The sequence below is a fragment of the Bradyrhizobium nanningense genome, from assembly GCF_004114535.1.
GTDB classification, from domain to species: Bacteria; Pseudomonadota; Alphaproteobacteria; order Rhizobiales; family Xanthobacteraceae; genus Bradyrhizobium; species Bradyrhizobium nanningense.
The window spans coordinates 115,344-165,094 of sequence record NZ_LBJC01000015.1 but is presented as its reverse complement, the minus strand read 5'-3'; the positions used below and the strand labels follow the sequence as shown (position 1 = coordinate 165,094).

Genomic DNA, 49,751 nt, shown 5'->3' with positions numbered 1-49,751 from the left:
CGCAAAGCCGCTCGCTCGCTACGGCGCTATGTAGGGGCGCGCTTCGCGAGCGGCTTTGCTAATCAGCTACACCACTCCCTGGGACACGACCCGTTGCGTGCCTTGGGGTGTTTTGCGATGCTGCCGAAGCTGTGCGGAAGGGCAAGGCCATCGAAGGATCGGGGCAGTCGAAAGGCCGCTTTCGGCGACGTGAAGAGCAGAGGATGGCAGCCTTAAACGTCATTGGCCATCACCATCCCGACTATTTGTCGGACTATTTCACCCGCGTTCGTTGCATTTCAATCAGGTTGTTTTTTGTGCGAAACTGGTTCGCTTAGAGGGAGCTGAATTGACGAGGGAGCTGAATTGACCGCCTTCTGCAAGTAGAACGCTGATCAGGACAGCGGTCGAGGGCGCGGCGCCATTTCCGAGTCGAGGATCAGTCGACCATCGAGACGCCCGTCCAGCCGCTTTACGTATTCTGAAGCTTCCTCCATATGCGCCTTCATGAGCGCGCGCACGCGCTCGCTGTCGCGCGCGCGGGCGGCCTTGGCAATCTCGGTATGAATCTTGACGTTGGCGCATCCGAATCTCGTGTGCTCCTCCGGAGGCGTCTGGGTGCTGAAGACGACCAGCCGACGGAGCATCTCGTTGATCAGCTCGCATGCGAAGCGCAGGAAAGGATTGGGGTTTGCGGCAGCCAGGATGTCGTGAAAGTCGAGATCCGCCTGCCGTTGGCGAACCAGAAGAGAGGGCTCCTGCGAGGCCGGCTGGCACGTTTCAATGTTCTGCTCGAGCGCATCCAGCTGCTCGTCCGACAGAAATGGCACCGAGCCGGCAGCTAGTTCCGGCTCCAGCAGGCGCCGCGCCGCATAGATGTCCTCCATGCTGACTTCTTTGAAAAACAGGTAGTTCTGCAACAGCTGAAACGTGCGCTCGAGCGGGACCTCCATGATCGTCGCCCCGCCAGTCGGGCCGGTGCTGATGGTGATCAGTCCCTGCACCTCGAGGGACTTAAGAGCCTCGCGGATCGTGCTCTTGCTGACCGAAAACAGTCGCTGAAGCTCCTTCTCCATGGGAAGCTTGTCGCCCGGACAAAGGTTCTTCTGGGTGATCAGCTGCTTGATCTCTTCGGTGACGAGATCGGCCCGTTTTTGAATTTTCAGCCGCCCCCCCGGCCGCGGCAATTTTTCCAGTTCGACCGCCATTCCCGAATTCTCCAAAGCTGCCAATAGGTTCCAGGGTCGGCTCCGGGGCGAGCTGGCGCGGGGCCAGGCAAAGAACCGACTCCCCAATTGACACTTCTCCCATAATAGGCATATTCGTGCAAATCCGGTTTATCATGATAAATAGAATAGACCGGTCGGATGAAAGGGAGCAAGCATGTCGATCGGGCGGAAGATCCCGGAAATCTGGGCGGCGATACACACGCCGTTTGACGCCTCCGGTGCCATCGACGAGGCCGGAGTCCGCCGGAACGCCCGCCACTACATCGCAACCGGATTGGCGGGCGTGTTCTGCAATGGGTTGATCGGCGAAGTCTGGTCGCTCACGCTGCAGGAGAGAAAGCGTGTCATCGAGGTCATTGCAGACGAGGCCGGCGGGCGCCTTGGGATTTCCGTGGTGATCTCGGGTCCCTCGGTGGAAGAAACCATCGAGCTCGGCGAGCACGCGCGTCGGCTTGGCGTCAGCCACGCCGTGCTGATGGTCCCAACCTCGGGGCCGCGATCCCCCGCGCAGCAGTTCGCGTATCTACACCACGTCTGTGTCCGCTTGGAGATGCCGATCGTCATCTTCAACGCGCGAACCGCCGCGGGCAGCCCATTGGATCCGGGCGTTTTCACGCAGCTATGTTCGCTCCCAAATCTCAAGCTCCTGAAAACGACAGGCAATGCAGCCGAGAACGCGGCGCTTCGCCAGGCCGCGCGAAACGGCGTGCTGGTGTCGGACCCGTTGGAAGAGAACTTCTTCGCCAACATGCAGGCCGAGGGCCAGTCGATCCTCTATGCCGACCCCGAGCCTTACCTCTATCAACGCGGCGAGTTTCGCCCGATCGCGGAATACGTGGCTCTGTTAGCGGCCGGCCGGACGGACGAAGCAGCACGCATCTGTGCTTCACTCGCGCCGCAGCGGATCATCTTCAACAAGTGGATCATGGACCCGCTGAAGCGCGGCCACATGCCGAACGCAGCGGTCAAGCATTGGTGCGATCTGATCGGCCTTTCCGGCGGCGCCGTGCGCTCGCCAGTCACGCCGCTGTCCGCTGCTGAAAGGCGGGAGCTGGAAGCCGATCTCATCGCATGTGGTGCGCCCGGCCTGCCGTCTGCTGCCGAACGAATTTCGTCGTGACCTGCTGATTGCAATCTTCAACGGAGAGGAACATGACTTTGAAGCCTGTCGACCGTCGCTCGGTGCTCCAGATGCTGGCCGCTGCCGGCTCCGCACCATTCGTTCTCAAGAGTACCGTTGCCCGTGCGGAGACGCCGCTCACCGTCGGAGTTCTCTACTCCGGCTCCAAGCAGGATTACGGCTTCAACCAGTCCCACGCGCAGGCCGCCGCGGCGCTCAAGAAACAAACCGGCATCAAGGTGGTGGAGGAGGAGCGCGTTCCGGAAACGATCGCGGCCCAGCGCAGCATGGAAGGCATGATCCGTCAAGATGGCGCTCAACTCATCCTGGCGACGTCCTTTGGTTACTTCAAGCCGCACGTCTTGGAGATGGCGGCCAAGTATCCGGATGTCACCTTCGCTCACACCGGCGGCGTGTGGACGGCGGGCATGCCCGAGAACATCGGCACGTTCTACGCCTATATCTTCGAGGCCCAGTACATTTCGGGAATCGTCGCTGGCCACATGACGAAGAGCAAGAAGCTCGGCCTCGTCGCTGCGAAGCCGACGCCAAATCTTCTGCGCAGCATCAACGCGTTCGCGCTTGGCGCACGCTCGGTCGATCCGACCATTCAGGTGCAGGTCATCTTCACGGGCGACTGGGTGCTTCCTGTGCGCGAGGCGGAAGCGACGAACACGTTGGTCGACCAAGGGGCCGACGTCATCGCCGCCCAGGTCGATAGCCCGAAGGTCGTGATCGAGACGGCGGAGAAGCGCGGTGTCATGTCATGCGGCTACCACTCGAGTCAGGCCGATGTGGCTCCCAACGGCTATCTCACCGGAGCCGAGTGGAACTGGATCACGCCCTATCTTGTCTATGCCGGAAGCGTGCGTGGCGGCAAGAAGCCCGAGCACTATCTCCGTGCCGGCCTTGGCGATCATTTCGTCAAGAACAGTCCGTTTGGAAAACTCGTTACGCCTGAGGCGCGCGCAGCGGCCGAGACGGCACGGGCAGACCTCATCGGCGGTACGCGCGTTATCTACAGCGGACCGCTCAAGGACAACAAGGGCAACGTCGTCATCCCAGCCGGAATCATGCAGAGCAGCAACGACCGTGCGCTCGACGGCATCAATTATCTCGTCGAAGGCATCATCGGCCAAGTCTAGGAGGCGCTCTTGTCTTCGATCTCCGGAATCGAACCCGTGCCTTCGAAGCCGCTGGTAACCGCAGCTCAACTGAGTGTGGCCTTGCCTGTCCTGGCGGTGCTGCTCGCCTCCGCCGTCTTTGCGGCCTTCGTGGCCTTGTCCGGACAGAACCCCGCCACGGTGTTCGGTCTGATCGTCCAGGGCGGCTTCGGTAGCAGCTTCGCCTGGCAGGATACCTTGTCACGCGCAGCTCCTTTGGTCCTCGTGGGCCTCGCCGTTGCGATCCCCGCGCAAGCGGGGCTGGTGATTATCGGCGGCGAGGGGGCCTTGGTGCTCGGCGGGCTCGCGGGTGCCGTTGTGACGTTGCCGTTCGCGGGAGTGCACGCGCTTCCCATGCAACTCCTGATGTTGCTGGCCGGCGCCTTGATCGGAGGGCTCTGGTTCGGTCTGGCAGGTGTGCTCCGCCAATATCGCGGCGTCAACGAAACGATCTCGAGCCTGCTGCTGTCCTATATCGGAATCGCCGTCTTCCACCACCTGACCGAAGGCATGTTGCGCGATCCGGCAAGTCTCGACAAGCCGTCGACCCACCCTATCGATCCCTCCCACATGCTGCCGACGCTGCCAGGTGTGGGCGTTCACGCCGGCCTTGCCGTCAGTCTATTGCTGGCGATCGCCGCACATGTCGTGCTCCGCTACACCCGCTGGGGGTTTGCGCTGCGAGTGGTTGGCGGAAGTGCCCGGGTCGCGAGGATGATCGGGCTTGCCGTGAATCGCTGGATCCTCGGCGCCTCGGTCGTGGCAGGCGGCATGGCGGGCATTGCCGGCGCGATCGAGGTGGCGGCAGTGCAAGGGACGGCCAACTCCTCGCTCATCGTCGGCTATGGCTACAGCGGAATCCTCGTCGCCTTTCTGGCGCGGCACCAGCCGCTTGCGATTGTCGCCGTCGCGCTGTTGATCGGCGGCATGCAGGCGAGCGCCAGTTTGCTGCAACGGCGCCTCGGACTTCCGGATGCGACAATGCTGGTGTTTCAGGGGCTGATCTTCGTCTGCGTCCTCGTCGCGGATGCAATCGCGCAACAACTCCGAGAAACGACACGGAGGTAAGAAATGGACCCTACATCAATCGGCTGGCTTGCGCTGCCGCTTGCGATCCTGGGTGGGGCGATCCGTGTGTCGACGCCCTTCATTTTCGTGAGCATCGGCGAGCTGATTACCGAGAAATCGGGGCGTATCAATCTAGGCCTCGAAGGTACGCTAATGCTCGGTGCCATGGCGGGATACGCGATCTCCTACCTCTCCGGCTCGCCCTGGCTCGGCGTGCTTTCCGCGGGACTCGCCGGAATGGCCTTTGGGTTCCTGCATGGCCTGCTGTGCAGTGTGAAGCGCGTCAACGACACCGCGATCGGCATCAGCCTGATCGTGCTGGGTACGGGGCTCGCGTTCTTCCTGGGCAAACCCTTGATCGAGCCCAAGGCGCCGCCGCTTCCCTCGATCGCGCTCGGATTCTGGTCAAGCGTACCGCAGGTGCGAGCTGCGCTGGATGTCAACGCACTGTTCTTCGTCGGAATTGCATTAGCTTTTGCGGTCTACGTCTTCCTGAACAGGACCGGCTGGGGGCTGATGCTGCGCACCGTGGGAGATAGCGAGGATGCGGCACGCGCGCTTGGGTTTCCTGTATTGCGGGTGCGCATCATAGCAACCATGGCGGGCGGCTTTCTCGCCGGCATCGGCGGCAGCTTCCTGTCGCTTTCGTATCCGGGGAGCTGGAGTGAAGGCCTGTCGAGTGGTCAAGGCATCATGGCTGTCGCGCTCGTCATCTTTGCCCGCTGGCGTTCGGTCAACGCCCTGGGCGCATCGCTGCTGTTCGGCGGGGCGGGGGCTCTCGGTCCTGCGCTCCAGGGCATCGGTGTGACCGGCTACTACTACCTGTTCAATGCGGCTCCCTACATTCTGACCCTTGCAATCATGGTTGCGTCCACATCGCGGGCTGCTCCGTTCGCCGATGCGCCGGGCGAGCTCAAGCTGCACCGGTGAGAAGCGCCGTGACGAGAATTCATCCTCGGAGGATAGTCCGATGAGCGTTCCTCAAGTCGAGCTCAAGAACATGACGAAGCGTTTCGGGGCAAACCTCGCTCTGAACAACGTATCGCTGCTGATCCGCTCGGGCACCGTCCACGCGCTGCTCGGGGAGAACGGCGCCGGCAAGAGCACGTTGGTCAAATGCCTCGTGGGCTTTTACCATCCGGACGAGGGTCACATCCAGGTGGATGGGCGCGAGCATCGGCTGAACTCGCCGAAGGATGCCGATGCGCTCGGCATCGGCATGGTGTATCAGCATTTCACTCTCGTGCCGTCGATGACGGTGGCGCAAAATCTCGTCGTCAGCGGTGCGAGATTGCCGGCCTATATCAACTGGCAAAGCGAGCTGAGGCGGCTGGCAGAAGTCACCAAAAAGCTTCCGTTTCACGTGCCGCTCGACGTGCGCGTCTCGCAGCTCTCTGCGGGCGAGAAGCAGAAGGCGGAGATCGTCAAGCAGCTCTATCTCGGGCGCAAGCTCCTCATCCTGGACGAACCGACTTCGGTGCTGACGCCCGCAGAAGCCGATGAAGTGCTCGGCCATGTTCGCAGCCTGACACGGGCGGGCGAACTCAGCGCTATCCTGATCAGCCACAAGTTCCATGAAGTGCGCCGATTCGCCGACGACGTGACGGTGTTGCGTCGAGGCGCGTCGGTGCGGACGGGCGCCGTCGCCGATTTGACGGATGACGCTCTTGCGGAAGCTATGATCGGAGAGCCCGTCAGCAAGATCGTGCAGCACGCACCGAAATCACCGCCGAAGTCCGATATTATCCTCTCCATCAGCGACCTCCGCGTGAACGGCGACAATGGCCTTCCCGCCGTGAAAGATCTCTCGCTCGAGGTGCGGGCAGGCGAGATCGTCGGGATTGCCGGGGTATCCGGAAATGGACAGTTGGAGTTGGTCGAGGCCCTGATGGGGCAGCGGGATCGCAGCGGTACGATTGCTGTCTCCGGCTCATCGTTCAACGGTACGCGACTGGAAATCGCTCGCCTCGGCGTCTATGGACTGCCGCAAGAGCCCCTGAAGAACGCCTGCATCGATCGAATGTCGCTGGCCGAGAACCTTGCCCTGCGTAATTTCGATCGGGTGCCGCTCTGCCGTGGTATCGCAATGAACTACGGCGCGCTCGCAGAGCAGGCCGAGAGGCTGGTCGCACAATTTCGTGTCAAGGCGCCTAGCCTGACCGCAAGCATGAGCACGCTGTCCGGCGGCAACGTGCAGCGCGCCGTGCTGGCGCGGGAGCTCACGCAAGACGTTCGATTGCTGGTCGCGTCAAATCCGACGTTCGGCCTTGATTTCGTCGCGTGCGAAGAAACGTACCGCCGGATCGTCGAGGCACGGAACGGCGGAGCCGCAGTGCTGCTCATCTCGGAGGATCTGGACGAGTTGCTTGGCTTGGTCGACAGGGTCCTCGTCATGAGCGCGGGTCGCATCGTCCATGAAGTGTCAGCCGAGGGCGCCGACAAGCGCGTGATCGGCAAATACATGGCGGGAATGAAAGCGGCCTGACTCGAGGTGCGCGTCGGATCAGAATCTAGAAGGAGACGTTCGTGGTCACGCAGATCAATCATTTCATCGATGGCAAGCAGGTCCCGGGTAGCACCGAACGAAGCTCGCCGGTCTTCAACCCGGCAACGGGCGAGCAGACGGGCCGTGTTGTGGCCGCCAACGCGGCCGTGGTGGCGGACGCGGTATCTGCCGCGAACAGGGCGGCACAGGGTTGGGCCGACACGACGTCTCTCAGGCGTGCACGCGTCCTCAATCGCTTTCTGCGGATCCTCGAGGATCGCGCAGGTCAGCTTGCCGACGTGATCGTCTCCGAGCACGGCAAGGTTCACTCCGACGCTCTGGGCGAAGTTCAGCGCGGAATGGAGGTGGTCGAGTTTGCCACGGCCGCTCCGCAGCTCCTCAAGGGCGAACTCACCGAGAATGTCGGTACCCGTCGACAGCTATTCTACGCGCCAGCCGCTCGGCGTGGTCGCCGGAATCACGCCCTTCAATTTCCCGGTCATGGTTCCGATGTGGATGTTCCCGGTCGCTCTCGCCTGCGGCAATGCGTTCATTTTGAAGCCATCTGAGCGCGACCCGTCGGCGTCGCTCATCATGGCGGAGTGGCTGAAGGAAGCCGGTCTGCCGGACGGTGTGTTCAACGTGGTGCAAGGCGACAAGGAAGCTGTCGATGCGCTGCTGCATCACCCGGATACTTCGGCGATCAGCTTCGTGGGCTCCACACCGATCGCGCAATACATTTATTCGACCGCCGCGAATAACGGGAAACGCTGCCAAGCGCTCGGTGGAGCCAAGAACCACATGATCGTGATGCCAGATGCCGACATGGATCAGGCGGTCGATGCGTTGATGGGCGCCGCCTACGGCTCCGCCGGCGAACGCTGCATGGCGATCTCGGTTGCCGTGCCGGTCGGCGAGGGGACGGCGGCTAAGCTGATCTCTGCGCTCGAACCCAAGGTCCGAGGCCTGAAGGTCGGACCGGGTACCGACCGCGAGGCAGAGATGGGGCCTCTCGTGACGCAACAGCACCTAGAGAAGGTCCGGAGCTATATCGATGCCGGCGTCGCCGAGGGCGCAAAGTTGCTGGTCGACGGACGCAAGTTCAGGATGCAGGGCTACGAGAATGGTTTCTTCGTGGGCGGAACCCTGTTCGACCATGTCAAACCGAACATGAAGATCTACAAGGAAGAGATCTTCGGACCTGTGCTGTCGGTGGTTCGAGCGCCGGACTACGCGACGGCGGCGCGCCTGATCAATGAACACGAATTCGGCAATGGCACCTCGATCTTCACACGTGATGGCGATGCCGCGCGCGAATTCGCCCATCAGATCAAAGTCGGAATGGTCGGCATCAACGTTCCAATTCCGGTGCCGATGGCCTTTCACTCGTTCGGTGGGTGGAAGGCCTCGATTTTCGGCGACCACCACATGCACGGTCCGGAGGGCATTCGCTTCAATACGCGAATGAAGACGGTCACCAGCCGCTGGCCAACCGGAATACGAGCCGGTGCCGAATTCGTCATGCCGACAATGTCGTAGGAGAAATGCCATCGAGTCTTTGGATTGCCGCTTCCTCCCTGACTACGAGGGCCTCTCTGGCCCTCGCTTCTTTTCAGGCAATTAGATCCGATGCAGCCTTGGTACCACATTCCTGCCACTAAGAGCCGGATGGATGGAGCAGGCTCTGGACTTGTTTGGGTATGGTATTGCGACAGAGCTGCGCTCACCGCGAGGAGCGAACGTCTCCACCACCGAGTTGTGCCACAACCCAATCTGCAAAAGCTCGTACCGCCGATCTTTGCCGGCCTGCGCGCGGGTAGATTAGGCGGTGGCCGACGTAGCTGATATCGTTTGCGCGCCCTGCCAATGGAGCCACCAATCGCCCGCTCGCCAACTCGCGTTCCGCTAGAAGCGTCGATTCCAGCGCTACTCCCAAACCCTCCGCGGCTGTCGCGATCGCGAGAAAGCTGCGATCGAACCTCATGCCGTGGAGCGCAGGGGCTTCCAATCCGTTCGCCGTGAACCATTGGTGCCATTGAACCTGCTTGACATCCGAGCGGATGAGCGTCTGCTCCATGAGATCGGCCGGTCTTCTTATCGACTTCGCGAGAGCGGGGGAGCAGAGGGGGGTGACCGTCTCCTCCGGCAGAGGAATAATCTCGACACCCTCAGCACGCGGCGGACCGTAGACGATGTCGATATCAAAGTCGTCATTGCTGAAGCGCGCGTAGTCCGTGTTTGCAGCCAGGCGGACTTCGAGCTTCGGATAAGCAGCGAGAAACTGTGCAAGCCGTGGTGCCAGCCATTGCGCGGCAAAGCTCGGGGCTGAGTGGACGCGCACCAATTGCGGTCCGCGCGCAGCAACTTCTTCAAGGCCGCGGCGGAGCTGATCGAATGCCGCTCCCGTGTGGCGCATCAGATTCTCGCCGGCTGGCGTGAGCCGCACGGATCGCGCACTGCGCTCGAACAAAATGGTCCGAAGCGTGTCCTCCAGCTTGCGGATGGCATGACTGACCGCACTCGGTGTCAGGTGAAGCTCATTCGCCGCATCGCGAAACGATCCGGTGCGGGCGGCGGCTTCAAAGGCGCGAATCGCCGATATCGGGACGTTTGATAGCATCCCATAAGTGAACCAGATTCATCCATCCGTGACAACTGTGCGTTTGTCTGTTGCGCCTCCCCGGTGCATTCCTAGCCTTGCAAAGGAAAAACAATTAGTGGGAGGAACTGATGCTGCTCAGCGGTAAGACTGCCATCATTTCGGGCGCGGCCTCGCCGCGCGGCATCGGGCTTGCCACGGCACGGCGGTTCGCTGCCGAGGGAGCTCGGGTCGCCATTTTGGACATCGATGCCGACGCTGCTGTGGATGCTGCAGCATCGCTTGGAAGATCCCACATCGGCCTTGGGTCCGACGTCGCCGACAAGTCGTCCTGCGAGCAGGCTGTTGCCCGGGTGATCGAATCCTTCGGCAGCATCGATATTCTGATCAACAATGCTGGTATCACCCAACCGGTGAAGCTCCTGGAAATTACGGCGGCCGACTGGGATCGCATTCAGGATGTCAATCTGAAAGGTGTTCTTTTCCTCTCCCAGGCCGTGATCCCGCACATGCGTGCGCGCAAGTCCGGATCGATCGCCTGCATGTCCTCGGTTTCGGCCCAGCGCGGCGGCGGAATCTTTGGCGGCCCGCATTATTCGGCGGCCAAGGCTGGCGTGCTCGGTCTCGCAAAGGCGATGGCCCGTGAGTTCGGCCCGGACGGCATCCGCGTCAATTGCGTGACGCCGGGCCTGATCGGCACCGATATCACCGCGGGCAAGCTGACCGACGAGATGAGGGCGAAGATCCTGGAAGGCATTCCGCTCAATCGCCTCGGCACGGCAGACGACGTCGCCGGCATTTACACTTTCCTGGCCTCGGATCTCTCCGCCTACGTGACTGGTGCCGTGATCGACGTCAACGGCGGCATGCTCATCCACTGAGCGCAAGACAAGGTCCAGATCGATGGAAACGCTGACCAACACGCCCAAGCTGGCGGATCGCGCCTACAACATTCGCCGCAATGCGCTGCGCATGGGCGAAGTCCAGGGCCAGGGCTATATCGCACAGGCGCTGGACATCTCCGACGTCCTCGCCGTGGCCTATTTTCACGCGATGCGCTACCGGCCGGAAGATCCCTCCTGGGAAGACCGCGACCGCTTCCTCCTCTCAAACGGGCACTACGCCATCGCGCTCTATGCGGCTTTGATCGAGGCGGGTATCGTCCCCGAGGAAGAACTCGAAACCTACGGTAGCGACGAGAGCCGCCTGCCGATGTCGGGCATGGCCTCCTACACGCCCGGAATGGAAATGTCGGGCGGCTCGCTCGGGCTTGGGCTCAGCATCGCCGTCGGCATGAGCCTGGGGCTCAAGCGCAAGAAATCCGAGGCGAGGGTTTATACGCTGTTCTCGGACGGCGAGCTCGACGAGGGCTCGGTCTGGGAAGCCATCCAGTCGGCGGGCCACTACAAGCTCGACAATCTGATCGGCATCGTCGACGTCAACAATCAGCAGGCGGATGGTCCTTCGACGCAGGTGATGGCGTTCGAGCCGCTGGTCGAGAAGCTTCAAGCCTTCGGCTGGTTCGTGCAGCGGATCGACGGCAATGATCTCGATGCCGTCATTGCCGCGTTCGATGCCGCCAAGTCTCATCCCGAGCCCAAGCCGCGGATGATCGTCGCGGACACGCTGATGGGCAAGGGCGTTCCTTTTCTGGAGCAGCGCGAGAAGAATCATTTCATCCGCGTCGAGCAGCACGAATGGCAGCTCGCGCTTGCTGCGCTGGAAGCTGGGAGGCAGGTATGAAGACCGTGAGATCTGCACCACAGCCGGGTAAGGCGCGCCTGACGACCTCGGCCATGATCGCGTCGATCGCGGCTGAAGGACAAAAGACGAAGCCAGCGCCCTTTGGAAGGGCTCTCGTCGAGCTTGCACGCAGCCGCCCGGACGTGGTCGGCATGACGGCCGATCTCGGCAAGTACACCGACCTACATATTTTTGCGAAGGAATTTCCGGACCGCTATTACCAGATGGGTATGGCCGAGCAGCTTTTGTTCGGCGCGGCCTCCGGTCTTGCCGCCGAAGGCTTCATGCCCTTCGCAACTACCTACGCGGTGTTCGCTTCGCGCCGTGCCTACGACTTCATCCACCAGACCATCGCGGAGGAAGACCGCAACGTGAAGATCGTCTGTGCATTGCCCGGCCTGACGTCGGGCTATGGTCCGAGCCATCAGGCCGCAGAGGATCTCGCGCTGTTTCGCGCGATGCCCAATATGACGGTCATCGATCCCTGCGATGCCCATGAAATCGAGCAGCTGGTGCCCGCCATTGCGGCGCATCAGGGACCGGTCTACATGCGCCTGCTGCGGGGCCAGGTGCCGGTCGTGCTGGACGAATACGACTACAAGTTCGAGCTCGGCAAGGCCAAGCTGATCCGTGACGGAAAGGACGTCCTGATCATCTCATCCGGCATCATGACCATGCGCGCGCTCGAGGCCCTGCAAGCTTTGAAAGACGACCGTGTCGATGCTGCGGTGCTCCACGTTCCCACCATCAAGCCGCTCGACGCGGAGACGATACTGCGTGAAGCCGGCAAGTCAGGCCGGCTGGTCGTCGTTGCCGAAAACCATACGACCATCGGCGGACTTGGCGAGGCAGTCGCCGCACTCCTGATGCGTTCAGGCGTTCATCCGCCGTTCCGGCAGATTGCATTACCGGACGAATTTCTTGACGCCGGCGCACTTCCGACGCTGCACGACCGCTACGGCATTTCCACCGCCGAGGTCGCAAGGCAGATCAAGCAGTGGCTTTAGCGCACCGGCACTAAGCGCCAGTCAGGCCAAATCCGAGTGAAGAGTTGCGCCCGCTGCATGTCGCGGCGGGCGAGCCATGGCTCCTGCCCGAATGCGGGCGGTCGAGGAGCCCGGACAGCTGAAAGCCCAGCGCAGGCTGATGCAGCCGACACAACGCCAATACAGGATCAGGAGGAAAACATGACTGTCTCGAAGCCCGGACGCATCAGCCGCCGTTCGCTATTGATGGCGGCGAGCGCCGTACCTCTCTGCGGGATTCTGACCCGTCCAGTGTCTGCCGCCGAGTTCGTCTACAAGTTCGCAACCGGACAGGACCCGACCCATCCGGTGAACATCCGCGCGCAAGAGGCGATCGACCGCATCCGCGAAGCGACCAGCGGCCGGCTGGAGATCAGGCTGTTCCCGGCCAATCAGCTCGGCTCGGATACCGAGCTGCTGACGCAGGTTCGCAGCGGCGGCGTCGAGTTCTTCAACCAATCCTCCTCGATCCTTGCCACCCTGGTACCTAGCGCGGGCATCGTGAATACCGGCTTCGCGTTTGCCGACTACGACAGCGTGTGGAAGGCGATGGACGGCGAGCTCGGCACCTACATCCGGGCGCAGATCGCCAAGACGCCGATCATGGCGGTGTCGAAGACCTGGGACAACGGCTTTCGCCAGGTGACCTCGTCCAGCCGCGAGATCCGCACCCCGGATGACCTGAAGAATTTCCAGATCCGTGTTCCGCCCGCGCCGCTGCTGACCTCGCTGTTCAAGGCCCTCGGCGCCGGATCGACGCCGATCAACTTCAATGAGGTCTATTCCGCGTTGCAGACCAAGGTCGTCGACGGGCAGGAGAACCCGCTACCAATCATTGCGACCGCGCGTCTTTATGAAGTCCAGAGCACGTGCAGCCTGACGGGGCACGTCTGGGACGGCTACTGGATCCTCGGCAACAAGCGCGCCTTCGAGCGCCTGCCCAAGGACGTGCAGGGGATCGTGGCACGCGAGCTTGACCGCTCCGCCATCGATCAGCGCGCCGACATCGCAAAGCTCAGCCAGTCCCTGCGCACTGACCTCTCGGCCAAGGGTCTCAAATTCATCGACGTCGATCGCGCCGCCTTCCGTCAGGCCTTGTCTAAAACCAGCTTCTACGCCGACTGGAAAGCCAAGTTTGGCGAGGAGGCATGGTCCCAGCTCGAAAAAGCGGCGGGCCAGCTATCATGACCAGCATGAGCCATACGCCCCATGTCGATGCCGGTATGGCGGCCGGCGCGTCGCAGGCAGGCCGGCGCAGTTGGGTGATAACGGCGAACACGGCGCTTGGTCATGTCGTCGCGGTCCCGGCAGCACTGCTCGTGCTGGCGGAGATTGCGGTGCTGTCTGCCGGCATCGTGGGTCGATACGTGTTCCGCTCGCCGATCATCTGGTCCGACGAACTCGCGGGCATTCTCTTCCTCTGGCTCGCCATGTTCGGTTCCGTGATTGCGTTCCAGCGCGGCGAGCACATGCGGATGACCGCCATCGTCGGTGTTCTCAGTGTTCAGGTTCGTGCATTTCTGGACGTCGTCGCGGCTGCGGCGTCACTTGCATTTCTCGTCCTCGTCGTCTGGCCCGCCTATGAATTCGCCGCAGACGAGGCATTCGTCACCACGCCGGCGCTCGAGATCGTCAATAGCTGGCGTGCGGCCGCTTTGCCGATCGGGATCGGATTGATGCTGATCGCAGCGGTCCTCCGGCTCATCCGCATCGCGAGCCTGCGCAGCCTGCTGGCGTCCTTGGCGATCGTTGCGGGCATCATCGCGACGTTCGTTCTGCTGGCGCCGGTCTTGAATCCGCTCGGCAATCTAAATCTTCTGATTTTCTTCGTTGTCGTGGTTGGCGCCATGGTCTTCGCGGCCGTGCCGATCGCGTTCGCGTTCGGCCTGGCCACGGTCGGCTATCTCACCCTGACAACCAGCACCCCCGACGTGGTGATGATCGGACGAATGGATGAGGGCATGAGCCACCTGATCCTGCTTGCGGTGCCTCTCTTCGTCTTTCTCGGCCTTCTGATCGAGATGACGGGCATGGCGCGCGCCATGGTCAGCTTTCTGGCGAGCCTCTTAGGCCACGTACGCGGTGGATTGCACTACGTGCTGGTCGGGGCGATGTATCTGGTCTCTGGCATTTCCGGCTCCAAGGCGGCGGACATGGCTGCGGTAGCTCCGGTGTTGTTTCCCGAGATGCGGCAGCGGGGAGCCAAGCCAGGCGATCTGGTTGCGCTTCTCGCGGCAACCGGCGCGCAGACCGAGACGATTCCACCGTCACTGGTTCTAATCACGATCGGCTCGGTCACCGGCGTTTCGATCTCGGCCCTGTTCACCGGCGGCTTGCTTCCCGGCGTGGTGCTTGCCGTCATGCTCGCGGCCGTGGTGTGGTGGCGATACCGCCGCGAGGACCTGTCTCACGTCAAGCGGGCGACGGGACGGCAGATCGGCCGCGCGTTTGTCATCGCGATTCCGGCCATCGCGCTGCCATTCGTGATCCGGACCGCCGTCGTCGAAGGCGTCGCAACGGCAACGGAGGTCTCGACCATCGGCATCCTGTACTCAGCCTGTGCGGGTCTCTTCATCTATCGCCAGTTCGACTGGCGGCGCATCTATCCGATGCTGGTTGAGACGGCATCGCTGTCCGGGGCGATCCTGCTCATCATTGGCGCGGCGACGGGCATGGCCTGGGCGCTGACCCAGTCGGGATTTTCTGCCTCTCTTGCCAAGTTCATGACCAACCTTCCCGGCGGCGTGCCTGTGTTTCTCGCCGTCACAATCGTCACTTTCGTGATCCTGGGCAGCGTGCTGGAAGGGATTCCTGCCATCGTCTTGTTCGGTCCGCTTCTGTTCCCGATCGCGCGGCAGGTCGGGGTGCATGATGTTCACTACGCGATGGTCGTCGTCCTCGCCATGGGCATCGGCCTATTCGCGCCGCCGTTCGGCGTCGGCTACTACGCGGCTTGCGCAATCAGCCGCATCAATCCGGACGAGGGCATGAAGCCGATCGTGGGCTATATGATCGCGCTCCTGATCGGCACGCTGATCGTTGCCGCCTTGCCCTGGCTATCGATCGGCTTCCTTTGATAACGGGCGAGGCGCCCTCGCGGGAAACATCGCCAAGGCATCTCGTCAGGCGAATTTCGGCAGATGCAGCGGCAGGCCATCGCAGGCCATGTCAATCTCCTCGACCTGGCCCTTGCCGACCTCAGTGACGCGTAGCTTTCTGCCTTCGAGCGCAAACGCACAATTCGTCGGCTGCGGTCCGTCCAGGATCAGGCGACCGGCGACCTCACCCCGTCGGTCCAGCACCGTGACGTTCTTCTGGTTGTAGACCGTGCAATAGAGCCGGCCGTCGGTGCCGAAGGCCATCCCGTCCGGCCCTTTGAAATCGGGATTGGCGTCCGGTTGGAGGACGTTACTGAAAACCTCGCGCCTCGGCGATGACTCGCCGAGCACGTCATATCGATAGATTTCGCCGGTGAAGGACGCGTTGGCATAAAGGTGATTGTCGGGACCGAAAGCAATGCCGTTGGTAAAGCGAATCTTGCGATCGAGAACGCGCAGCACCTTCATCGCCGCCGGATCGATCTCATACACGCGGCCGTCCCAATCGAGGTCCATATAGCGAGCGACGAAGGCCTGGCCGTCGATAAAATCCTCGGCGGCCATGCCGGAATCGGTCATGTAGAGCAATCCGTTCGGGCCGAAGCAGAGGTCGTTCGGAAACAGAAAGCGCTCCGCGCCCTCGCCCTGCATGCGCCGGACCTCGTTTCCGTCTTCGTCGATGCAGATCAGCGCCCGGAGGCCGGCTTCCGCGATCCAGATCCGGCCGTGGCCATCGGTCGTCAGTCCATTCGGACGGCCACCTGTCGTAAGGATCACGCGGCGATTGCCGCGGGGATCGAGCCGCGTGACGCAAAGGGTCGACGCGGACATCTCCGTGACATACATCGAACCGTCCGGCAGGCACACTGGACCCTCCGGCGCGCCAATTCCGGTTGCAAATAGTCTCGACGCCATTCATCCCTCCCGTTCTCGAATGTTACTCTCGTTAAGCGATGACCACACCGCTGACTGGATCGATCAGCACCACGCGATTGAGGTCGATGGCGAGATCGATCCGCTCGCCATGGCTTCTGACGTCATGGGCCTGCAGCTCGGCAACCGCATCCACGCCGCCGATCTTGATCGTGGTGAAGGTTCGGGTCCCTGTCGGCTGAATGAGATCGGCGACGGCCGAATAAGAAACCACCCCATTGCGGAGAGGTCCTCCGCCGGCCCGACTGAAATGCTGGGGCCGAATGCCTACGAGAATCTCTCGCCCTTGCGCTCCGGCCAGTGACATGGCCTTTGCGCTCGGAAGCTTCAGTTCACCGCCGGACTGAAACACCACGGCTGCGACGGGGCCGTCTGTCTTGAGGGTCGCCGGAATGAGATTGATCGAGGGAGAGCCGAGGAAGCCTGCCACGAACCCCGTACGGGGCTGCTCGAACAGCTCGAGAGGAGCCCCCTGCTGCTCGATCTTTCCGTCGCGCAGCAGCACGATGCGGTCGGCGAGCGTCATCGCCTCGATCTGGTCGTGGGTGACGTAGATCATCGTCGTCGTGATCTCGTGATGCAGGCGCTTGATCTCGGCCCGCATCTCGTCGCGCAGCTGAGCGTCGAGATTCGAGAGCGGCTCGTCGAACAGGAACAGGTCGGCCTTACGGACGATGGCGCGGCCGATGGCGACGCGCTGACGCTGTCCACCAGAGAGCTGCCGTGGATAGCGCTGGAGGAGATTGCCGATGCCGAGCATCTCGGCGGCTTCACTGACCCGCTTCCTGATTTCGATCTCTGGAGTCTTGCGGGCGCGCAGACCGAATGCGATGTTCTCGTTGACGGTCAAATAGGGATAGAGCGCATAATTTTGAAACACCATTGCGATGTTGCGCTCGCGCGGGCGCAGATCGTTGACCACTGCGCCGCCGATCGCGATCGCTCCGCTGTCGGGGTCTTCAAGGCCGGCGATCGTCCGCAAGAGAGTACTCTTGCCACAGCCGGATGGCCCCACGAGCACGGCAAATTCGCCATCGGTGATGGTAAGATCCACCCCTCGAACCGCGTGCACGTTGCCGTAATATTTGTGCACGCCGGACAGCTTGACGTCAGCCACTCCAATCCCCCTAACCCTTGACAGCGCCCAGGGAGATGCCGCGCACGAGATAGCGCTGCATTACCGAGACGGCGACGAAGATCGGCAATGTGCCCAAGACCGACATCGCTGCGATCTTCGCCCAGAAATTCGATTGTCCGCCGAAATAGTGCGTCAGCATAACCGGAAACGTGATGACCTCAGTGCGTGTGAGCACGAGTGCGAACAGAAAATCGTTCCACGCAAAGGCAAAGGTGAAGACCGACGTTGCCATGAGCCCCGGGCGCACCATCGGGAAGACGACTTTCCAAATCACTTCCCATCGATTGAGGCCGTCGACGAGCGCGCTTTCCTCGAGCTCCAGCGGAACGTCGACGATGTAGCCGCGCATCATCCAGATCACGTAAGGGAGATTGAATGCCGTGTAGAGCAGGATCAGCCCGAAATAGCTGTCTACAAGGCCGAAATAGACGTAGATCAGGAAGATCGGGAAGACGACCGCGATCGGTGGGATCATGCGCTGGGAGATGATCCACATCGCGAGGTTCTCGCCGCCGGTGCCGAACCGGGCGAGGCTGTAGGCGCAGAGCGTCCCGAGAACGATTGCGATGCCGGAGCTGACGCTGGCGACGATCAGGCTGTTCAGGATCGCAAGGACGTCACCATCCTTGAACAAGACGTAGTAGTTGGAGAACTGGATCTGGCCGGGAATCCACAAGGGCGGGACGTGATAGATCTCGTCCGGCGTCTTGAATGAAATCATGAAGAGCCAATAGACCGGAAACAGGAACAGCAGGGTCACGACACCGGCACCGAGATAGCGAAGCGCCAGGATGCGGGCTTTTCTTGCCGGAAGCTTGCTGACCCTCATCGCGCAAGCTCCATGCGCTTGAGGACGAGAGTGGTGATGACCGTGAGCAGCGCGATCACCAGGAAGGAGATCGCGGCCGTGTAGCTGGTCTCGAATTGCGAGAAACCCTGCACATAGGTGTAGAGCGAGATGGTCTCGGTCATCGACCCCGGCCCGCCTTCGGTTAGGGTCCAGATGATGTCAAAGATGCGAACAAGGTCCAGGCCTCGTATCAGGCAGGCGACGGCTATCACGGGCGCGATCGCCGGCAGAACGATCGCGCGAAGCACGCGCAGGTATGATGCGCCATCGATCTCCGCGGCCTCGAGCTGCGACGGATCTACATTCGACAGCGCAGCGAGCAGCAACAGGAACATGAACGGAGACCACTGCCAGACCTCGCAGATGATGATCGCGGGATAGACGTAGGCGGGATTGACCGTCCACAGAATCCGGACCGGTTCACCGGCGATGAAGCTCAGAATCTGACCAATCGGACCGAAGCGGACGTCGAACATCAAACGCCACGTCGCTCCCGCGACGATCGGAGATATCACCGTTGGGAGCACCAGCAGCGCGAGGAAGATCTGTCGACCGGGCATGCGGTCGATGAAGAGCTGCGCCATCAGGAAGCCGATCAACAGCTCCAAGGGGAGGGCGATCGCGGTGATGATGGCAGTATGACCAAGCGAGGCCCAGAGGCGGGTATCCCTGAACAGCTCCGCATAGTTCAAGAGCCCAACGAAGGTGGTGTCGTTCTCGGTCATCGTGATGCGCTGGAAGCTCACGATCAGCGAGTAGATCAGCGGAAACAGGCCGACCAGGAGAAGGATCAGAATGGCCGGCGCAACGATGAGATAGGGCAGGCGGTCCTCGAGCATGCGCCCGAGCCGGCTCGGGCGGCGTTGCTCGGCACCATTGAGACTTGCGGAAAGCGTCATTGTCAGTCCAGGAAAAGGTGTCGCACGGGAGGGCGATGCTTCCCGTGCTGTACCCAGGGCAGCTATCGCGGATAGGCGCCGGGCTTGGCTGCCCAGACCTTGTAGACGGCCTTTTGATTGTCGACGCCGACCTTCTCGGTGATGGCATCGAATTGCTGCGCCATGCGGTCGAGGATGGCCTTTGGGTCTTCGCCCGCCCAGAGGCTCGAGATCGCCTTGGTCATCGCCTCGTCGTACTTGTCCTGTTGCAGCAAGGAGAGATCGAGCAGGCCCTTCTCGCCCGACGTCTTGATGGTGTCGAGATAGGCTGGAGCATCGGGCCAGAGCGCACGGTATTTCTCGCTCGCGTAGTGCGAGAGGCGGAACGGATCGCGCAGCGTATAGGGCAGCTGGACGCGCTCGAGGCTGGTCTTCTTGCTGTTCAGCCACTGGATGAAGAGATAGGCAGCCTCCTTGTTCTTGCTGGTGGCCGAGACCGACAAGTCGAAGCCGACGCCAAGCTCGGGACGGCCGAGAGGGGTGAGCGCATAACCGACCTTGCCGGCGACCTGCGATTTCGGCACCCACTTCAGCGCTTCTTCGCCTGAGCCGTAGCCCGCGGCCCACCTTCCGTAAGGTGGCCAGGAGATCGTCATCGCGGTCGTGCCCTGGAGGAATGCCGCGAGATTGTCGACGAAATTCCACTGCTCGACGCCAGGCGGCATGAACTTGTTCTCCGCGAGCATCTGCTTGAACACTTTGAGACCGACCTCGCCATTTACTGTCGCCTTCATGGTGTCCGCATTGAAGAACTTGCCGCCTTCCATGCGGAAGCGCTCCTGAAACATGTAATGCGGGTAGGGCGCGGTGCGGAAGAAGCCGGCGCCGTAAACCTTCGGTGCCATCTTGTCCGTGATGAACTGGCCGATCTCGTCGAACTGTTTCCAGTCCTTTGGCGGGGCCAGCTCATAGCCGAACTTGGCCTTGAACTCGTCCTTCATCTTCGGATCGTCGAAGATATCCTTCCGGTAATAGAGCAACATCACGTCGCCATCGTCCGGGAAGCCGTAGATCTTCCCGTCATACTGCATTTGGTTGTCGCGATAGGCGGCCGCGATGTCCTGCAACTCGTCGCGATAACCGAACTTGTCGACATATTTGTCGAGCGGCTCGAGCGCTCCTGCACGCGCAAGGTCGGGCATCCAGGATGGAATGACGTTCAGCGCGTCATACGCTCCGGCGCCCGATTTAAAATCCTGCATGATCTTGGTGAACATCTGGTCGGTCGGCACCTCGACCACCTTCACCTTAATGCCGGTGAGCTTCTCCCATTGTGGGCCCGAATAGTTCAGGGGATCGAGCGACTGCAGGCCGGCCTCCCAGACGATGCTGATGGTCGTGCCCGCGTACTTCTTCGCGGCCTCGACCGCAGTGTCGGCCGCATCTTTGTCGCCAGCCGACGCCGAGGTACCAGCGAGCGCTAAGACAGCGACTGCGCCGAGAAATGTCCTAAACTTCATCCTTCCTCCTCCTCTCCTGAGCGTCCGGAGGCCGGTAACGGGCTTCGGAGCGCTTCTCACGTCATCCCAGGCCGGTCAGCCAACCGCAGGCACCAAGCGGCCGTGCCGGCCATCGGCAGGCGCCGGAAAAAAAATTCATCCATGTCAAGGATTGGCCGCCCAGGCATTGCCAGGCGAGGTTCGCCGCCTCCAGCTCGAATGAGCGTCGGTCGGCTTTGCAGCAGGTGTCCTCCCCAAAAGAGCTCAAGAGCTTTGATTTTGGGGCTAGTCTGCGTTGAGGCGGAACCGGCCGACAAATGAGAACTTTGCAATCATCGGTGAGCCGTATTCACCTGTGTGGGCAGCTTTCTCCTTTAAGGTCATTAGCCCGATCACCGACACGCGCCATGCTTGCCGACGGCCACCAGCCCAAATCTGGCCAGCCATGACAGTTTGGCGGCCGGATACAGTTGGATTTTTCGCCGTAAGCCGTTAATCTCCATGATGGAATTTTGGCCCAGTTGAAAAAGGTGTCGCGAATTTCTGGTTCAGGACACTAGCCGCTCGGAGCATCGAGCTTATTGGACTCGCCGTTGAACCGCGTGCGCCACCTAGAGAGAGCAGGTTTGCCAAGCCGCGAACGAACTTGGTCACGGCTTGCGTGCGAGTTTCGCGAATCGCGGACAGAGAGTTCGAGCCGCGAGGTACGTGCAGAATTGGCCGACGTATCGTCCGCTCCAATGGAATCCCGACGCCGCGATTTTTTGGGCAGGAGGCCCGCCAGCTTGTGCGCCTCGTATGGTGGTGACTTGGTCCTTACAGAGTGGGCTGCAGGCGGCGACGAAACTGGCTGCCTAGACGTAGCAGCGGGCGGTCCCAACCTTGCGCAGGCCCTCGCGCGTCGCCCAAAGTCGCTGCTGTCGGGGCGCGCGGCTCGAGCCAAATCCTTCGGCTAAGGCACATTGACGGGGGGCATCAACGCGGTCGGGCGAGGCACGAAACCGTCCTGGTGCCGGCTGCGTGCCGCCAACATAATTGAAAACGCCACAAGGATGATCAGAAGTCCACGCATTCCAAAAAATTACCCTAGACCTGTCGCGCAATTATGAAATGGCTCACGTCGGCTGCCTGGAGTGCCTGCGACCGATTTGCCCCGAGGGCGAGCTCCTCAGGTTTGAAATTCTCAAAAATGGATGGTCTCCCTCTTCGCCCTAAAACGGCGAACCAGCAGACGTTCACGCTGGAAAGTTGCGCTGTTTCAGCGCAACAGCAGAAATAGTGCGTCGATTTCGAATAATGGATTATCGGCTCACCGGTCGCACCGCGCAAGACCGCAACTAAGCACACCTATGCTGCACTCGAGGGCCTTCATCTAAGGCCGGCATGCAATTTATGCTTGGCGCCTCGCCGATACTGATCTCGTTGTCGGGCCTGTTTGATTTGCATGACCATTTTGATCGACTAAGGTTCAACTGGAGTGTAGGTCCTTTCAGTTGTATATGACGCACGAATAAAGCAATGGGGGTGGGTGGGCATGCTTAGAATATCTATACTGGCGGCTGGTTTGTTGACTTGGTCCATTGGTGCGGCGCAGGCGCAATACCTCGGTACTGGCTCTAACCCAAGCAGCCACAGCGTCTCGGGATATACTCGTAGCAACGGGACCTATGTGCAGCCGTACACGGCTACGAATCCGAATAGCACCCAGCGCGACAATTACGGCACCAGCGGCAACTATAATCCGAACAATGGCTCATTTGGCCATCGGTCAGCGCGCTACTGAATGAGGTCGGCCGAATGTCAAAGTCAACGCGCAACACCGGTAAGCCTTGGACGTCCGAGGACGTCAAGCAGCTCAAAGAACTGGCGAAGGGGAACACGCCGACTCGCGTGATCGGGATAAAGCTCGGCCGTACGGAGGCTGCGGTCTACGGGAAAGCTTCATCTGAGGGTATTTCTCTCAGTCCCACCAACCAGAGTCCCTACAATCGCAGGAAGTAACGGGTATTTCGGCCCCGCTCCGATCGGGATGTGCGCGTGCCCCGGCAAATGAGTTAACTCAAGGAGCTGGTCGTCTGCACGACTTATTTACCGCGTGCATCCTGTAGGGGACGACGCTTTCAAACCAGGTAAGAAGATGATCGCCTCGCCTGGCAAAATGATTTGGTGTCATCTTGTCAGATTGATATGGAAATTGAGCCACGCATCCATCGGAACGGTATTTGCCAACTTGCTCCGGTGAGGTGAAGCCTATCTTTTGATGTTTGGTAAGGGATTGCGTGTCGGTGAAGTGCTTTTCGTCGTGTCATCCATCGGTGACGGACGATGACGAGGGCGACGTTAGATGATGCCCGCCGACGCTTTGAACCAGCTCTGCTCGCTCACCTTGATCGTCATCCGCCAGTTGGCGCACCGAGCGTATATGCAAGGTGCCATCGGTTCAGCCACAGAAGGAATCGACCAGGCCAAGCAACGCTGGTCTAACAGTTCTCCGAAGGTCGTCGGGGAGCGAATCGATGGTAAAAGTAGTTGGGGGAAAATATGAAGTTGGTTCGCTTGCGCCTAAGCAACTTTAGGTCGTTTAGCGCGGACTGTACCGAGCTTGAACTTGACGATCTGACGTTCTTGCTTGGGCCCAATGGCACAGGGAAGACCGCCATTCTCCAAGCCCTCGCTAGGATGTTCAGCCTCGACCCCGCGCAGCGCAAGGTGAAGAAGTCTGACTTCCATATTCCTCACGACGAGAAGCCGGAGCACAAGCCCGCACAGCGAGAGCTATGGATAGAAGTTGATTTTGAATTCCCCGAGCTCTTAGGCAAGAACGGCGGCAAAGAAGCACCCGCCGTTCCTGGCAATTTTGCCCATATGCAGTTGACCGGGGTCAAAGGGCCGGCACAGGTGCGGTTCCGACTGAAGGCCAATATCGATCAGGATGACGACATCGAAGAGAGTTTTACGTTCGTCATAAAGGTGGACGGCGATGGACATCCCGTCGAGGAGGGGCGCGTAGCAAAGCACGATCGAAATGCCATCCAAGTCCACTACCTTCCTGCCCGCCGCGATCCAGCGGACCACATCTCCTATTCAGCCAATGCGCTGCTTGGACGGGCATTGCGTTCGGCGAACTGGGCTGCGCAGCGGGAAAAAGTCTCAGATCTCACGGTACAGATCAACTCGACGTTGGCGGGAAACGGAGCCATCGAGGGCATAACAAGTGTTTTGTCGGCCAAGTGGACCAACTTGCACAAGGGCAACTACTTCGTAGACCCGTCGATTTCGTTCGCTCGTAGCGAGCTGGAAAACCTTTTGCGCCATCTGAGCATTGGTTTCGCGCCCGGCCACGGAGAGGAATTGGTCGACTTCTCAAGGCTCAGCGATGGGCAACAATCGATTTTATATCTGTCGATCGTCCTTGGCATGCATGACATCGGCACCAAGGCGCTCAGGGGAGAGCTGACCGATGCATTCGACATCGATAAGCTGCGACCGGCCATCTTCACTCTAATCGCGATAGAAGAGCCCGAGAATAGCCTGTCGCCGCACTATTTAGGACGCGTGGTCAGGGCGTTGCGGGAGTTCGCCCAAGATCAAGATGCACAGGCATTACTTGCTACGCACTCCCCTTCGCTGATGCGACGCGTTCCTCCGGAAAATATTAGGTACATGCGGCTGAGCTCGCAGCGTACAACGGTCGTTAAGCGAATCGACCTGCCTGACGACGAAGAGGCCCTCAAGTTTGTCCGCGAGGGCGTTCAAGCGTTTCCAGAGCTCTATTTCTCGCGTTTCGTCGTTTTGGGAGAAGGTGACAGCGAGGAGGTGGTCCTGCCTCGTCTCTTGGCTGCAAAAGGAATTCTCGCGGACGACGCATCCATCTCGGTCGTTCCGCTGGGAGGGCGACACGTCAATCACTTCTGGCGCCTGCTGCACGGGCTCGGGATACCCCATGTCACGTTATTGGACCTGGATCTCGCGCGGCATCAGGGTGGGTGGGGGCGCATGAAATATGCGGCGAAGCAACTGCTCGCGTACAGCGACGTCGCCAAGATCGACTTGAAAGAGGCGCAGGTGAAATCCATTCCGAAATGGGACGACGATCAGGGCCTGATGGTGAAAGATGATGGATGGTTTGCTCGTCTTGAGGAGCACGGCGTATTCTATTCCTCACCGCTCGATCTCGATTTTCTCATGATGACTGCCTACCCAAAGGCATATCGCGTTGCTGATGATGAGCTGGAGGAGCCAGACGAGGATGCTCTCAAAGCGGTGCTCGGCAAAAAACACGATGTGGTAGGAAACCAATACACCGATGAGCAACTGAAGTACTTCGATGCGTATAATTCGCGCTTTAAGCTTGGCAGCAAGCCGGCATGGCACATTCGCGCCATGGCGAATCTAGCAGATCAAGAACTGTTGGATGGGATGCCCAAGGTGCTCGAACGCTTGTTCAAGCGCATCCGTAAGGACCTAAAGGCCTTGCCCGAATGATCAGAGCTGACCGATGGGCGCCGACTGACAATCTCAAGCTCGAACCAAACGCTCTTGCTGCCGCGACCGAGATTGAACGAAGCCTGGCGCTGACCGCTGGACCGGGGGCCGGTAAGACGGAAATGCTCGCTCAGCGGGCCGACTTCCTTCTGCGCACTGGGACCTGTCGCTACCCCAAACGCATTCTGGCCATTTCCTTCAAGGTCGATGCGAGCCATAACCTGAAGGCGCGGGTGCGGAAACGCTGCGGCTCCGAATTGGCCGCGAGGTTTGACAGCCACACGTTCCATGCTTTCGCAAAGCGCATTATTGATCGCTTTCGGTTGGCGCTGACTGGCCGTGACGCTCTCGATCCCGATTACAGCATCGGTCCAGCCCGCATCCGCGGGCAGTCAATTACGTTTGGCGACATGGTTCCGTTAGCACTAACGATCCTTGGATCGAGTGAAATCGCGAGAAATGCCATTCGGCAGACATACAGCCATGTCTTCCTCGATGAGTTCCAGGACTGTACAAAAGACCAGTATAAACTGATTACGGCCTGCTTCCTGGGCACGGGTGCCAAGCTCGTTGCTGTCGGAGACACCAAGCAAAAGATTATGGGCTGGGCCGGCGCGCTCGAAGGTATCTTCAAAACCTACGCGGCGGATTTCAATGCAAAGCCGCTGAACCTCTACCAGAATTTCAGGTCGACGCCGCGACTTCGTCGAATGCAGAATGCGATGGTCCGTGTCATGGACCCCGCTGCCGCGCTCGACGAAAAGGAATTGCAGGGCGATGACGGTGAGATCGAAATTCTTCGATTCAAAGATGCGGTCGAGGAAGCTTCATATCTGGCGGATGCGATCGGCGGATGGATAGAGAGCAAGGCCATTGAGCCCTCGGAGATCGCGGTACTCGTCAGCAAACAGCAGAACCTCTATTGCCAAAGCCTCCGGGCGGCGCTGGGAGCGCGGAGAGTTCCCTTTCGCGAGGAAGATCAGACCCAGGATATCGCCTCCGAGCCAATTGCCCGCTTGATAACCGATTTCCTTTCCGTGCTCTGCGGCAGTGCCAAGCCCGAGGTTCATCGCCGGCTCCTGGAAACTGTCGTTTACAATGAAGCCCTCGACGACGAACAGGAACACCGTGCCCGCTCCCGATGGGATAGATTCATCGCCGATGTTCGTCGCCGAAATACGACAAACCAACTGAAGACTAGCGACCGTGACACCTTAGCGGGGCTTGTGGACGAACTCATCGGAGTGGTCGGTCGGGACTCTATCGTGATCCTTTCAGCCGATTATGCCCAAGGCAACAGGCTAGACCAGCTGATTGAAAACACGATCGATCGAATCTCAGATTTGGTGAAAGATGGAACAGAGTTGTCTGCAGCGCTGGCCGCTTTCTCAGCTGATCGTGCCGTCAGGATCATGTCCATCCACAAGAGTAAGGGGCTGGAGTTCGATAGCGTAATCATAATGGGCATCGAGAACGAGACGTTCTGGGGAAAGGTGGACGAGGAGCGCTCGGCATACTTCGTCGGGATATCCCGCGCGAAGAAAAGGTTATTGCTCACCGTCTGCGACTATCGCGACAAGCCCCAGGGGGCCACGCGATGGTCTTCAGACCGTACAGCTCACGCGGAGTTTCTTGGATACGCGGAGAGCTACGCCTAGTCTTCGTCTCCTCAGTCGCAGGGCGATTGGTCGCGTACGGCTTCTCTGTGCAAGCTAGCCATTGCTGCCGACATGACGGTGTACCCATCGTACCTCGCCAGAGGTCATATAAACGACCGCACCCTTCTCGATACCAATCAGCTCGAGATACTCGAGCAATTGGCTCGCGTAGGCCTCATGAGCATCCGTAGTGGGAGCGACGTCGCTCTTCCAGTCGAAAGCAGCGATCCGGACGGCTTTTTCGAACGCGATAGCATCGGCACGCGCGGCCACCAGGACAGTGTCGGATCGCGCTCCAAAAATGGGTATCTCCGGAATAAGTTTTTCGATGTAGGGCTTGAGCTCTCTATGCGAGAAAGTACGCAGTGTAGTAGCCGCCAGTTCAGCTGGATCAGGTGCTGTCGCCCCGGGCACGACCGCTTCTTGTGTGAGAGTGGATGCCCGAGCATTCAGATCCGCTAGCTCTGGCCGCAACAGCCCCGTCAGCAGTTCCTCCATCAGCTTGTGGAGGATTATGCCCCGGAGCGCGCCGGCACCGACAACGACGGCCTTGTCGTCAGAATCTGCATCGTCTGCGCCAAAATCGATCGTTGCGCGATCGAGCAGTTCCCGATCGATATCCGCCAAACTCGGCCGACGCCACTGAATCCTCGGATTGCGCTGCTCAATGGCTTCCTGCTCATCTGTAAACATGGCGGCGGTCTGATGGTTCGCCGGCGAGAGAGAAGTTGGCGTGGACGGCTGAGGCGGCGGATGTCTGATTTCTTCAAGTGCCGATTGACCCAGATCGAAGAATTTCGCCCACCCGCCCTCGGGAGTCCAGCTAGGCGCTGGAAGAACGAGGAGGTCAAGAGCACGTGTGCAGGCGACATAAAGTAGCCGCTCCCGTTCGTCCGCGGCCTCAGCCCGGTCGGCCGCGACTGCCGCTTCAAGGGTGCTCGAGATGACGTCACCGAGGGTCCAGTGCACGCTGTTGTCGATCGAGCGAAAGAAGAAGTCCTCGCCATTCTCCGGCATGGTCACAAAGTTGATGGGGATAACGATGGGCCATTCGAGGCCCTTCGCCTTGTGAACTGTAACGATCTCGATGCTGTTGCCTTGATAGTCGGCCGGAGCTTCATCGGCTGCCAGCTCGACTTCCCATTCGGAGCTGAGATCGATCGCCAGTTGTTTGAGCCCGCGGACGTTATAGCTACGTGCTCGCTCGAGGAGGATGCTGACATTGCCAAGAGAGCGAGCTTGTTGATCTGAGTTCCGGCCGGCCATACTCGGGATGACGCGGAGCAGCTCGATAGCCTCGGACAGGAGGGCATAGGGCGTCGTTCCACGCCGCTTCCGCCACAGCTCCTGTAGGCCGAACATCACATGGTGCGCTACAGGGTGGTCCACGCGCGAGAGATCGGTATTCAGGTTTAAAAAAGCGCCTTCATCCTGCTCCCGCAGACGTGAAGTAATATCGAGGAGCTCTCGTTCGGCGAGACCAACAAGCGGCCCGCGAAGGACCGCCCCGAGAGCCAGGGTGTCGCGGCTGTCCGCCAGAGCGCGGACGAGGGCCACGAGGTCTTGGGATTCTTGTCGCCGATAGAGATTTTTGCCTGCCTGTGAAGACACAGCCAGTCCCTTGTCCTCCAGTGCGCGTTCATATCGCCAGAGTTGCGTCCGCCGCGGAGCCAACAGAGCGATGTCGCCCGGCTCGGCGCGCGCAATCTCCCCATTTGAGCGCCGGATCCACACGTTGCCGATAAGGCTCGCGCAAAGGTCAGCAACCGCCTTTGCTTCGAGGTCTCGGATCGGGTTAACGTAGGTGTCGGGTGGAACGTGGTAGCCCAGCTTTGCGATGCTTTGGATCCGGCTTGGATCTTCGGCAATGGTCGATTTTAAGGCAGCATAGCCCCCCTGTTGCTTTGCCAATCGTTCCGCGAAGATCCGATCGACATGTCCAAGAATGCTTTTTCCGGAACGGAAATTTGCCGAGATCTGAACAACGTTCCCCGGAAACTGCGCCTCGATCGCCGAGCGCGCACGAAGATACGATTTCAGATCGGCACGACGGAAGCGATAGATCGCCTGCTTGGGATCGCCGACCATAAACAGCGCTCCGTTGCGAAGTTTACGCCGGTCCCAGGACTCCGAGGTCCCTGGTTCGCTTGAGATCAAAAACAGGATCTCTGACTGGAGAGGGTCGGTGTCCTGGTATTCATCGATTAGAATGCGCTGAAAGCGCGCCATGACCGCTTCGCGCACCCTTTCGTCGGAGCGCAATAGATTGCGTGTGCGAATGAGGATATCGTCGAAATCGAGCAGGGCAGCATTGCGTTTGAACTCATCGAATGCGCCAACGAGTTCGTCGGTTTCGCCGAAGAAGCGCACCAGAAGCGCATCGGCTATTGCGCCCATTGAATCAGCAAAGAGCTTGGCGCACCGTTCATAGTGCTCCTTACCGGCTGCAGAGAGCTGTGGCCCATCAATTTTGCCAGCCGAACGGGACCAGAGGTTGATTCGGCCCTTATACCGGGACAAAGCATGTCCTCCGCGAGGGAGCAGCGCGTCGCTCTTCGGATGAACGAGGAGCCACAATTGCGAAAAATCGAGAGCGCCAGAAACCGCGGGCGCAAGCGCGTTAGCGAGTGCTTCAAGCGCCACGACGTCCTCTACGACTTCCTTGGGAGCCGCAATGCGATCGATCCAGCGCCGAAAGGTAGCTACAGCGTCAATCAGGTCATGAACGCTATCGGCATAACGCGGCGGCGGGAGCGGTCGTGCTTCGGGGTAAGAACGACGAAACCTGGCTAACGACTTCAGTGTCTTCACCGCGAGATCAGGGGCGTATGCCGCCATGACAACGATTGGATCATCCGGGCGTGCAGCGTGACCGAGCCGCTTGTTGAGCCAGGAATCGAAGATCGCCTGGAAGGCGAGGTCGCTCTGCTCCGAATCCATGACGACAGCGCCAGGATCTATTCGAGCTTCGACCGCATAGCTTTGCAGAATAGTGAGGCAAAAGCTGTGGATCGTGGAGGTCGTGAGTTCGCCCAGGCGGCTTCGTGCGTTGGAGAGCGCTTCGGCTTGATCATCGCTCAAAGGTCGCTCGCGGAACGCAGGCTCCAGGTCTTTGGGAATAGTGCGGTCGAGGAGCATGCCGGCGAACTTGTCCACACGTGCGCGAAGCTCGGCGGCCGCGCGTTCCGTGAATGTGATCGCAGCGATGCTCGAAGGAGCGCGTCCTGAAGCGAGCAGCATCGCAACGCGTCCGGCAAGAAGTGACGTCTTTCCCGTGCCCGCCGACGCTTCGACCAGAAGCGTGGAATTCAGATCGGTGAGTGCGCGCTCCCGTTCTTTGTCGTCAGGCCTCAGGCTCACTTCGTTCCCCAATAGGCTGCGAGCTCTCGGCCCGCTGCTTCACGAATGACGCTGCTCTTGCGCTCGATGTAACTGACCGCGGCGGGTAGAGCGATCCTGCCGAAGCGCTCTGGCATGTTGGCTATACCTGGATAGACAAAGCCAGCCTCAAGGACGCTCCGTGCAAGCTTTACCCAAGCCGCGACCACATCAATAAAACCGTCAGGGTTCTTGAGCGGACACACTTTCACTGGCGGACGGAGATAGATCAGGCGAGCAATCAGCGGCTGCGTGTCGGGCAGCAACTGGCGGCATGCCAGGGAATAGAGCACGCGCTGAAGTTCCGCACCGCCGTCGACGCTCATTTGATCGGGAGCCTTCGGCCTCTGCCCGGTTTTGTAGTCGGTCACCCGCACCGCGGCTGCTGAAGCGCGAAGATCGAGCCGGTCGATGCTCCCGCGAATGCGAATATCTGTGCCCGGCAGGATCACCGGCTGGGCCAGATCCCATGGCAGAGAAGCGGGAGGATCGCCTTCGCGGACCTCGCCACCGAATGGCACCTCCGTCCAGGAACGTGTTCCGGCTTCCGTAAATGTCTCAAACGTGAGGCCGGCCAGGCTCATTTCAGCCGCCTGCCTGACGGTGTTGGCCCAGAGCACCGGAGGCGGCACATTGGTGACTAAAGGCCAGCTGTCGATCACATGAGCCGCGGCCATGGCAAGGGCTTCCTGGATCTCGTGCCGGGCGGCCACTATGAACCCAGGTTTCGGCTCGAGCTGATCGACTGTGCGACGCAGAAGTTCGTGGACGAGGCGGCCCATATCATCGGCCGGGAGAACGAGCTCACGTTCCTTGTGAACCAGGTCGCGCCAACCCAAGCCGTAGTACCAGACGTAGGCGAGAGGGTCTCGGAGAAGCAGGGACAGCGAAGTGGGCGACTGGGGTTTAGGAAGAAGTTCCGAAAGCCGGGGATGACCGTTTTCCACGAGTCCGTCGTGAGGCGTAAGCTTTCGCGAGCTCCAATCGTGCCAAGCTGCCATCGCCGACGTGACGATCGGATCTACGCCTCTGTCCTGTGGCCGGGCAAACAGACGATCGGCTTCAGTCAGCGCGTGACCGGCGGCCCTGTCACGTGAAAGAACGTCGATTTTCTCGCTCACGCGGATCAGAGCACTTGGTCCGACGCGTTTGCCTTCGCAGCTTAGTCTTCCCGCGGAGACGACTGTCTCTTCAGTGGAGGCGAGAACGATGTCGAAGCAACGGCGATCAGCTGCTTCTATCGGGTCTGGGTCCGTCAATTCGGATGGGACGATGTAACTGGGAAGGAGCGGGTCGAGCCCGCCGCTACGAGGCCATCCGCTGGTTGTAAGGCCCATCAGCCAGACAAACGGACGCGGTGCTGCGGCAAGTTGATCGGCGGAACACCACGCCACAGAATCGGCCGGATCTCGGTCCTCGGCAACGCGCAGGGACTCGAGCGAAAACATAAGTGCCGATGCAGGCGCCGATCGCAGCGCCTCATCCCAAAGCCTGCGGGAGCGTCCCCGGAGAAGCAATTTGGCCGCCTCTTCGGCAGCGTCCGTGCCCGATTCGATAAGCTTGAGCACGGGCATCAGGATCGATGCTGTTTCGGGATAAGGGGCGAGGGCCCGTTCCCAATCCGCGGCAGCGGATAAGGCTGCTTCGCTGGGTACTGGCAAGCCTGCAGGCAGGGCGTCCAGGACTGTGCCTTGGTCGGCAGCGAGGGAGAGAAGGCGGCGTACTCGTGCCTGGCTCAGTCCGCCACGCAGCGCATCTGCGAGGGCCGCGCAACGCTGACCGTCCCTTGTGGCAAGGGCCGGTCGGCCGTGGACGAAACATAGCGGAAGATTAGATGCCGAGACGAGGGCCAGCATGTAATCATCCCACGCGACAGGAGCCGTTGTAGCGATGGCGATCTCCGAAGCGCGAGCGCGGCCGAAAGCGAGCAATTCTCGAGCCCATCGCATGGCTTCGAGCGCCTCGTGATGCGGATCGGCGCAACTTGCGGCGCGCCTCTTACCAAACGTTCTCGGGGCGGCCCGGTTGAGCGTACCTTCAAACCAGCTGGCGTCACAAAAAGCGGGCGCGTCCCATTCAACTGGGATCACCTTGCACAGTTCGTTGATAAGCGGCCGCCAGATGGGATCGATTGTGTGGAGCTCTTGTAAGCGAAGCGGTCCCACTACGCGCGGGGCGAGTGACACAGCCGCGCGAGCCAGATCGCATAGGTCGGGTAGGAGGCGTTCGCCGGGCTGCAGGTGAAGGCGCACCGTATCTTCGATCCGCGCAAGGTCTTGGATACGCGGCTGGCCGGCATACGGTCCGGTCCGAAGGTCGAAACCAGACCGCCAGATATTTCGGAGTGTACGAAATATGGCGCGGGCGGCTCCGGGCAGATCGCTTATCGGGGCAATGTCCTTCAAGAGGCCGGGCTCGCCCAAAGCTTTGCGAATGCCGATCTCGACACTCTCGCGAGATGCGGGATGCAGCAGTCCGCCGGCCAGGCGTGCCGCCAGCTGCGGAGGCGTCAGAATCTGGATTCCGAGCTTTCGGTCGCGCGCAGCCGCAGCACGACGCATTGCAAAGGCGAGGCGCCCCTGAACGAGCACACTATGAAGTATGGAGGCGGTGGTCATGCTTGTCGTAGGTAACAGACTCGATGGCTCTCGTCTGCTTTGATGCTGTGGACAGCTTCTCGATAGGCACGGGACTGCCAAGAATCAGTATTGGCTGCTGGTGACAACCGGTTGAGGATCCTTGAGAATTCTCCCCAATATTGCTGAATGATATGGTTCAGCCTCATAGATTCGGTTTGACTGTCATGCTCAGCTAGATGCCTTCATCGTTCCCATACAGCGCCGGTCCTCGGCTTGCAGGTGAGCCGCGCGGAGACCCTGCTGCACAGGCAATCGCCTCACTGCGAGGCTACGCATATCAGCTCTACGCGAGTGCGCTGGCATGGCTCGATCTAGCGCCGGGACAAGAACTTCACCTCGAAGTCGCCAAAGATTACGCGACCGTTGCCGAAGACGCCCTCAACGCCGTGGAAGTGAAGGACACACGGGCCACCATCACGATCAATTTACAGGACGTCCGAGATACGATCGATTCGTTCGTTGACCTGGTCGAGCGCAATCCTGACCGCAACGTCAACCTGCAATTTCTGTCAACCTCCTCGATCGGGCAGGAGCGCAGCAGTTCCCATCGCATCGGTTCTGAGGGGGCGTTGATCTATTGGCGGCGCGCCGCGGCGGGTGCGGACGTGGCTCCGTTGCGCCAAGTATTGTCACAACTAGACCTCACGCCACGCGCACGTGCCTACATCGACACCCGCGATGATCCAGCCTTAAGAAAGGATTTGCTCCAGCGCGTCCATTGGTATTGTGGCCGCCCGGATCTGGATGCTCTTAAAAGCGAGTTCGAATCGGCGCTCGTCACCTATGGATCGGAACGACTGCGGCTGCCGCCGGCTGAATGCGAGCGCTTGAGTGCGATCGTTCTACAGCACATATTGGCAACGGTCGTAAAGCCGCTCCCGCGTCGTTTGATCGCAAGCGATTTGCTTTCGCTGCTCGATGAGGCGACTCGGGTGTCATTGCCGCGCGGGGCGGTGGACGATCTAATCCGCGGGCTCACGAATCAACTCGCGGAACATGCCGGCGCGGTGGAAACATCGGTACCCGGCAAATTGCACGTTCTCGATCCCGAGCGCGAGGTTCCATTTCCGGCATCGTTCGCCGAACGAGCTGGCCTCGTTGACGATATCCTGGGGCGCGCGACCCGTAGCGGCATCGCATTTGTGACGGGGGCTACCGGAGTCGGGAAGACCATGCTGGCTCGCCTATCCGCCCGTTTGCAGGGCGGCAGCTGGTATCTGGTCGACTTCCGGGATGGTTCCGCAGTCGAAGCAATCGAACGCATCCAGCACGCCATCGCCGATTTGAGCTCGCTAGGTCCGAACGGAGTCATTCTCGATGATCTTAATGAGCTGGAAGATCCTCGGGTTCGGCGGAGCTTGAACCGCTTCATCCTAGCGATGAGACGGCGCGACGGCTTATGTCTCGTCACCGCCTACCGGCAACCCTCCAGACGAGCTCTTTCGGAATTGGGCTTTGACTCCTCAACGCTTGTGCCTGTGCCCGACATGACGATCGCCGAGGTGGGTGAACTCGTGACTGCGGCCGGCGGCGATGCGGCTATCTGGGCCCGGTGGATTCATCTCGGTGCCGCATTTGGCCACCCACAGCTTGTGCAGGCGATGATCGCCGGCCTGCGCTCGCGCGCGTGGCCAAAAGAGGAGCTGCGGCGTCTGAAGGACCTCAATCCGGCTGAAGAGGTTGAGTTCGAGCAGCGCTTGGCACGACAACGCCTCGTGGCGGCGCTTCCGGACAATGCAAGGTCGCTGCTCTACCGGATGAGCCTCCTTATCGGTCGCTTCAACCGATCACTCATTCTGGAGGTCGCGGGTTTGCCTCCTTCCGTCAGGAATCCCGGCGAGCAACTTGACTCGCTGGTCGGACCCTGGGTCGATCAGGCCGCACAAGACGAATTGCGGATATCGCCGTTGCTCGCCAATGCAGGGACCGAAGTGCTCAGTCCTGACGAGCAGCGCGCGGTGCACCACGCTGTGGCAAATGTCATCTTGGAGCCGCGCGAACTCGACATCACCAAGGCCAATGCAGCCTTCCTTCATGGCCTCCTGGGCAAGTCCGAATTCGCTCTCACCAAGTTCGGCAACAGCATTCTCGTCGCAAAGCCGAGCGTGCGTCGCATGCTGCCCGACTGGATGACCGGCCTCCGCTTGCACCGCACGGATCGACCCATCTATCCGGACAAGCCGTCGCTGTCCTGCTTGCTGAGACTTGGACAGCTCCTCCTCCTTCTTGAAAAGAAGGATCTGCAGAGGATCGGGAAATGCTGGTCGGCTCTAAAGGAGGAGATCCAGCAGGAGCCCAATGCAAGAGCGAAAGAACGGTTTGAGCTCATCGTTCTTTCAAAGGTCCTGATTCACTCGACACTCTCTCGTGCGGTGCCTGATTGGATTGAGGCGATCTTGCGGTTCGAAGAACTCTGCGATCGCCGCCCCGAAGGCCGCCAGCTCTTGGCGAGCATCAATGAGCGGGTCAATGGAAAAGCCTCGCCAAAGCCGGTTGGAATGTTTTTCATCACCCAAGTTCTGGGTCTCGCAACGGTTGCCGAGCTGGGCGCCGCTTTCGATAGGCTTGACCAAGCGACGCCAGAGCAGCGAGAAAAGCTGTTTGCCGACGTCCCTACGATGCCGAGCGATTTTTCATTGTTGGTGAATCACGCCTGGTTGGAGGAGCACAAGCAGGGAAATATTGACTGGCTCAATTGTGCGCAACGGTACACACGGATGGCCGAACAGGCCCGCTCATGGGGCTATCGCGAGCTCGCGTTACGATGTCACGTCGCGTGCGGCGTCATGTTCGACGAATACGGTAGCGAAGATGACCGGGCATTGGACGCTCTTGAAGAGGCCGCTCGATTGCTTGGTCCTGATCCGATCTTGTCTCGGGCGCGTGCGAAAATCCTCTATCGGCGCAAGGATCATGCCGGTGCGTTGAAGCTGCTTACAGGAACAGCCGACAAGACGGCGCTCAATGATCCAATTGAAAGAGCCCACATGCAGCGTGAAGCCGGTATAAGCGCGGCTGAGCTGGGCGCCTGGGGCGAGGCCCACAAATGGTTCGCGGCAGCGCGCGAAAGCGCTGGCGAGGTCGGAGGCGAAGAGATGCGGCCCATGGCTATTGGATTGCGCGCCGACGAGGCGATTGCTGCATTCCGTGACAATAATCCCAGCATCGCGCTGCTCGGCATGGATCAAGTGCTCGAGGAGCTCGATGCAATCGATGCCGACCAGTCCATTAAGGCTGTCTATTGTCGACGTGTCGTTGGACACACCGTGCTCTGGCTCTACGGCCAGGCCACAGGACAGCGGGTCAGTATCGATGGTGAGCCCTTTGGTATGGTTCCCGGAATGTGCAGCAATTCCGAGCCGCCAGATCTCCGTGATCTCCCGCTCACGTCTCGCGATTACCTGAGGTATTTGCTTGCTGAAACCGAAGTTGCCGCCAATGCTGCCTCCGGACTTGTGCTGGGACTGCGGACGCGTCTTCGTGGCCGCGCTATTCCGGCAATGGAAATCCCATTGCGAAACGCGCAATTGGCTCGCGCAATTGCACATAGCGATGCGAGTTCCTTCATTTCGCATATAAGATCGTGGATTGAAGCGGATTTGTATCTGAAGGCCAACAACAAAGCCCTTGTGCCAGGAGGACCAATGAGTCCTGCCTACGGGGAAATCGAGCGTGTGACATCCGAACGCCTGCAATCGGCTGAAGCCCTTCTAACCGCGGAGGACGCACTTCTGGCATTTGGGATGTTTGCCGCCTGGACGGGCAATCAAACGGCTATCGCGACGCTCTGCGACCAGTGGTCGGGAGTATTTCCCTCCGGGTTTCCGGGCGAACGCCTTCTCAAACCCATGGCTTACGAAGAAACAGGCGGTGACCGTGTCGAGGATCGTATTGCCGCTCAGATCGGCAAGGTGTCGCGACGGACGGACCTTGACCCGGATGATATCTTTGTCGCCGGTGTGCGCTTCATCCAAGGAATTAACCGCTCCAACTTCAAACGGCACCTGGAAGTGCCATTCTCTGTTTGGATGCGGGAACGTTGGCAGTGGGCACTCGATCATCAGCGCTTCCTTTTTCGAGCTCCTTCGCAGAGCGGCGCGTCGATTGAAGCGGCGCTGGCTTCATATGGAACCGATCTCGCTGGTGGAGGAAGATTATTGCTGGCTGCGGAAGGCGCCGTGCGTACGAAGCTGGATCAGACTTTTCGTGACTTTCTCAGTTCGCTGTGACTTTCACTTCAGGATGCCAAGCTCCGATGCTTCATAAGTGGTACACGCCCCGGCAACCGTTGTCTTCGACTAACGCCGAGAATCAACGGCGATGCGCCACCCGCGGTGAATGTAGCCCTTGCTTTCGCCGTGACGTCGCCGCACCACAGAGGGAGTTTCGAAGTCGATGACGAGATCTTCTCCCTCTTGGTAAAATCGCGTCCCGAACATCTTGGCAGTCAGTCGGGCCAGAAGTTTATCTTCGGTTTGAAGGGGAATTCTGTGCCGGATCGCGGTCCCCAAAATGAGCGCATCGCATACCGTGTTGCGAAAGTGACCCTTCGGGGCGTAATCGCTGAGGAACCTGTCCAGGATATCTAGGCCGTAACCGACTGCATTCTCTTCAAGCGCTTCGCAGCGAAACCGATTCTCTGTGAGAAAGCGAAAGCGTTTCTCAAGATTGCGCTGTTCAGCCTTCCGCAAAACCATGACACCGGCCTTGAACAGGTCAGATCGAGCGGAGTTGATGGCACTTGCGACCGCATTACTGCCAAACTCGACCAGACTCGGATGCTCTTGGTTGAAATCTATAAGCAGACGATCGGTGCCGATCCGGCGAAATGGGTGACCGGCGGGCATCTGAAGTACCGCAGGCGGGCCCATCAGGCTGTGTCGACCAAGCCTCAGAGGCACGTAGTACCTGTCCCTGTCAGGTTTATTGCCGTACATGATCAGGAATTCTTTCGCCGAGACGGACGCAATGGTGGCATGGGCCGGCATCACGCGTCGGCCGGCCTGCATATGGACCAGTATTTGCGTATCGACCATTCGCATCGATTACATGGTTGACGTTGTGAGCCGTGGTCTATTTCAGAAAAACGGCTCTTTGTATGGTTATGCCTCCAACGCGATCAGCATCGAATATCAGTCACCTGCCTCGATACATACGCCAGCCTCGGATGATCGTGTATGTCAGGTACGCAGAACCCAGAACGCATGCCAGCAAAAGCCAACTTTCGATTGGCGGATAGATCCAAGGTGTGCCCTTTTTCAGATCGCCGATACAATATACCGACGGCGTCCCTCCGATAAAGGCGACGTCGGTCAGTTGGCGCCACCAATTCCAGTTTGGGCATCCCGGGCTTTCCGGGACAAGCTTCACCAGGAATTGAAATGCCAGAAATGCTGCGCAGCCGGCAGGCACGAGCATGAGCACATAGAGCCACGGGCTCGTTCTGAAAGCGTGTCTCGATCTGCCTGCTTCGTCCAGCACCGCCTCACGTGCGATGATAAGGCTATCAGCCTCGAGCTTCAGAGATGCGGTGACGAGGAAGGCCAGGACTGGCCCGAACGCCGCGATGACGGCTGGATTGATATCGACGGATACACGGATGATCGAAGCCTTGGCTACGCTTTCGCCGGTTCGTGTGAAAGCGCACAGGAGTAGCAGGAGCAGGCTGCGGTTGCCGTATGACCGGATAAAGCTGCTTTCTGCCGTAAGGTAGGAAAGCACACGAGCCTCCTTGGTTGCGCTGTATAACGCTCATGCAAGAGCCTTCAGTGGAATGCGATCTAAAGAGAGTCCGGCGGAGCCAGCCATCTCGCGCCGCGGCGAGAGGGTAGGGTACCTCCCAGCCGGCAAAGTGTCGTTAATCTCGAGCCATCACTGCGGCCTAGCAAAATCCGCATAGAATCTGCTTCCCGAGATCAATGACCGCTCCTCCGGGATTTGTAACTGCCTTGGTTACGGACTTCGCGACTTCACCTGCAGCACGCCCGATATCATTATTCCTCGGGAAGGCATTTTTTGCTGCCTCGCCCACCTCTCCAGCCAGCTTCCTCGTCGCATCATCATAGTCTTTCGCCGCCCCATTTATTCTGTCCAGCAGCTTCACCACTTCGTTGTCTTTCCCTGGTCCCTTCGTGATATCGTTCCAGGCATTCCTTATGAATTTTATGATCTCGTTGTTGGATCCAAACTCGAGATCGCCCACGAGCACCCGTAGCGCAGGCTTTTCGGGGCAGTTCGGCTTCTGTGTCTTGCGCCAAAAGTCTTTGGCGGCGGCCGTCAGGCGCTGGATGCGTTCATCCACCGCTTTTGGATCCGGCGCTTGGTTGCTTGCCTTCAGGACGAAATCGCTGCCCACCACATATCCGGTACTTGCCGCATCCACGGTCAGCCTTGTGGCTTCGGCGGTCAAATAGAGTCCCTCTCTGATGACCATCTGATCAGGTGGAGCTACCGAGCCTTTCGCATCAGTCTTTGCCAGAACCGGGACCACGACGGGTATTCCTGAGAGGATTGTAGGATCCGATGGATCGGCTCCAATCAGCTCGCTCGTAATAACGCCGATCGAGGGGACCTTGGTCCAGCCATAGTCAGTCTTGAACGTTCCGTCCGTTTCGACTTTCAAATCAACGGATGTACAGCTCAAGACGGGAGACAGAAGCGCGACATCCTTTCCCTCAAACGTAAAGCTTGAAAACGCTATTCGTGCGCTGACAGTCGGATTTGTCGATCCCTTAAGGCCGGCCGTCGTTCCTATGCCGCCGCCAATGAGTGGATCGACATGAACGTGAATGGCAGCGTCCACGCTGATCGAAAGGCCCAAGCTTCCTTCCAGGCCCTTGCCAGGCACGTAGTTGAAATTCGCCGCCGGTACACTGATGGAGCCATGGATGCGGTCACCCCCTGCCGCTTCGACGTAGAAGCCGCCATCGCCCAAAATCTTGTCTGACCAATGCTTGTCAACGAAGCGACCCGACACTTCCGTGCTTGCCAATGATAGCGATAGCTTCCGAAGTGCGCCGAAAATTCCATCGGTGAGGGTGGCAATTGCACCTGTGTTGATACTGATCGTCAGCTGCTTGCCTGAGTAGTATTTATTGGCGAGCGCTATGCGTCCGGTCAGTTGTTGCTCAAGGCTGCTGATTTGCGTTGTCGGAATGGTATCATACTTCGACGGGTTCACGTCAAACGGCTGGGCAACTGTTTCGTCCAATGTCGCGGCGAGCAGAACTCCGCGATCGGAGAAGATCGGTGCAATGACGTGGGCCCAACGCTCAACCGAGATCGGCTCGTGCGTCACCCGGTACTTCAAGGTCCCCGTGTTGCCATCCCCGAATTTTTGCTCGAATGACTTATTCTCGTCGAGGGTGTATCGCAGCTGGGGTTGGTACGGAGCCGAAAGGGTCAATCTTTCGGAAAGTCCATTCACGACGTTGCCAGTGATAATGTCGCTGACAAAACCCCTGCCGACCAGATTGAGAAAGCCGAATGAAATTACCGGCTCGATGGAGACAGGGAGCAACCTGAAATTTGCAGCGAAGACAGCCGGTCGGTCGGTTGTCGCTGGCAAAATCTGGCTCACACCGGAAAAATACAGCGCAAACTCAACATCCAGGCCAACTGACAGAAACCTCTTGTCGCTCTTTACACTAAGTCCCAGGTTTCCGGCCAATCGGCCCATTTGCGGCGCGAACGTCAGGCGATCGACTGCTACGGTCAAGGTCTCACCCGGCAGAGAGGGGTGACTCAGCATAACCTTCTGTCCGACGAGTTGGTCGCCGATGTTTCGAAAGAGAGTGGCGTCTAGCGCAACGGCAACTGCTTTTTGATCTCCTTGCTCCAAGGCATCTAGTCCGCTCGCAGTTTGCTGCAGCGATACGATCCGCGCGCGATTGTGCTCATCTATCAGATAACGAGATTGGAACGTTGCATAGAGGCCAATTCCTATTGCAACAATGAGACCCAGAATTACCATCAATCCTTTGCGACGCATGGAAACCCCCATCGCTACCAATGGTTGAACGGTATTCCAGTTTTTGCCCGGAGTCTCGCGCTCGTCGATGTTTTCAAGAATTTTGAGTACGATGCTTCTGATCGGGCCTTATCCCTGTTCGCATGCCCTCGCGGCAATCATGACAAAGGCGGGTATTGTTTTCAGGTAAGCCTGAAAACAATCGGTCACTTGCGCGATCTACCCACTTGTCCGGCCGGCAACGATGTAGGTTGGGGCGATGCCCTTCTCGAAGCCAAACACGACCAACTTAAAAGGTTTGCAATAGACGCCGCCCCTGTGGCTGCATTGGCGGGGGCGATGTGATCTGCTGCTGGCAAACAGATACTCTAATACTTTCTCAGATCGCTTAGCTTTCGCATGTAATGGCCGTGCTTCTGAACAATCGACTTGATTTCATCACTGACGCTGATCGCCCGTGCCTTCTTTTTTCGCCATTTCCTGAACGCACCGATGACGGGTAGTTGAGAGCCCTGCGGGACCACCAGCAAGTCATGTTTGTCGTTGACGTATACGTCGAACATGTTTGCCCCTCGATAACCGCGCCCATCTCGCAGGCTGGTCAAATTACCCCTCAACGGCGAACTGCGCAAAGTCGCCAACCAACGACCTTAGCGCCCCCTCCATCAACCGATGATATTATTCTTTTGAGTGCGTTCGCATTGTGCTTTTTTTGCGCTCCCATGCAGCATTCCTGCGTCGTCTCGATGATCGGGAAAGTGGCAACAGCCTCCGGCAGTTCCAGCGTGTCGAGATCGGCAATCCGATACGTAATGGCAGCGTCCGCCGTGTCCGCTTTTGCTCGCGCGATCATGTTTTGCGACAAATCGAGACCAGGACAGAGGCCGCCGCGCATCCAGCGGGAGAACTCCCGAAACCACACCCAGATCGACCACATGCTTTCGAGAAAGTCCGGCAGCATAGCCCGAAAGTCTGGCCATTCAGGAGCGCCGTCAAGCCCATGCACCTGCAGGGGCAATCGCTTAGCCAGCGAAGAAATTTGGAGTGTCGTAGATTTTCTGGGACAGGTGCTGATGATGGTGTGGTGAGAGGGGGGACAACAACAACAACGACAATTCTGGTGGGCCCGCCTGGATTCGAACCAGGAACCAGACCGTTATGAGCGGCCGGCTCTAACCATTGAGCTACAGGCCCCGATCCTGGCGCCCCCCCGAAAAAAACGCCAGCAACGTTGCGGGACTCGTTTATCGGGTGGCTGGCATCCTTGCAATGCCAACCAGAAGAAGTGCGAGCTTAAGTCTCGCCCTAGCTCACCGCTGAACGGTACAGGCCCGTCGATCAGGCGAGCGTCTCGCCTGGCTACAGCAGCCGGCATAGTCGCCGAGATACGGCGACGACGGCCACTCATCGCGTCCTTAACCCACCGTAGAAGGTCGACGTCCACGGCAGTCGCATCCGCGGGGGCGAGCGAGCTGCGCCTCGGCAATGCAGAAGCCGCCGGAACGCCAGTGTTTAGCTACCGTATTGTCGGGCGGCGCGGACACCTACGCTCCATGCGTATGGCAGAGCTTCATCATTCAATTCATAGCCGCCGATTGCGCGGAGCTTGAAGTTCACCGGATTATGGGAAGCGATGGTACGCGCATTGCGCCAGTGCCTATCAATCGCGAGCTTCTCTGACGTAAGAGACGCTCCGCCCACCTCGAAGAGCTCGGCGGTGGCGTCAAGAACAAGCTTGACGACCACTGCCTGCGCCTGCGCTGCCGCGCGCCGGACGCATCAAGCTGTTGCGGGTCTTGATGTCGACCTCCGAGCGTTCTTGCGAGCTCGTCGACGGCGGCGAGGACTGCTGCTCGCGCACCGAAAGCCGCTCTCGACAGCCTGCCGATGACCTGTTGCACGAGCGGATCGTTCCGTGGCAGATCGGCAACGGCATGTGTAAAGGTGCGGGCTCGTGACCTGATCCAGTCGGCGGTCTCAGTAGCCGCGCATCTCGCAATTCCAGCGAGGGTCGCAAGCAGGACCAGCTGGACAAAGGCCGTTCCAAACACCCGTCCTTCCGTTCCATATCCGGGACCAAGAATTCGATCTTCAGGTACCGCTACATTCCTGAAATGAGCTGTACCGCTTGCCGTCAATCTCTGGCCAAAGCCATCCCAATCGTCCTGGACGCTGACGCCGGGCTGGCTGGTATCGACAATGACAGCGATCCGCTTGCCGTTCTGGTCAGCCGCCACAATCAAGTGATCCGCGTACAGCGTGCCGGTTGTGTAGTATTTCGTGCCATCGAGCTGTAGTCCGGCTGCGTTCGACGTGACCGCTGTCCGGTAGCGATCGACAGCTCCGACGCCTAGCTCGGTTGTCGCGGCCCCGATCAGAGCGCCGTTCGCGATGGCTCTGAGCCACCGCGCCTTGGCCGCCTCATCCTTGGTCAGGCGCAGATCTTCGACCAGGTTGAAGTGTGCCCTCAGCGCCTGTGGCAGATTGGAGTCCGCGGCCGCAAGTGCGATGAGCAGATCGAAGGTCTGACGAAGTGATGCGCCGAGGCCGCCGAACTCCACCGGAACCCGCAAGGCTCCAAGGCCGTCCTCTTTGAGCAGTGTTATCGCTTCGAACGGGAGGGTGCGGTTTCGCTCGCGCTCACCGCACCCACGGCGATTTTCTCAAAGACCGGAACGAATCGCTTTTCCAGTTCTTCGTCGCTGATGGTTGGGCTCGCGAGGTGAATGGTCATCGTCCTGCTTGTCTCCGCTCAACTCAGTAGATCGAAAATCATCGCTCACGAAGAATAGTGCCCTGTTGTCGGAGAGCCAGACTGTATTTCGGCGGGATCCAAGACGATCGTTCGGAGCGTCGTGCCGATGAAAGAAAAAATCTGCTGAGCGACACGGTCACCGCAGATTCGCGGCAACGCGTAGACCCGGATGCGATCAGGGGGCGACTTGCGGTAAATCTGAGTGCATTCAATTCGACCAAGACATTTCTCGCGCAGGGCCGCGCAACAGTTTGAGGTACCCGCAAGTGTGACCTCTGACCGTGGGGCGATAGGTCCTCGGCAACACGCGGTCGGAGCGAATGCAATGGTCCTAGATTTGTCCGCAATATAAGTGCTCTGCCGCGCGGAGGCGCCAAGTCGCGCTTAAAAAAGCGTTCCGCCGCGGAATGCCGCCGGAAGTCTGCTTCGAAATTCGAGCGAGTTTGCACCGAGGACGGTGGCGCGTGCTCCGCTCCGACCCCAACGTCTCACTGAAGTTTCGTGCTCGCCGTCACGGGTGAACCTTCTTTCTGGCGATAGACCGACTGGACCGGTTATTTGCCATTGATTAAGATCAAACGGTTCAATTCAGATCCTCTATCCTTCAGCGAACTTAACGGAGGCAAGAGATCTCATGCGGTACCTTCTCGTTATCGGAGTGCTAGCACTTCGCATTTTCGTCGGCTTTGGATCGCGTTCGAGCGCTGCTTCGCGGGTTCATCCTTATATCCCACCGGCTCGCCAGGACGTTTATTGCCTGCAGGGCCGTACTTGGGGATATCCGGGCAACTGCCAATTCTCTACCTATAGCCAGTGCATGGCTACTGCATCCGGCACATACGCCTATTGCGGTATCAATCCGATCTACGCTTTCGAGCGACAAGGAAGACAGTTGCGCTGATGTGAATGAGAATTGCTAGATCAGCCAACGGCGGCGTAGGACGCAAGCGCGGACAGTCGAGGCTCTTATCGCCATTCGGCCGACCTCACCCTGATTCTGCGCTGAATTCCGCTGCTTAGGCCGTTTCGTTTGATTGCGCCTAATGCCAGGCGTGCTGTGCATGTCGGACAGCGGTCCGTTCATGCGAGTTCGATCTTGCCAATCACTTGAGAGTGCAAGTGACCTGAGAAGCCGGCGAATGCGATAAGAATATTCCAGCCAGTCGGCGAATTCGAATATCGAGTGGAGATGCTGATGGCGCCGATCGTCCGCAGCAATTGAACGAGCTTCTGCTGGCGAAGGAATGATTAGCTTGCACCGGCAAAGCAACAAACGATGCGTTCGCTGCGAAACAAAAGAAAGCTGTTTATCTCCGCGCAGCGAAAAATAGTGGGTCTTGGACTGGTAGGGTCGGACAATCTCTGAGAGGATTGGTCATCAGGCGATTGTGCCATTCAGGAGCGCTGATGATGCGCAACAACATGTTCGACAAGGTGAGGCATTCGGTTATGCGCGAGCTTGTCGATCAGTTGTGTTCGTGTCGTTTCTGAGTGGCGTCTCAATTCGCAGGAGCGATCTAGCCTCAGATCGCTCTAGCTCCTCGAAATCAATAACGTAGGCAGTGTCGGCACTCGCTCGTCCCGAGCGGCGTGGTCGCATGGTGCTGCCTCGCTGAAGCCGTCGCTCTTTCACCGCAAGCGTCATTCTCAAGGGACAAGCAAGATGTCTTTGAACAACAAACCGATCAAATTCGCCTACTGGGTGCCGAACGTATCCGGTGGCCTCGTGATTTCTTCGATCGAGCAGCGCACCAGCTGGGATATCGACTACAACCGGAAGCTCGCCCAGATCGCCGAAAAGGCAGGCTTCGACTACGCACTCAGCCAGATCCGGTTCACGGCGGGCTATGGAGCAGACAAGCAGCACGAGCCGGTCAGCTTCTCACACGCGCTGCTCGCCGCGACCGAAAAGCTCAAGGTCATCGCAGCCCTCCTTCCCGGGCCATGGAATCCGGCGGTGGCAGCGAAGCAGATTGCGACCATCAGCCAACTCACGAATGCGCGCGTTGCGGTGAATGTCGTATCGGGCTGGTTCCGCGGGGAATTTCATGCGATCGGCGAGCCCTGGCTTGACCACGACGAGCGCTACCGACGCTCGGAGGAATTCATCAGCGCGTTGCGCGGGATCTGGACGCAGGAGAGCTTCACGCTCAAGGGAGATTTCTATCGGTTCAACGACTACTCGCTCAAGCCGAAGCCGCTCGATCCGCTGCCCGAGATCTTCCAGGGCGGCTCCTCGCGCGCGGCCCGGGACATGGCCACTCGCGTGTCCGACTGGTACTTCACCAACGGAAATACGCCAGAGGGGCTGAAAGCGCAGGTCGAGGACATCAGGTCCAAGGAGAAGACCTTCGGCAAGGGGTGGCAGACCAAAATCGGCATCAATGCATTCGGCATCGTGCGGCAGACTGAAAAGGAGGCCAAGGAGGTGCTGCAGGAGATCCTCGACAAGGCGATCCCCGATGCGGTTCGCGGCTTCCACCATGAGGTCCAGAATGCGGGCAACGCCAGCCCCGAGCGCGAAGGCAACTGGGCCAAATCCACTTTTCAGGATCTCGTTCAATACAACGACGGCTTCCGCTCGAACCTGATCGGCACGCCCCAGCAAGTTGCTGAACGGATCATCGAGCTCAAGCACGCCGGCGCCGACCTGATCCTGCTCGGGTTTCTGCATTTCCAGGAAGAGGTCGAATATTTCGGCAAGCACGTGATCCCGCTGGTTCGCGAGCTTGAGGCAAGGACGCCTGTGCGCGTTCAGGCTGCCGAATAGGGGCAAAACGAGAGGCAGCCACGTGACGGCGATTGCGACAGGGGCGGGCGCGTTTCGGCTGGAGGAGATCCCTCCACGCCGATACGCGGATACATCCGCCGGAAGGCGCCAGGGGGCGCTGGAGGGGGACGCGGAGCGGACTGTGAGACCCGTACGGCCGGCGCTCGGGCTTTCGAATATTTCGCTGACATTTGGCGGCGTCGCAGCGCTACGTGAGGTCGATCTGGAGGTCGCCCAGGGAGAGATCCTGGCGGTGATCGGACCGAACGGCGCCGGCAAGAGCTCGCTCCTCAACATCGTCACCGGGCTTTACCGGCCGGACCGCGGGGAGGTGTGGTTTGGCGAGCACTCCTTTCGCGAAGTGCCGACGTCGAAGCTTGCAGCCCTAGGCGTGGCGCGGACCTTTCAAAATCTTGCGCTTTTCAAGGGACTTTCCGTTTTCGACAATGTTCTGATGGGACTGGCGCACCGCGTTAGGACCGGGTTATTGCGGCAGATCGTCGGCTCGCCACTGGCGAGACGGATCGAGGCCGAGAATCGCGCGGCCGCCGAAGACGTGATCGGCTTCCTGCATCTCACTGAGGTTCGTGACCGTCTTGCTGGAACGCTTCCCTACGGAGTGCAGAAGCGGGTCGAGCTGGCGCGGGCGCTGGTTGCTCGGCCAAAACTCCTGCTACTGGACGAGCCGTTCGCAGGCGTGACCCTTACCGAAAAGAGGGAGCTGTCGCAGCACGTGCGTAACGCTCGCGACAGCTTCGGCGCAACAATCGTCCTGATCGAGCACGACATCGGCATCGTGATGGGGCTGTCGGATCGCGTGGCCGTGCTCGACTACGGACGAAAGATCGCCGACGGCACGCCAGACCAGGTCAGCGCCGATCGGGCGGTGATCGATGCCTATCTCGGCGTCACACACGAGGACGAGACGGAGCTCGCGATCTGATGTTTGACTATCAGTTTTTCCTCGAAGTGCTGATCGGTGGCCTGCTTTCGGGAGTGATGTACTCCCTGGTCGCGATCGGGTTCGTGCTGATCTACAAGACGTCGGGTGTGCTCAACTTCGCACAGGGCGCGATGCTGTTGTTCGCGGCCCTGACCTTCGTCAGTCTCGTCGAGCGCGGCGCGCCATTCGTTGCGGCGCTAGCAGCGACGCTGGTCATCATGATCGCGCTGGGCATCGCCACCGAGCGGTTGGTGCTGCGGCCGCTGGTCAACCAGCCGCCGATCACCCTGTTCATGGCGACCCTCGGGCTTTCCTACGTCATCGAAGGGGCAGCCCAGCTTCTATGGGGCACGCAGGTTCATGGCCTCGACATCGGCATCAGCGACACGCCGTTCGAGGCGTCTGGCGTGCTGATCAGCCGGTTCGACCTGTTTGCCGCGGCGGTCGCCGGAAGCCTGGTCGCGCTGTTTGCGCTCTTCTTTCGCTACACCCGCACCGGACTGTCGTTTCGCGCCGTGGCTGATGACCAATTTGCAGCGCTTGCGGTCGGCCTGCGGCTGCCACGCGTCTGGGCCGCTGTGTGGACAGTGGCGGGGATCGTCGCCCTGGTCGGTGGGCTCCTATGGGGTGCACGGCTCGGCGTGCAGTTCTCGCTGTCGCTCGTCGTCTTGAAGGCGCTCCCGGTTTTGGTCCTCGGCGGGTTCGATTCGATCACAGGGGCGATCATTGGCGGTCTTTTGGTAGGTGCAATCGAAAAACTGGCGGAGGTTTATGTCGGACCGTCCTTTGGCGGCGGCATCGAGGCCTGGGCTGCCTATGTCGCGGCACTGGCGCTCCTCTTGATCCGGCCATCGGGCCTGTTCGGGCAGAAGCTGGTGGAGAGGGTGTAGGTCGTGCCAGTCCTCACTCCTGCCAAATCGAGCTGGTTCTCCGGCGAGACGCTGTGGATCGTCCTCGTGATCGTGGCCGCCTACGGCATCGTTCCGCTTGCAGGGTCGGATTATCTGCTCGACGCCGTACTCACTCCATTTCTGGCGCTGTCACTTGCTGCCGTCGGGCTCAACGTCCTGACCGGCTATGCCGGTCAGGTCTCGCTCGGCTCGGCCGCCTTCCTCGCTGTCGGCGCCTACGCCGCGTACAATCTTCATCTTCGTGTCCCCGCATTGCCGCTGCTCATCGATCTGGTGCTGGCCGGGGGCGTCGCGGCGGCTATCGGCATCGTATTCGGGCTGCCGAGCCTACGGTTGCGCGGGTTCTATCTCGCCGTGTCGACGCTCGCCGCGCAGTTTTTCGTACAGTGGGCGCTGACCAAGTTCAGCTGGTTCTCCAACGACAATCCATCCGGGGTAATAGATGCGCCGGTTCTCAGTATCGCCGGCAGCGCGTTCACCAGCGCCGCCGAACGTTACGTCTTCTCGCTGACGATCGTGGTCGTTCTGACCCTGCTGACGCTGCGATTGCTGCGTTCCCAATCCGGTCGGAACTTCATCGCGGTTCGCGACCATGAGATCGCGGCCAAGGTGATCGGCGTGCCGCTCTTGCGCACCAAGCTGCTCGCCTTCGCCATCTCGTCCTTCCTTATTGGCGTCGCCGGCGTGCTCTGGGCTTTTGCGTATTTGCGCACTGTCGAGCCAGCTGGCTTCAATCTCGATCGCTCGTTCCAGATCTTGTTCATCATTATCATTGGCGGCCTCGCCTCGTTGCGCGGTTCCTTTATCGGCGCGGCTTTCATCGTGGTGTTTCCGCTCTTGCTGTCGCGCGTCGGCGCGGCCTTGCTCGGCAGCGTGTTCGATTCCGGCGTCCTGGAGATGAGCCAGCGCATCGTCATCGGTGCGCTCATCATTGTCTTTCTCATCGCAGAACCGCGCGGGCTGATCGCCCTCTGGGACCGCGCCTTCGCCGCCGTCCGGCCGGCCAAGCGCCCGGCGTAACCGACCTGAAACCTGATTAACCCAAAGGAGCTTGCAATGAACATGATGAGACGTCTGAAGGTCACGATGGCTGCGGCGCTCGCCGTAGGCCTTGCCAATACGTTCACGGCCCATGCCGACGAACAGTTCTTTCCGCTGCAGAGTTATCGCGTTGGCCCCTATGCTGCCGGCGGTACCGGGTTCTTTGGTGGCTTCATCGACTATCTCAATCTGATCAACATTCGCGATGGTGGCGTTAACGGCGTCAAGCTGACCTGGGATGAAGGTGAGACCCAGTACGAAGTGGAACGCGGCGTCGAGGTCTATGAGCGGCTAAAGAGCCGTCCTGGAATCGCGGCCTGGAACCCGCTGTCGGTCGGCATCGCTTATGCCATGATCGACCGCATCACCAAGGACAAGGTGCCGCTGATTACCAT

General features: G+C 59.7%; 38 protein-coding genes, 1 tRNA gene and 2 pseudogenes (1 of these 41 only partly in view). 23 read left to right on the top strand and 18 right to left on the bottom strand.

Translation table 11 applies throughout. The features are described from left to right. Positions 1-374: 374 nt before the first annotated feature. Positions 375-1,187 (bottom strand): FadR/GntR family transcriptional regulator, encoded by an 813-nt coding sequence (locus XH84_RS10450; RefSeq protein WP_128948185.1) that lies wholly within the window; start codon positions 1,185-1,187, stop codon positions 375-377. 175 nt (positions 1,188-1,362) lie between these two features. Here XH84_RS10450 and XH84_RS10445 point away from each other — a divergent pair, with 175 nt between their 5' ends. The 6 genes and pseudogenes from XH84_RS10445 to XH84_RS10420 all read left to right on the top strand — a co-directional run bounded on the left by XH84_RS10445 (position 1,363) and on the right by XH84_RS10420 (position 8,583). Next, positions 1,363-2,328, top strand: coding sequence for a dihydrodipicolinate synthase family protein (locus tag XH84_RS10445; RefSeq protein WP_128948184.1), 966 nt, complete (start codon positions 1,363-1,365; stop codon positions 2,326-2,328). 32 nt (positions 2,329-2,360) lie between these two features. Then, a complete protein-coding gene (locus XH84_RS10440) occupies positions 2,361-3,473 on the top strand; it encodes a BMP family ABC transporter substrate-binding protein (protein WP_208757060.1) in 1,113 nt (370 codons plus the stop codon). 9 nt (positions 3,474-3,482) lie between these two features. Next, positions 3,483-4,559: an ABC transporter permease gene (locus XH84_RS10435; protein WP_128948183.1), complete on the top strand. Its 1,077-nt coding sequence runs from the start codon at positions 3,483-3,485 to the stop codon at positions 4,557-4,559. Positions 4,560-4,562: 3 nt separating this feature from the next. Further along, a complete protein-coding gene (locus XH84_RS10430; RefSeq protein WP_128948182.1) occupies positions 4,563-5,489 on the top strand; it encodes an ABC transporter permease in 927 nt (308 codons plus the stop codon). A gap of 70 nt (positions 5,490-5,559) precedes the next feature. Beyond that, a complete protein-coding gene (locus XH84_RS10425; protein WP_245471671.1) occupies positions 5,560-7,044 on the top strand; it encodes an ABC transporter ATP-binding protein in 1,485 nt (494 codons plus the stop codon). 41 nt (positions 7,045-7,085) lie between these two features. Further along, positions 7,086-8,583: pseudogene (locus XH84_RS10420) on the top strand (CoA-acylating methylmalonate-semialdehyde dehydrogenase). Positions 8,584-8,767: 184 nt separating this feature from the next. Here XH84_RS10420 and XH84_RS10415 read toward each other — a convergent pair. After that, positions 8,768-9,664 carry a LysR substrate-binding domain-containing protein gene (locus XH84_RS10415; protein ID WP_128948181.1) on the bottom strand — a complete coding sequence of 299 codons (897 nt, stop codon included), beginning with the start codon at positions 9,662-9,664 and terminating at the stop codon, positions 8,768-8,770. A gap of 110 nt (positions 9,665-9,774) precedes the next feature. Between XH84_RS10415 and XH84_RS10410 the strand changes: the two genes are divergently transcribed. The 5 genes from XH84_RS10410 (at position 9,775) to XH84_RS10390 (ending at position 15,488) form a co-directional block, all read left to right on the top strand. Next, positions 9,775-10,524 carry an SDR family NAD(P)-dependent oxidoreductase gene (locus XH84_RS10410; RefSeq protein ID WP_128948180.1) on the top strand — a complete coding sequence of 250 codons (750 nt, stop codon included), beginning with the start codon at positions 9,775-9,777 and terminating at the stop codon, positions 10,522-10,524. Positions 10,525-10,546: 22 nt separating this feature from the next. Next, positions 10,547-11,386 (top strand): transketolase, encoded by an 840-nt coding sequence (locus XH84_RS10405; RefSeq protein ID WP_128948179.1) that lies wholly within the window; start codon positions 10,547-10,549, stop codon positions 11,384-11,386. Beyond that, on the top strand, positions 11,383-12,393 hold the full coding sequence (locus XH84_RS10400; protein WP_208757058.1) for a transketolase family protein: 1,011 nt from the start codon (positions 11,383-11,385) through the stop codon (positions 12,391-12,393). The genes XH84_RS10405 and XH84_RS10400 overlap by 4 nt, the downstream gene beginning before the upstream one ends. Positions 12,394-12,573: 180 nt before the next feature. Then, positions 12,574-13,599, top strand: coding sequence for a TRAP transporter substrate-binding protein (locus XH84_RS10395; RefSeq protein ID WP_128948177.1), 1,026 nt, complete (start codon positions 12,574-12,576; stop codon positions 13,597-13,599). Between the two features lie 35 nt (positions 13,600-13,634). After that, positions 13,635-15,488: a TRAP transporter large permease gene (locus XH84_RS10390; RefSeq protein ID WP_245471673.1), complete on the top strand. Its 1,854-nt coding sequence runs from the start codon at positions 13,635-13,637 to the stop codon at positions 15,486-15,488. 45 nt (positions 15,489-15,533) lie between these two features. On the opposite strand, the gene XH84_RS10385 is transcribed toward XH84_RS10390, so the two are convergent. From XH84_RS10385 to XH84_RS10365, 5 genes are all read right to left on the bottom strand, one after another. Next, positions 15,534-16,424: an SMP-30/gluconolactonase/LRE family protein gene (locus XH84_RS10385; protein ID WP_128948175.1), complete on the bottom strand. Its 891-nt coding sequence runs from the start codon at positions 16,422-16,424 to the stop codon at positions 15,534-15,536. Positions 16,425-16,455: 31 nt separating this feature from the next. Next, positions 16,456-17,559, bottom strand: coding sequence for an ABC transporter ATP-binding protein (locus tag XH84_RS10380; protein ID WP_128948174.1), 1,104 nt, complete (start codon positions 17,557-17,559; stop codon positions 16,456-16,458). Between the two features lie 10 nt (positions 17,560-17,569). Then, the gene (locus tag XH84_RS10375) at positions 17,570-18,409 is read right to left on the bottom strand and encodes a carbohydrate ABC transporter permease (protein WP_128948173.1); all 840 of its coding nucleotides are present in this window, start codon (positions 18,407-18,409) and stop codon (positions 17,570-17,572) included. Then, positions 18,406-19,329, bottom strand: a complete 924-nt coding sequence (locus tag XH84_RS10370; protein ID WP_128948172.1) for a carbohydrate ABC transporter permease — start codon at positions 19,327-19,329, stop codon at positions 18,406-18,408. The genes XH84_RS10375 and XH84_RS10370 overlap by 4 nt, the downstream gene beginning before the upstream one ends. A gap of 62 nt (positions 19,330-19,391) precedes the next feature. After that, positions 19,392-20,828, bottom strand: coding sequence for an ABC transporter substrate-binding protein (locus XH84_RS10365; protein WP_128948171.1), 1,437 nt, complete (start codon positions 20,826-20,828; stop codon positions 19,392-19,394). A gap of 2,323 nt (positions 20,829-23,151) precedes the next feature. On the opposite strand from XH84_RS10365, the gene XH84_RS10350 reads away from it, so the two are divergent. The 3 genes from XH84_RS10350 to XH84_RS10340 are packed head-to-tail and all read left to right on the top strand — an operon-like array spanning position 23,152 to position 26,950. Further along, the gene (locus XH84_RS10350) at positions 23,152-23,352 is read left to right on the top strand and encodes a hypothetical protein (protein ID WP_128948168.1); all 201 of its coding nucleotides are present in this window, start codon (positions 23,152-23,154) and stop codon (positions 23,350-23,352) included. After that, positions 23,349-25,292, top strand: coding sequence for an ATP-dependent nuclease (locus tag XH84_RS10345; protein ID WP_128948167.1), 1,944 nt, complete (start codon positions 23,349-23,351; stop codon positions 25,290-25,292). The genes XH84_RS10350 and XH84_RS10345 overlap by 4 nt, the downstream gene beginning before the upstream one ends. Next, complete coding sequence (locus XH84_RS10340; RefSeq protein ID WP_128948166.1) at positions 25,289-26,950, top strand: UvrD-helicase domain-containing protein; 1,662 nt, start codon at positions 25,289-25,291, stop codon at positions 26,948-26,950. Before XH84_RS10345 ends, XH84_RS10340 begins: the two co-directional genes overlap by 4 nt. Before the next feature lie 54 nt (positions 26,951-27,004). Here XH84_RS10340 and XH84_RS10335 read toward each other — a convergent pair whose 3' ends face one another. Continuing rightward, positions 27,005-30,310: a UvrD-helicase domain-containing protein gene (locus tag XH84_RS10335; RefSeq protein ID WP_164937346.1), complete on the bottom strand. Its 3,306-nt coding sequence runs from the start codon at positions 30,308-30,310 to the stop codon at positions 27,005-27,007. Then, positions 30,307-32,946, bottom strand: coding sequence for a PD-(D/E)XK nuclease family protein (locus tag XH84_RS10330; RefSeq protein ID WP_128948164.1), 2,640 nt, complete (start codon positions 32,944-32,946; stop codon positions 30,307-30,309). The genes XH84_RS10335 and XH84_RS10330 overlap by 4 nt, the downstream gene beginning before the upstream one ends. Before the next feature lie 197 nt (positions 32,947-33,143). Here XH84_RS10330 and XH84_RS10325 point away from each other — a divergent pair, with 197 nt between their 5' ends. Beyond that, complete coding sequence (locus XH84_RS10325) at positions 33,144-37,196, top strand: hypothetical protein (protein WP_128948163.1); 4,053 nt, start codon at positions 33,144-33,146, stop codon at positions 37,194-37,196. Between the two features lie 69 nt (positions 37,197-37,265). Here XH84_RS10325 and XH84_RS10320 read toward each other — a convergent pair whose 3' ends face one another. The 3 genes from XH84_RS10320 to XH84_RS10310 form a co-directional block, all read right to left on the bottom strand. Next, complete coding sequence (locus XH84_RS10320) at positions 37,266-38,003, bottom strand: PIN domain-containing protein (protein ID WP_128948162.1); 738 nt, start codon at positions 38,001-38,003, stop codon at positions 37,266-37,268. 100 nt (positions 38,004-38,103) lie between these two features. After that, the gene (locus XH84_RS10315; RefSeq protein ID WP_128948161.1) at positions 38,104-38,688 is read right to left on the bottom strand and encodes a hypothetical protein; all 585 of its coding nucleotides are present in this window, start codon (positions 38,686-38,688) and stop codon (positions 38,104-38,106) included. A 160-nt stretch (positions 38,689-38,848) separates the two neighbouring features. Continuing rightward, complete coding sequence (locus tag XH84_RS10310) at positions 38,849-40,957, bottom strand: hypothetical protein (RefSeq protein ID WP_128948160.1); 2,109 nt, start codon at positions 40,955-40,957, stop codon at positions 38,849-38,851. Positions 40,958-40,981: 24 nt separating this feature from the next. On the opposite strand from XH84_RS10310, the gene XH84_RS10305 reads away from it, so the two are divergent. After that, positions 40,982-41,281 carry a hypothetical protein gene (locus XH84_RS10305; RefSeq protein ID WP_128948159.1) on the top strand — a complete coding sequence of 100 codons (300 nt, stop codon included), beginning with the start codon at positions 40,982-40,984 and terminating at the stop codon, positions 41,279-41,281. Positions 41,282-41,304: 23 nt separating this feature from the next. Here the strand turns inward: XH84_RS10305 and XH84_RS10300 are convergent, their stop codons facing one another. The 4 genes from XH84_RS10300 to XH84_RS41830 all read right to left on the bottom strand — a co-directional run bounded on the left by XH84_RS10300 (position 41,305) and on the right by XH84_RS41830 (position 42,682). Beyond that, positions 41,305-41,499, bottom strand: a complete 195-nt coding sequence (locus XH84_RS10300; protein ID WP_128948158.1) for a hypothetical protein — start codon at positions 41,497-41,499, stop codon at positions 41,305-41,307. Between the two features lie 50 nt (positions 41,500-41,549). Continuing rightward, entirely contained in the window at positions 41,550-41,954 is a 405-nt protein-coding gene (locus XH84_RS10295; protein ID WP_128948157.1) for a class I SAM-dependent methyltransferase, read from the bottom strand. Between the two features lie 100 nt (positions 41,955-42,054). Next, positions 42,055-42,130 (bottom strand) — tRNA-Ile (locus tag XH84_RS10290). A gap of 318 nt (positions 42,131-42,448) precedes the next feature. After that, complete coding sequence (locus XH84_RS41830; RefSeq protein ID WP_208757056.1) at positions 42,449-42,682, bottom strand: hypothetical protein; 234 nt, start codon at positions 42,680-42,682, stop codon at positions 42,449-42,451. Between the two features lie 53 nt (positions 42,683-42,735). On the opposite strand from XH84_RS41830, the gene XH84_RS41825 reads away from it, so the two are divergent. Further along, a complete protein-coding gene (locus tag XH84_RS41825) occupies positions 42,736-42,894 on the top strand; it encodes a hypothetical protein (RefSeq protein WP_208757054.1) in 159 nt (52 codons plus the stop codon). A 156-nt stretch (positions 42,895-43,050) separates the two neighbouring features. Here XH84_RS41825 and XH84_RS41820 read toward each other — a convergent pair. Then, positions 43,051-43,536 (bottom strand): annotated as a pseudogene (locus XH84_RS41820) (acyl-CoA dehydrogenase family protein); the annotation flags it as partial. Between the two features lie 2 nt (positions 43,537-43,538). After that, the gene (locus tag XH84_RS41350) at positions 43,539-43,670 is read right to left on the bottom strand and encodes a hypothetical protein (protein WP_271528054.1); all 132 of its coding nucleotides are present in this window, start codon (positions 43,668-43,670) and stop codon (positions 43,539-43,541) included. A gap of 655 nt (positions 43,671-44,325) precedes the next feature. On the opposite strand from XH84_RS41350, the gene XH84_RS10280 reads away from it, so the two are divergent. From XH84_RS10280 to XH84_RS10255, 6 genes are all read left to right on the top strand, one after another. Further along, positions 44,326-44,592 (top strand): DUF3551 domain-containing protein, encoded by a 267-nt coding sequence (locus tag XH84_RS10280; protein WP_128948156.1) that lies wholly within the window; start codon positions 44,326-44,328, stop codon positions 44,590-44,592. Positions 44,593-45,354: 762 nt separating this feature from the next. Next, the gene (gene sfnG / locus XH84_RS10275) at positions 45,355-46,461 is read left to right on the top strand and encodes a dimethylsulfone monooxygenase SfnG (RefSeq protein ID WP_128948155.1); all 1,107 of its coding nucleotides are present in this window, start codon (positions 45,355-45,357) and stop codon (positions 46,459-46,461) included. A gap of 118 nt (positions 46,462-46,579) precedes the next feature. After that, entirely contained in the window at positions 46,580-47,404 is an 825-nt protein-coding gene (locus XH84_RS10270) for an ABC transporter ATP-binding protein (RefSeq protein ID WP_430641886.1), read from the top strand. Then, positions 47,404-48,294 (top strand): branched-chain amino acid ABC transporter permease, encoded by an 891-nt coding sequence (locus XH84_RS10265; protein ID WP_128948154.1) that lies wholly within the window; start codon positions 47,404-47,406, stop codon positions 48,292-48,294. The genes XH84_RS10270 and XH84_RS10265 overlap by 1 nt, the downstream gene beginning before the upstream one ends. Positions 48,295-48,345: 51 nt before the next feature. Then, positions 48,346-49,335 carry a branched-chain amino acid ABC transporter permease gene (locus tag XH84_RS10260; protein WP_430641885.1) on the top strand — a complete coding sequence of 330 codons (990 nt, stop codon included), beginning with the start codon at positions 48,346-48,348 and terminating at the stop codon, positions 49,333-49,335. A 45-nt stretch (positions 49,336-49,380) separates the two neighbouring features. Then, a protein-coding gene (locus tag XH84_RS10255; RefSeq protein ID WP_430641884.1) for an ABC transporter substrate-binding protein crosses the window boundary here: on the top strand, positions 49,381-49,751 show its beginning. The gene runs 952 nt beyond the window's last position; only the first 371 of its 1,323 coding nucleotides appear in the window; it begins with the start codon at positions 49,381-49,383; the stop codon falls past the right edge of the window.

Coding starts and splice junctions, on each gene's coding strand:
- XH84_RS10300 (WP_128948158.1), bottom strand. CDS start 41,499: ATGTTCGACGTATACGTCAACGACAAACATGACTTGCTGGTGGTCCCG.
- XH84_RS10280 (WP_128948156.1), top strand. CDS start 44,326: ATGCGGTACCTTCTCGTTATCGGAGTGCTAGCACTTCGCATTTTCGTC.
- XH84_RS10405 (WP_128948179.1), top strand. CDS start 10,547: ATGGAAACGCTGACCAACACGCCCAAGCTGGCGGATCGCGCCTACAAC.
- XH84_RS10370 (WP_128948172.1), bottom strand. CDS start 19,329: ATGACGCTTTCCGCAAGTCTCAATGGTGCCGAGCAACGCCGCCCGAGC.
- XH84_RS10400 (WP_208757058.1), top strand. CDS start 11,383: ATGAAGACCGTGAGATCTGCACCACAGCCGGGTAAGGCGCGCCTGACG.
- XH84_RS10265 (WP_128948154.1), top strand. CDS start 47,404: ATGTTTGACTATCAGTTTTTCCTCGAAGTGCTGATCGGTGGCCTGCTT.
- XH84_RS10320 (WP_128948162.1), bottom strand. CDS start 38,003: ATGGTCGATACGCAAATACTGGTCCATATGCAGGCCGGCCGACGCGTG.
- XH84_RS10440 (WP_208757060.1), top strand. CDS start 2,361: ATGACTTTGAAGCCTGTCGACCGTCGCTCGGTGCTCCAGATGCTGGCC.
- XH84_RS10395 (WP_128948177.1), top strand. CDS start 12,574: ATGACTGTCTCGAAGCCCGGACGCATCAGCCGCCGTTCGCTATTGATG.
- XH84_RS41350 (WP_271528054.1), bottom strand. CDS start 43,670: ATGACCATTCACCTCGCGAGCCCAACCATCAGCGACGAAGAACTGGAA.
- XH84_RS10385 (WP_128948175.1), bottom strand. CDS start 16,424: ATGGCGTCGAGACTATTTGCAACCGGAATTGGCGCGCCGGAGGGTCCA.
- XH84_RS10390 (WP_245471673.1), top strand. CDS start 13,635: ATGGCGGCCGGCGCGTCGCAGGCAGGCCGGCGCAGTTGGGTGATAACG.
- XH84_RS10375 (WP_128948173.1), bottom strand. CDS start 18,409: ATGAGGGTCAGCAAGCTTCCGGCAAGAAAAGCCCGCATCCTGGCGCTT.
- XH84_RS10430 (WP_128948182.1), top strand. CDS start 4,563: ATGGACCCTACATCAATCGGCTGGCTTGCGCTGCCGCTTGCGATCCTG.
- XH84_RS10445 (WP_128948184.1), top strand. CDS start 1,363: ATGTCGATCGGGCGGAAGATCCCGGAAATCTGGGCGGCGATACACACG.
- XH84_RS10325 (WP_128948163.1), top strand. CDS start 33,144: ATGCCTTCATCGTTCCCATACAGCGCCGGTCCTCGGCTTGCAGGTGAG.
- XH84_RS41825 (WP_208757054.1), top strand. CDS start 42,736: ATGTCGACCTCCGAGCGTTCTTGCGAGCTCGTCGACGGCGGCGAGGAC.
- XH84_RS10415 (WP_128948181.1), bottom strand. CDS start 9,664: ATGCTATCAAACGTCCCGATATCGGCGATTCGCGCCTTTGAAGCCGCC.
- XH84_RS10350 (WP_128948168.1), top strand. CDS start 23,152: ATGATGCCCGCCGACGCTTTGAACCAGCTCTGCTCGCTCACCTTGATC.
- XH84_RS10340 (WP_128948166.1), top strand. CDS start 25,289: ATGATCAGAGCTGACCGATGGGCGCCGACTGACAATCTCAAGCTCGAA.
- XH84_RS10345 (WP_128948167.1), top strand. CDS start 23,349: ATGAAGTTGGTTCGCTTGCGCCTAAGCAACTTTAGGTCGTTTAGCGCG.
- XH84_RS10330 (WP_128948164.1), bottom strand. CDS start 32,946: ATGACCACCGCCTCCATACTTCATAGTGTGCTCGTTCAGGGGCGCCTC.
- XH84_RS10425 (WP_245471671.1), top strand. CDS start 5,560: ATGACGAAGCGTTTCGGGGCAAACCTCGCTCTGAACAACGTATCGCTG.
- sfnG (WP_128948155.1), top strand. CDS start 45,355: ATGTCTTTGAACAACAAACCGATCAAATTCGCCTACTGGGTGCCGAAC.
- XH84_RS10365 (WP_128948171.1), bottom strand. CDS start 20,828: ATGAAGTTTAGGACATTTCTCGGCGCAGTCGCTGTCTTAGCGCTCGCT.
- XH84_RS10310 (WP_128948160.1), bottom strand. CDS start 40,957: ATGCGTCGCAAAGGATTGATGGTAATTCTGGGTCTCATTGTTGCAATA.
- XH84_RS10410 (WP_128948180.1), top strand. CDS start 9,775: ATGCTGCTCAGCGGTAAGACTGCCATCATTTCGGGCGCGGCCTCGCCG.
- XH84_RS10450 (WP_128948185.1), bottom strand. CDS start 1,187: ATGGCGGTCGAACTGGAAAAATTGCCGCGGCCGGGGGGGCGGCTGAAA.